At 58.9% G+C, this 57,671-nt stretch carries 50 protein-coding genes, 2 tRNA genes and 2 pseudogenes (1 of these 54 running past the window's edge); 26 read left to right on the top strand and 28 right to left on the bottom strand.

Features of this window, described 5'->3' with window-relative positions; translation table 11 throughout:
* Positions 1–551, bottom strand: partial view of a metallophosphoesterase gene (locus tag FBZ99_RS31665; RefSeq protein ID WP_113389918.1) — the 5' portion only. 223 nt of this gene lie to the left of the window's left edge; the window shows 551 of its 774 coding nt (coding positions 1–551); its start codon is at positions 549–551; its stop codon lies off the left edge, out of view.
* Between the two features lie 377 nt (positions 552–928).
* Between FBZ99_RS31665 and copD the strand changes: the two genes are divergently transcribed.
* Positions 929–1,813 (top strand): copper homeostasis membrane protein CopD, encoded by an 885-nt coding sequence (copD, locus tag FBZ99_RS31660; RefSeq protein ID WP_113396099.1) that lies wholly within the window; start codon positions 929–931, stop codon positions 1,811–1,813.
* 97 nt (positions 1,814–1,910) lie between these two features.
* Here copD and FBZ99_RS31655 read toward each other — a convergent pair whose 3' ends face one another.
* Positions 1,911–2,681, bottom strand: coding sequence for a TIM barrel protein (locus FBZ99_RS31655; protein ID WP_145324233.1), 771 nt, complete (start codon positions 2,679–2,681; stop codon positions 1,911–1,913).
* Positions 2,682–2,741: 60 nt separating this feature from the next.
* Positions 2,742–3,695, bottom strand: coding sequence for a helix-turn-helix domain-containing protein (locus tag FBZ99_RS31650; protein WP_233788792.1), 954 nt, complete (start codon positions 3,693–3,695; stop codon positions 2,742–2,744).
* A gap of 86 nt (positions 3,696–3,781) precedes the next feature.
* On the opposite strand from FBZ99_RS31650, the gene FBZ99_RS31645 reads away from it, so the two are divergent.
* The 5 genes from FBZ99_RS31645 (at position 3,782) to FBZ99_RS31625 (ending at position 10,085) form a co-directional block, all read left to right on the top strand.
* Positions 3,782–5,056 (top strand): ABC transporter substrate-binding protein, encoded by a 1,275-nt coding sequence (locus tag FBZ99_RS31645; RefSeq protein WP_069615354.1) that lies wholly within the window; start codon positions 3,782–3,784, stop codon positions 5,054–5,056.
* Between the two features lie 177 nt (positions 5,057–5,233).
* On the top strand, positions 5,234–6,094 hold the full coding sequence (locus FBZ99_RS31640; protein ID WP_069615394.1) for a carbohydrate ABC transporter permease: 861 nt from the start codon (positions 5,234–5,236) through the stop codon (positions 6,092–6,094).
* Positions 6,091–6,927: a carbohydrate ABC transporter permease gene (locus tag FBZ99_RS31635; protein WP_069615353.1), complete on the top strand. Its 837-nt coding sequence runs from the start codon at positions 6,091–6,093 to the stop codon at positions 6,925–6,927. The genes FBZ99_RS31640 and FBZ99_RS31635 overlap by 4 nt, the downstream gene beginning before the upstream one ends.
* A 15-nt stretch (positions 6,928–6,942) precedes the next feature.
* Positions 6,943–8,031: an ABC transporter ATP-binding protein gene (locus FBZ99_RS31630; protein WP_113354163.1), complete on the top strand. Its 1,089-nt coding sequence runs from the start codon at positions 6,943–6,945 to the stop codon at positions 8,029–8,031.
* A gap of 50 nt (positions 8,032–8,081) precedes the next feature.
* Positions 8,082–10,085, top strand: coding sequence for an aldo/keto reductase (locus FBZ99_RS31625; protein ID WP_145637047.1), 2,004 nt, complete (start codon positions 8,082–8,084; stop codon positions 10,083–10,085).
* Between the two features lie 294 nt (positions 10,086–10,379).
* On the opposite strand, the gene FBZ99_RS31620 is transcribed toward FBZ99_RS31625, so the two are convergent.
* On the bottom strand, positions 10,380–10,913 hold the full coding sequence (locus FBZ99_RS31620) for a methylated-DNA--[protein]-cysteine S-methyltransferase (protein WP_113332434.1): 534 nt from the start codon (positions 10,911–10,913) through the stop codon (positions 10,380–10,382).
* Positions 10,914–11,167: 254 nt separating this feature from the next.
* Here FBZ99_RS31620 and FBZ99_RS31615 point away from each other — a divergent pair, with 254 nt between their 5' ends.
* The gene (locus tag FBZ99_RS31615; RefSeq protein ID WP_113332422.1) at positions 11,168–11,503 is read left to right on the top strand and encodes a DUF6665 family protein; all 336 of its coding nucleotides are present in this window, start codon (positions 11,168–11,170) and stop codon (positions 11,501–11,503) included.
* Between the two features lie 3 nt (positions 11,504–11,506).
* On the opposite strand, the gene FBZ99_RS31610 is transcribed toward FBZ99_RS31615, so the two are convergent.
* Positions 11,507–12,709 (bottom strand): ROK family transcriptional regulator, encoded by a 1,203-nt coding sequence (locus tag FBZ99_RS31610; protein ID WP_113354164.1) that lies wholly within the window; start codon positions 12,707–12,709, stop codon positions 11,507–11,509.
* Between the two features lie 212 nt (positions 12,710–12,921).
* Between FBZ99_RS31610 and FBZ99_RS31605 the strand changes: the two genes are divergently transcribed.
* The 8 genes from FBZ99_RS31605 (at position 12,922) to FBZ99_RS31570 (ending at position 20,563) form a co-directional block, all read left to right on the top strand.
* The gene (locus FBZ99_RS31605) at positions 12,922–14,160 is read left to right on the top strand and encodes an extracellular solute-binding protein (protein WP_113354165.1); all 1,239 of its coding nucleotides are present in this window, start codon (positions 12,922–12,924) and stop codon (positions 14,158–14,160) included.
* A gap of 73 nt (positions 14,161–14,233) precedes the next feature.
* Positions 14,234–15,118, top strand: a complete 885-nt coding sequence (locus FBZ99_RS31600; RefSeq protein WP_069615347.1) for a carbohydrate ABC transporter permease — start codon at positions 14,234–14,236, stop codon at positions 15,116–15,118.
* Positions 15,118–15,963, top strand: coding sequence for a carbohydrate ABC transporter permease (locus FBZ99_RS31595; RefSeq protein ID WP_145637044.1), 846 nt, complete (start codon positions 15,118–15,120; stop codon positions 15,961–15,963). The genes FBZ99_RS31600 and FBZ99_RS31595 overlap by 1 nt, the downstream gene beginning before the upstream one ends.
* Positions 15,960–16,982 carry an SIS domain-containing protein gene (locus tag FBZ99_RS31590; RefSeq protein ID WP_145637041.1) on the top strand — a complete coding sequence of 341 codons (1,023 nt, stop codon included), beginning with the start codon at positions 15,960–15,962 and terminating at the stop codon, positions 16,980–16,982. The genes FBZ99_RS31595 and FBZ99_RS31590 overlap by 4 nt, the downstream gene beginning before the upstream one ends.
* Entirely contained in the window at positions 16,983–17,912 is a 930-nt protein-coding gene (locus FBZ99_RS31585) for a carbohydrate kinase family protein (protein ID WP_145637038.1), read from the top strand.
* A complete protein-coding gene (locus FBZ99_RS31580) occupies positions 17,909–18,973 on the top strand; it encodes an ABC transporter ATP-binding protein (protein WP_145637035.1) in 1,065 nt (354 codons plus the stop codon). Before FBZ99_RS31585 ends, FBZ99_RS31580 begins: the two co-directional genes overlap by 4 nt.
* Before the next feature lie 423 nt (positions 18,974–19,396).
* The gene (locus FBZ99_RS31575; RefSeq protein ID WP_113354169.1) at positions 19,397–20,026 is read left to right on the top strand and encodes an outer membrane protein; all 630 of its coding nucleotides are present in this window, start codon (positions 19,397–19,399) and stop codon (positions 20,024–20,026) included.
* Between the two features lie 264 nt (positions 20,027–20,290).
* Positions 20,291–20,563 carry a hypothetical protein gene (locus tag FBZ99_RS31570; protein ID WP_113354171.1) on the top strand — a complete coding sequence of 91 codons (273 nt, stop codon included), beginning with the start codon at positions 20,291–20,293 and terminating at the stop codon, positions 20,561–20,563.
* A gap of 56 nt (positions 20,564–20,619) precedes the next feature.
* Here FBZ99_RS31570 and FBZ99_RS31565 read toward each other — a convergent pair whose 3' ends face one another.
* Entirely contained in the window at positions 20,620–20,991 is a 372-nt protein-coding gene (locus FBZ99_RS31565; RefSeq protein ID WP_442966527.1) for a hypothetical protein, read from the bottom strand.
* 602 nt (positions 20,992–21,593) lie between these two features.
* On the opposite strand from FBZ99_RS31565, the gene FBZ99_RS31560 reads away from it, so the two are divergent.
* Positions 21,594–22,040: a hypothetical protein gene (locus FBZ99_RS31560; RefSeq protein ID WP_145324237.1), complete on the top strand. Its 447-nt coding sequence runs from the start codon at positions 21,594–21,596 to the stop codon at positions 22,038–22,040.
* A gap of 89 nt (positions 22,041–22,129) precedes the next feature.
* Here FBZ99_RS31560 and FBZ99_RS31555 read toward each other — a convergent pair.
* A tRNA-Leu gene (locus FBZ99_RS31555) sits at positions 22,130–22,213 on the bottom strand.
* A gap of 294 nt (positions 22,214–22,507) precedes the next feature.
* Between FBZ99_RS31555 and FBZ99_RS31550 the strand changes: the two genes are divergently transcribed.
* From FBZ99_RS31550 to FBZ99_RS31540, 3 genes are all read left to right on the top strand, one after another.
* Positions 22,508–22,801, top strand: coding sequence for a hypothetical protein (locus FBZ99_RS31550; RefSeq protein WP_113354174.1), 294 nt, complete (start codon positions 22,508–22,510; stop codon positions 22,799–22,801).
* Positions 22,802–23,092: 291 nt separating this feature from the next.
* On the top strand, positions 23,093–23,536 hold the full coding sequence (locus tag FBZ99_RS31545; protein WP_145637029.1) for a hypothetical protein: 444 nt from the start codon (positions 23,093–23,095) through the stop codon (positions 23,534–23,536).
* Between the two features lie 47 nt (positions 23,537–23,583).
* Positions 23,584–23,775 (top strand): hypothetical protein, encoded by a 192-nt coding sequence (locus FBZ99_RS31540; protein WP_113354176.1) that lies wholly within the window; start codon positions 23,584–23,586, stop codon positions 23,773–23,775.
* A gap of 56 nt (positions 23,776–23,831) precedes the next feature.
* Here the strand turns inward: FBZ99_RS31540 and FBZ99_RS31535 are convergent, their stop codons facing one another.
* The 3 genes from FBZ99_RS31535 to FBZ99_RS33375 all read right to left on the bottom strand — a co-directional run bounded on the left by FBZ99_RS31535 (position 23,832) and on the right by FBZ99_RS33375 (position 25,187).
* The gene (locus tag FBZ99_RS31535; RefSeq protein ID WP_113354177.1) at positions 23,832–24,122 is read right to left on the bottom strand and encodes a type II toxin-antitoxin system RelE/ParE family toxin; all 291 of its coding nucleotides are present in this window, start codon (positions 24,120–24,122) and stop codon (positions 23,832–23,834) included.
* Positions 24,119–24,364, bottom strand: coding sequence for a CopG family ribbon-helix-helix protein (locus FBZ99_RS31530; protein WP_113354178.1), 246 nt, complete (start codon positions 24,362–24,364; stop codon positions 24,119–24,121). Before FBZ99_RS31530 ends, FBZ99_RS31535 begins: the two co-directional genes overlap by 4 nt.
* Positions 24,365–24,428: 64 nt before the next feature.
* Positions 24,429–25,187, bottom strand: coding sequence for a site-specific integrase (locus FBZ99_RS33375; protein WP_210248410.1), 759 nt, complete (start codon positions 25,185–25,187; stop codon positions 24,429–24,431).
* A gap of 149 nt (positions 25,188–25,336) precedes the next feature.
* Between FBZ99_RS33375 and FBZ99_RS33725 the strand changes: the two genes are divergently transcribed.
* On the top strand, positions 25,337–25,660 hold the full coding sequence (locus FBZ99_RS33725) for a hypothetical protein (protein WP_233790163.1): 324 nt from the start codon (positions 25,337–25,339) through the stop codon (positions 25,658–25,660).
* Between the two features lie 48 nt (positions 25,661–25,708).
* Here the strand turns inward: FBZ99_RS33725 and FBZ99_RS33820 are convergent, their stop codons facing one another.
* On the bottom strand, positions 25,709–25,834 hold the full coding sequence (locus tag FBZ99_RS33820; protein WP_267904028.1) for a hypothetical protein: 126 nt from the start codon (positions 25,832–25,834) through the stop codon (positions 25,709–25,711).
* A gap of 762 nt (positions 25,835–26,596) precedes the next feature.
* On the opposite strand from FBZ99_RS33820, the gene FBZ99_RS31520 reads away from it, so the two are divergent.
* On the top strand, positions 26,597–28,024 hold the full coding sequence (locus tag FBZ99_RS31520; RefSeq protein ID WP_145637026.1) for a hypothetical protein: 1,428 nt from the start codon (positions 26,597–26,599) through the stop codon (positions 28,022–28,024).
* A gap of 16 nt (positions 28,025–28,040) precedes the next feature.
* Positions 28,041–29,666, top strand: a complete 1,626-nt coding sequence (locus FBZ99_RS31515) for a hypothetical protein (RefSeq protein ID WP_145637023.1) — start codon at positions 28,041–28,043, stop codon at positions 29,664–29,666.
* A 467-nt stretch (positions 29,667–30,133) separates the two neighbouring features.
* On the opposite strand, the gene FBZ99_RS31510 is transcribed toward FBZ99_RS31515, so the two are convergent.
* The 14 genes from FBZ99_RS31510 to FBZ99_RS31445 all read right to left on the bottom strand — a co-directional run bounded on the left by FBZ99_RS31510 (position 30,134) and on the right by FBZ99_RS31445 (position 53,498).
* Positions 30,134–31,636 (bottom strand): argonaute/piwi family protein, encoded by a 1,503-nt coding sequence (locus FBZ99_RS31510; protein ID WP_145637020.1) that lies wholly within the window; start codon positions 31,634–31,636, stop codon positions 30,134–30,136.
* Entirely contained in the window at positions 31,602–34,157 is a 2,556-nt protein-coding gene (locus FBZ99_RS31505) for a hypothetical protein (RefSeq protein WP_145637017.1), read from the bottom strand. The genes FBZ99_RS31510 and FBZ99_RS31505 overlap by 35 nt, the downstream gene beginning before the upstream one ends.
* 157 nt (positions 34,158–34,314) lie before the next feature.
* A complete protein-coding gene (locus tag FBZ99_RS31500) occupies positions 34,315–36,987 on the bottom strand; it encodes a DEAD/DEAH box helicase (RefSeq protein ID WP_145637014.1) in 2,673 nt (890 codons plus the stop codon).
* Complete coding sequence (locus tag FBZ99_RS31495; RefSeq protein WP_145637011.1) at positions 36,984–38,660, bottom strand: site-specific DNA-methyltransferase; 1,677 nt, start codon at positions 38,658–38,660, stop codon at positions 36,984–36,986. Before FBZ99_RS31495 ends, FBZ99_RS31500 begins: the two co-directional genes overlap by 4 nt.
* Positions 38,657–40,471: an AIPR family protein gene (locus FBZ99_RS31490; RefSeq protein ID WP_145637008.1), complete on the bottom strand. Its 1,815-nt coding sequence runs from the start codon at positions 40,469–40,471 to the stop codon at positions 38,657–38,659. Before FBZ99_RS31490 ends, FBZ99_RS31495 begins: the two co-directional genes overlap by 4 nt.
* A 3-nt stretch (positions 40,472–40,474) precedes the next feature.
* Positions 40,475–43,336 carry an SNF2-related protein gene (locus FBZ99_RS31485; RefSeq protein WP_145637005.1) on the bottom strand — a complete coding sequence of 954 codons (2,862 nt, stop codon included), beginning with the start codon at positions 43,334–43,336 and terminating at the stop codon, positions 40,475–40,477.
* Positions 43,337–43,562: 226 nt separating this feature from the next.
* Entirely contained in the window at positions 43,563–45,893 is a 2,331-nt protein-coding gene (locus FBZ99_RS31480) for a hypothetical protein (protein ID WP_145637002.1), read from the bottom strand.
* A 220-nt stretch (positions 45,894–46,113) separates the two neighbouring features.
* The gene (locus tag FBZ99_RS31475; RefSeq protein ID WP_145636999.1) at positions 46,114–46,425 is read right to left on the bottom strand and encodes a hypothetical protein; all 312 of its coding nucleotides are present in this window, start codon (positions 46,423–46,425) and stop codon (positions 46,114–46,116) included.
* 398 nt (positions 46,426–46,823) lie between these two features.
* Positions 46,824–47,750: a DUF429 domain-containing protein gene (locus FBZ99_RS31470; protein ID WP_145636996.1), complete on the bottom strand. Its 927-nt coding sequence runs from the start codon at positions 47,748–47,750 to the stop codon at positions 46,824–46,826.
* A 26-nt stretch (positions 47,751–47,776) separates the two neighbouring features.
* Entirely contained in the window at positions 47,777–48,592 is an 816-nt protein-coding gene (locus FBZ99_RS31465; protein WP_145636993.1) for an ATP-dependent Zn protease, read from the bottom strand.
* On the bottom strand, positions 48,589–50,454 hold the full coding sequence (locus FBZ99_RS31460) for an AAA family ATPase (RefSeq protein WP_145636990.1): 1,866 nt from the start codon (positions 50,452–50,454) through the stop codon (positions 48,589–48,591). Before FBZ99_RS31460 ends, FBZ99_RS31465 begins: the two co-directional genes overlap by 4 nt.
* A complete protein-coding gene (locus tag FBZ99_RS31455) occupies positions 50,454–50,810 on the bottom strand; it encodes a hypothetical protein (RefSeq protein ID WP_145636987.1) in 357 nt (118 codons plus the stop codon). Before FBZ99_RS31455 ends, FBZ99_RS31460 begins: the two co-directional genes overlap by 1 nt.
* A gap of 126 nt (positions 50,811–50,936) precedes the next feature.
* A complete protein-coding gene (locus FBZ99_RS31450; protein WP_145636985.1) occupies positions 50,937–52,097 on the bottom strand; it encodes a hypothetical protein in 1,161 nt (386 codons plus the stop codon).
* A gap of 246 nt (positions 52,098–52,343) precedes the next feature.
* Positions 52,344–53,498, bottom strand: a complete 1,155-nt coding sequence (locus FBZ99_RS31445) for a hypothetical protein (RefSeq protein ID WP_145636982.1) — start codon at positions 53,496–53,498, stop codon at positions 52,344–52,346.
* Positions 53,499–54,244: 746 nt separating this feature from the next.
* Between FBZ99_RS31445 and FBZ99_RS31440 the strand changes: the two genes are divergently transcribed.
* The 3 genes and pseudogenes from FBZ99_RS31440 to FBZ99_RS33720 form a co-directional block, all read left to right on the top strand.
* Positions 54,245–54,739 carry a hypothetical protein gene (locus tag FBZ99_RS31440; RefSeq protein WP_145636979.1) on the top strand — a complete coding sequence of 165 codons (495 nt, stop codon included), beginning with the start codon at positions 54,245–54,247 and terminating at the stop codon, positions 54,737–54,739.
* 128 nt (positions 54,740–54,867) lie between these two features.
* Positions 54,868–55,683 carry a recombinase family protein gene (locus tag FBZ99_RS31435; protein ID WP_145636976.1) on the top strand — a complete coding sequence of 272 codons (816 nt, stop codon included), beginning with the start codon at positions 54,868–54,870 and terminating at the stop codon, positions 55,681–55,683.
* A gap of 86 nt (positions 55,684–55,769) precedes the next feature.
* Positions 55,770–56,147 (top strand): annotated as a pseudogene (locus FBZ99_RS33720) (recombinase family protein); the annotation flags it as partial.
* A 93-nt stretch (positions 56,148–56,240) separates the two neighbouring features.
* On the opposite strand, the gene FBZ99_RS33715 reads toward FBZ99_RS33720, so the two are convergent.
* Positions 56,241–56,438 carry a hypothetical protein gene (locus FBZ99_RS33715; RefSeq protein ID WP_246661246.1) on the bottom strand — a complete coding sequence of 66 codons (198 nt, stop codon included), beginning with the start codon at positions 56,436–56,438 and terminating at the stop codon, positions 56,241–56,243.
* On the opposite strand from FBZ99_RS33715, the pseudogene FBZ99_RS33860 reads away from it, so the two are divergent.
* Positions 56,346–56,822: pseudogene (locus FBZ99_RS33860) on the top strand (recombinase family protein); the annotation flags it as partial. The gene FBZ99_RS33715 and the pseudogene FBZ99_RS33860 overlap by 93 nt on opposite strands.
* Positions 56,823–57,017: 195 nt before the next feature.
* Here FBZ99_RS33860 and FBZ99_RS33700 read toward each other — a convergent pair.
* Together FBZ99_RS33700 and FBZ99_RS31425 are read right to left on the bottom strand one after the other, a co-directional pair.
* Positions 57,018–57,569, bottom strand: coding sequence for a hypothetical protein (locus tag FBZ99_RS33700; RefSeq protein WP_246661245.1), 552 nt, complete (start codon positions 57,567–57,569; stop codon positions 57,018–57,020).
* Positions 57,570–57,576: 7 nt separating this feature from the next.
* Positions 57,577–57,653: transfer RNA gene (locus FBZ99_RS31425), tRNA-Met, on the bottom strand.
* Positions 57,654–57,671: the final 18 nt, after the last annotated feature.

Here is a 57,671-nt window from a genome sequence, read left to right as displayed (position 1 = left end):
TCCGGATCGATGCCGGCATGGACGAACAAGGCCTTCGGCGTGTCCAGCAGGATCGGCAGGCGGCGCAGGAAATTGACATGATCGTCCGGCAGCCAGGTTCGGATGAACGTATCGAGCTTCTTCCGCTTGGGATATAACTGCTGTAGACGAGGGATATCCACGCCATAGGAGGCGAGTGTCGCATCACCGCCAAGCGCCACCCAATCCTCGAGCGATATCTCACCATCGACATAGGCTAGCATCGCCATCTCATGATTGCCGGTGAGGCATATGCGGTCGAAACCGTTCGGCGGCGGCGCCATGAGGCGGCCGACCACCTGCGCCGACGCGGGACCACGATCGATGAAATCCCCCAGCATGATGATGAGCTTTCGGCCGGGAAGCCCCGCCGCGTCTGCAAAAATCTTGCGCTCCAGTGCACTGAGGAGATCGTAACGGCCGTGGACATCACCGATGACGTAGGTGGGCATGTCGAGATTTTCGAGCCACTCCCGGCGCCGACGGTGGCCAAAGCCATTGGCCATTTTTTCGCGTATCCTGGATGCCGCCATGAAACTGCCTTTCGAGCGTACACCCCGGAACGCCTCAACTGTGTCTGCAAAAAGGACTCAAAAGCGACGATTCTTTGCCAGAAAGGCGGAAATCATCGCTGATGATGGTTCCACGGCAGACCTCGGCCTGCGACACCAACCCGCCTTGCGGCAAAGCGTCCCGAACGGCGCCTTTATGCATGGAGAAAGTTGACAGTGCGTATCCGCAATCTTATCGCGCTGACCACGTCGGCGCGAGAAATTCCCGCCGTTCAACCCGAAAAAACATGAGTGCCGGGCAGCTTCAGCATATTGGCTGCCGGATTGCCGACGCAAACAACATGCCTCAAATTGGAACGTACCATTCATGGCGCCTGTAAACTTATCGTGAAACCCTGATGGAAACGACGACAGCGCTCCAACTCTGCCGCTTCCTGCATGACGCGTCCCTGATGTTTCTATGGGGCGCCTGTGCCTATCTATCTCTGTTCGTGCCGAGAGCGCTTGCCGACACCGTCTGGCGTATAGCTGCAAAACCGCTTTTGCTGATCGTTGCGATTGCGGTTTTAACGGCACTGGCCGCATTGCCGGTGACGACGGCGAATATCGGCAACGGCTGGAGCGATGCGCTCAATGCCGACATGATGCATGACGTGGTTTTCGAAACCACGGTCGGGATTGCATGGCAGGCACAAGTGCTGGCGGCCATCGTGATGGTTTGCACCTTGCTGTTGCCGCAGAGCCGGCGCCGCCATGGGCTGACCCTGGGCGCCGGCCTCGGGCTCGCCTCGCTGTCACTGACCGGGCATGCCTCGATGCTGGAAGGCTGGGCGCGGCAGGCGCACCGGGCCAATGATATCCTGCATGTGCTTGCAGGTGGTGGCTGGCTGGGGGCGCTGGTGCCGCTGATCCCTATCCTCAAGCTTCTCGGGCGGCCGGAATGCCGGGCGGAAGCGCAAGTGGCGTTGCGCCGGTTCTCCAATGCCGGGCACATAGCAGTCGCGCTCGTCATCCTCTCCGGTATCGTCAATACGCTGCTGATCCTGAAACGCCTGCCGACGGACTGGTCTTCGTCCTATCAGAAGTTGCTTGCCATCAAGATCGCGCTGGTCGCCGTCATGGCGATGCTGGCCATCATCAACCGCTACGTCTTCGTTCCCTGGATCGGCCGCAAGCCGGCTCGCGCGCTGCTGGCCCTCCGGCTTGGAAGCATCGCCGAGATCGGCATCGGCATTGTCGTCATCGGGCTCGTTGCCGTCTTCGGCATGCTGGAGCCGGTCTAGAGCCGTTTCGCTTTTCTTCGAATCGCGAAAATGCTCTATCTCCTTGTTTTACGCAGTTCCTGAGGGAAAACCGCTACGCACTTTTCCTGGAATCGCTCTAACCGCCGAGCGATTTCACGACAGCGCGAACGGCCGCCGGATCTTGCGTCGCCGGTTTGTATTCCAGACCCACCCTGCCACGATAGCCTTGGGCATATAGCCAATCCAGCCGCTTCGTCAGATCGATATGGCCAGTGCCGGGGTCGTTACGGCCGGGATGATCGGCAACATGGAGATGGATGATGCGGTCGATTTGATCGCCGACGACCTCACGCGTATCCTCGCCCATGACGGCCGAATGATAGAGATCGTAGACGATGCCCACTTCCGGGCGGTCGACCTCATCGACGATATCGAGGCCTTCCGCGGTCGAGGACAGATAGTAGCCGGCATGGTCTATCTTTGTGTTCAGCGGCTCGAGGCCAAGCCGCACGCCCGATCCTTCGAGAATATCGGCACCGGCACGGAGGGTGGCGACGATGGCCGCCCTCTGGTCGGCACGAGAAAACTCCGCCAGATCATCGCCGGCCTGCGCGATCAGCACCGGCGCGCCGAGACGTTGGGCGACAGCAACGGACTCTCGCAACCCCGTCAGCCACGCCTCTTTGTTTGCCGGATTCGTCAGCGCGATCATCGGCTCCGCGACGAGGCCGGACACGGCAATGCCGGTCTCGGCTACGGCAGCCGTGATCGCGTCCAGGTCCTTGTTAGTCCAGTGCCAGAATTCGACCGCATCGAGCCCCGCGGCATGTGCCAGCCGGACACGATCGGCAAAGGCATCGCCGTCGCGTGCAAACAACCATTCGATACAAGCTGAAAACTGCCGCATGAGATACTCCTCCCTCAATCGGTGAGGAGCAATGCGCGAGATCGCCCATGACTGCAAGTCTCACGAACGATAATGTTGCTGTGGCGGTCGATGCATCGAAGGCTTGATGGCTTCGACATTCATTGCCGACAGCACGCGCATGTCGCGGCGGAAATCGGAAGGCGTCATGCCGGCAATATGGCGGAAGGATTTGTTGAAGGCGCTGATCGAGCCGAAGCCACTATCCATCGCCACCTGCAGCACATTGGCGCCGTCCCGCATCAGCATCGCCTGGGCGCGCGACAGGCGCAGCAGGTTCACATATTTCGCCAACGTCATGCCGGTGGATTTCTTGAAGAGGTTCATCGCGTATTTCGGATGGAGATGCGCCGCCTTGGCGATATCGACGGTATCGATGTCGTGCAGAAAATTATCGGCGATGAAATCGCACATGCGCGCCAGGCTGCGCGAGGATTGCGGATGGGCCTGATCGTTGGTCAGATTTTCCTGCTTCTCCGGCACCATGCGATAGGGCTCGAAAGCGATGCGCTCCAGGCGCAGGAGAAGTTCCGCGACGGCATGTTCGGCCTTGGCGCCGTCCTCGGACATGACATAACGATGCCATCGGGCGAAATTTTCGTCGTCTGCGGCATCGGTCGCCGAGCTTATCAGCGCCTGCCCGCGAATGAGGCGACCGGAAATATCGAGCGGCAGCCGCAGGCGGAAGAAATGCACAAGCGGCAGATGCGCGCCCGCATAGATCGAATCTTCCGACAGCTCGTCCAGCTGATGCGGTTGGCCACCCCAGAAAAGGCAGATCTCGCCGGCTCTCAAAGTAAGCTCGTGATCGCCGATGCGGTAATGCACGGTGCCGCGGACGATGTAATTGACTTCCACCTGCGCGTGCCAATGCGGCTTTGCCATCGGCAACGGGTGGTTATGAAACATCTGCAGGACGTTTGGGAGCCCTTCGACACTGCTCGCCCCCGGCTGATAAACCGCCCGTTGACCCACCTTACTTTTCGCCAAGTCGATGTTCCTTTTTTAGGAGACAGAAGCGTACCGACAGCTAGTTTAAGCGTGTTCTCTTGAGGACGGCAATTGAAAAGGGAGGATTTTCAATGCGTTTAAAACTTGCTGGAGCGACGGCCCTTGCTGCCCTGCTCGCTTCCGGTTCTGCTTTTGCTGAGCAAACCACCATTACGGTCTGGAGCTGGAACATCGCCGCATCGGCGCTGAAGTCCACAGTCGAGGGGTTCAACAAGAAATATCCTGACATCAAGGTCGAGGTTCAAGACATCGGCAACCCGCAGGTCTTCGACAAGATGCTGGCCGCTTGCGCCGCCGGCGGCGACGGCCTGCCTGACGTCATGTCGATCGAAAACCACAAGGCTTCGATCTTCTGGAACCGCTTTCCGGACTGCCTGACCGATCTCACGAAGCTTGGCTACAACGACGAGCTGAAGAAGCAGTTCCCGGATTTCAAGCGCGCCGAGCTTGAAGTCGGCGATGCCGCCTACGCCATGCCGTGGGACTCCGGTCCGGTCACCATGTTCTATCGCCGCGACATGTATGAAAAGGCCGGCGTCGATCCGGCAACGATCAAGACCTGGGACGATTTCATCGCCGCCGGTAAGAAGATCTCCGCCGCTAATCCTGGTGTGGTCATGACGCAGGCCGATCTAAACGGCGACAGCGAATGGTTCCGTATGCTCGCCAACGAACAGGGTTGCGGCTATTTTTCGAGCGACAGCCAGAGCATCACCGTCAACCAGCCCGGCTGCGTCAAGGCACTGGACAAGGTGAAGGAGATCAAGGACGCGGGCCTGATGACCGCGGCGAACTGGAACGAGAAAATTCAGGCGAACACTGCAAGTAAGGTGGCATCGCAGCTCTATGGCGGCTGGTATGAAGGCACCGTCCGCTCCACCTCGCCGGATCTCGCCGGCAAATGGGGCGTCTATCCGATGCCGAGCATGACGGCTGACGGCCCGCATGCAGCCAATCTTGGCGGTTCCTCGCTCGCAATCGCCAGTGGCTCCAAGCACAAGGAAGCCGCCTGGAAATTCCTTGAATACACGCTTGGCACCAATGAGGGCCAGGTGACGATGCTGAAGTCCTTCGGTCTCGTGCCGTCGCTGTTGACGGCGGTCAAGGATCCCTTCGTCAACGAACCGCAGCCTTATTGGGGTGGGCAAAAGGTCTGGGCCGATATCCTCGCCACCCTGCCGAAAATCCACCCGAGCCCAGGTACCCAGTATTTCAGCGACGCCGATGAGATCATCAAAGCCGTTCAGACGAAATATCTTGCCGGCGGATATCCAAACGGCAAGGCTGCGCTCGACGACGCGGCCCAGCAGATCGCCTCGGCGACGGGCCTGCCGCTCGCGAAATGATTGACACCACCGGGCGTGCCTCCCAAGCCGCGCCCGGCATCCCCGCCGCTCTAGAATCAAAGAAGCAGAGCGCGGCGTCGTCCGAAAATCGCCTACACTTTTCGGCGTCACGCTCTAGAGGGCGGCGGGGATGTGATGTTACGCATCATTTTTCTGCGCATAAAGGAGAAGGCTTTCATGCGGTTGCGAAACCGGAGCGCCTATGCGTTCCTTGCACCCTATCTTCTGGTATTCGCCGCTTTCTGGGTCTGGCCGATCATCGATTCGTTTCTGATCTCGTTCCAGAATACCCGTGTTAATCCGTGGACCTTCAATCTGTCGCTCAATTGGGGGCGGCTGTTCGGTGATCCGGCATTCTACAACGCGCTTGAAAACACGTTGATTATCCTGATCGTCCAAGTGCCGGTCATGATCACACTCGCCACGGTCATGGCGGTGCTGCTGAACTCACCGCTGTTGAAGGCCCGTGGCATTTTCCGCTTCGCTTTCTTCGCGCCCGTCGTCGTTGGCGAGGTCGCCTATGCCGCGGTCTTCCGCCTGATGTTCAACGTCGATTTCGGCATCATCAACAAGCTGCTCGGCAGTGTGGGCATCGCGCCGGTGTCGTGGTTCGCCGATTCCCACGCCGCCATGGTGCTCATCGTTATCGCCGTCACCTGGCGCTGGGCGGGTTACAACGCCATCATCATTCTGTCCGGGCTGCAATCGATCCCGGAGGATGTTTATGAGGCCGCAACCCTCGACCGCGTCAGCCGCTTCAAGCAGTTCATCCATATCACACTGCCACTCCTGAAGCCGATCATCCTGTTCTGCGTGGTCCTGTCCGTCATCGGCACCATGCAGCTCTTCACCGAACCATATCTGATCACCAACAGAGGAGGCCCCGGCGGCGGGACGGAAACGCTCGGTCTGCTGCTCTATCGCCAGGCTTTCCAGTCGACCAACTTCGGCTATGCCTCGGCGATCGCCTATACGATGGCGGCGCTTGCGGTCGTCATCTCTCTTCTCAATCTCTGGGTGGGGCGCGAACCGAAATGAAATCAAAATCCAGATCCACTCTGATCCGCTCGATCGCCTTGCATGGCCTGCTGGCGCCGCTCGCCATCATCTGGCTGTTTCCGCTCTGGATGATGTTCGTCTTCTCCACCATGCCCGATTACGGCATTTTCAGTCCCGGTATCATCCTGACACCGTCGACGGGTTTCATGGACAACTTCCGGAACCTGCAGGCCGACACCAACTTCGTCGGCGCGATGACGATCTCCATCGTCGTTGCGGTCATCTACACCTTCCTGTCGGTGCTGCTGACATCGATGGCCGGATGGGCGCTAGCGCGCTATCAGTTCGCCGGCCGTTCGGGCGTCATCGGCATCATCCTCGGCACCATCACGCTGCCCTACTCCGTCGTCATCATTCCGCAATTCATCATGGTGGCGCGCGATTTCGGGCTGGCGAACACATGGGTTGCGCTGATCGTGCCGCCGCTCTTCAACTCACTCGGCGTTCTCTTCATGCGTCAGGCTTTCTCGATGATGCCGGGCGAACTCTTTGATGCCGCCCGCGTTGAGGGCGTCAAGGAATGGCAGATCTTCCTGCGCATCGCCCTGCCGCTCGCAAGGCCGACGATGGCAGCACTCGCCATCATCCTGTTCCTGGCTTCCTGGAACAACTATCTCTGGCCGCTGCTCATCAACTCCCGGCCGGGGATGATGACAGCGCCTGTCGCGCTCGGAACGCTGATCGGCCTCACAAGGGTCTCCTGGGGCGGCATCATGGCCGGTGCCGTAATGCTGACGGCGCCGATTCTCATCATCTTCGTTCTCCTGCAACGCCACTTCATCGCCGGCATTGCCGCCGGCGCAATCAAATAATTCCGGGAGATCCGTATGGCTGAACTTTCTCTCACCAATATCGTCAAACGCTATGGTTCGCTGGAAATCATCCACGGCGCCAATCTCGAGGTGAAGGACGGCGAATTCGTCGTCTTCGTCGGGCCGTCCGGATGCGGCAAGTCCACGCTGTTGCGCATGATCGCTGGGCTGGAGGATATTTCCGGCGGCGAGCTCAAGATCGGTGGCCGAATCGTCAATGACGTGGAACCGGCCGATCGCGGTATCGCCATGGTTTTCCAGTCCTATGCCCTCTACCCGCATCTGACCGTCGAGCAGAACCTCAATTTCGGGCTGCGCATGAACGGCAATCCGAAGGCCGATACCGACCGCCGCGTCAAGCAGGCCGCCGAGATCCTGCAGATTACGGAACTCATGCAACGCCGGCCGAAGCAGCTTTCCGGCGGCCAGCGCCAGCGCGTCGCCATCGGCCGCGCCATCGTGCGCGAGCCGCAGATCTTCCTGTTCGACGAGCCGCTGTCCAACCTCGATGCCGAGCTGCGCGTGCAGATGCGCGTCGAAATATCGCGCCTCCATAAGAAGCTCGGCACGACGATGATCTACGTCACCCACGACCAGACGGAAGCCATGACGCTTGCCGACAAGATCGTCGTGCTACGCGGCGGCAATATCGAGCAGGTAGGCGCGCCGCTGGACCTTTACGACGACCCGGCCAACCAGTTCGTCGCAGGCTTCGTCGGCTCGCCGAAAATGAACTTCCTGCAGGCCGAAGTGGCTGACAATCAGCAGGGCCGCATCGCCGTCGTGCTCAAGGGCCAGCGCAACATCCGCCTGACGTTGCCCGCCTCCTCGGCAAAGGTGGAAGTCGGCCAGCCGGTGACGCTCGGCGTCCGCCCGGAACATTTTCTCGAGGCCGGACGCGGCGATGTGGACATGACCGTCGATGTCGATGTCGCAGAGCATCTCGGCAATACCAGCTACATCTACGCCAATATCGAAGGCGGCGAGCAGATCGTCATCGAGCGCGAGGAATCCCGCAACACGGGCAACCGCGACAAGCTCACCGTGGCGCTCTCGGCGACAAAGACATTCCTGTTCGACAGCGCCGGCAACCGATTGCGATAGGCGCTGCCAATCCTCCCAAGACAGCATGCAGATTTAGAAAGGATCGTTCCATGACTACTGAGACACCAATCCGCTGGGGCATCATCGGCCCCGGCAGGATCGCACAGACTTTTGCCGATGGTATCGCCCATTCCAGCAGCGGCAAGCTGGTGGCCATCGCCAGCCGCAACCCGGACAAGCCGGGTCTCGGCGACGGTTTCCCGGGCGCGCGCATCGTCAATGGTTATGAAGCCCTGCTCGCCGACAAGGAAATCGACGCCGTCTACATCGCCACGCCGCATACCGGCCACGCCGAATGGGCGATCAAGGCGATCCGTGCCGGCAAGCATGTGCTCGTCGAAAAGCCGATCGCGCTTTCTGCCTTCGATGCCGAAGCTATCTATTACGAGGCCAAGAAGGCCGGTGTCTTCGCCGGCGAAGCCTTCATGTATCGCGTCCATCCGCAGACGGCGAAACTGATCGAGCTCGTCAAGAGCGGCGTGATTGGCGAGTTGCGCATCATCCGCACCTCCTTCGGTTTCAACATGGGTAAGGTCAATCCGGAACACCGGCTGTTTGCCAATGAGACTGCCGGCGGCGGCATTCTCGATGTCGGCGGCTATCCGGTCTCTATGGCCCGCCTGATTGCCGGCGCGGTCGACGGCAAGCCGTTCCTCGATCCGGAAAAGGTATCGGGCGTCGGCCATCTCGGTCAGACCGGCGTTGACGAATGGGCCTCCGCCGTCCTGAAGTTCCCGAACGACATCATTGCCGAAGTGTCCTGCTCCATCATGGCCAATCAGGACAACACGCTGCGCATCATCGGCTCCGAAGGCCGTATCGAAGTCAAGGACTTCTGGTTTGCCTCCGGTCACAAGGGCGGTGTCGGCAAGATCGAAGTCATCAAGGGCGGCGAGACCCAGACGATCGAAGTCAAGGAAGATCGCTGGCTCTATTCCTTCGAAGTCGATGCGGCCGGCGATGCCATCCGCGCCGGAAACAAGGAATTCGCCTATCCCGGCATCAGCTGGGCCGATTCGATCGGAAACCTCAAAGTGCTCGACCAATGGCGCGCATCGATCGGCCTTGAATATAGTATCGAGAAAGCAGCGAAGCGCACGAAGAACATCGCCGGCGGGACCGTCACCAAGGGCAACAGCATTCCGAAGCGCAGCATTCCCGGCATATCCAAGCCGGCATCGCTTGTTACGCTCGGCTTCGAATTCTTCCCAAATTTCGCAGCCGCCTCGCTGACGCTCGACGCCTTCTATGAAGCCGGCGGCAATGCCTTCGACACTGCCTATGTCTATGGTGGCGGCAAGACGGAGAGCATCTTCGGCGACTGGCACACCAGCCGCAGCGTGCCGCGCGAGGAGATCGTGCTGATCGGCAAGGGTGCGCATTCACCACTCTGCTATCCGGATGTGATCGCCAAGCAGCTCGACCAGTCCCTCAACCGCCTAAAGACCGACTATGTCGATATCTACTTCATGCACCGCGACAATACCGACGTTCCGGTCGGCGAGTTCGTCGATGCCATGGATGCCGAGGTGAAAGCCGGCCGTATTCGCGGCATCTTCGGCGGCTCGAACTGGACGCGCGCCCGCTTCGACGAGGCGATCGCCTATGCCGAGAAGAACGGCAAGACGGCACCGGCTGCCCTTTCCAACAACTTCTCGCTGGCGGAAATGCTCGACCCGATCTGGGCCGGCTGCATCGCCGCCTCGGACGATGAGTGGAAGGCCTGGCTCAATGCCAAGCAGATCCCGAACTTCGCCTGGTCGAGCCAGGGCCGCGGCTTCTTTACCGACCGCGCCGGCCGCGACAAGCGCGACGACGAGGAATTGGTCCGCGTCTGGTATTCCGACCGCAATTTCGGCCGCCGCGATCGGGCGATCGAACTGGCGCAGAAGCTCGGCCGCAACCCGATCCATATCGCGCTTGCCTATGTCGTCGCACAGCCCTTCCCTGTGATACCGCTGATCGGACCGCGCACGATCGCCGAGCTGGAAGACAGCCTCTCGGCGCTCGACATCAAGCTGACGCCAGAGCAGGTGAAGTGGCTCGAGGGCTGAAACGGGGCGGCCGGCTGATGACGTTCACGGTCGGCCGCTGAGCTTGGATATACGAAATGAAAGCAGCCCATCCGAAATGCCGGATGGGCTGTTTTCATATGGGAAGAGCCCACTGCCGCGCACCTCCTTCTCCCCGAGGGGAAAGGTGCCGGTAGGCGGATGAGGGGGATTCGCCCGGAGCATAAAGGCTTATGAGTCGAGGCGATTAGCCCCCTCATCCGACCCTTCGGGCCATCTTCTCCCCGAGGGAGAAGGGATTTACGGCAGGCAATGCGCCATACAATCGCCGCGAGATCAAGCGGCAAAATCGAATGTCTTCTCATCAGCCCCTTCGAGCCGCAGCAGATAGGCCTTGCGTTCGAGACCGCCGGCGAACCCGCGCAAATCACCAGCCGATCCCACCACGCGGTGGCAGGGCGCGATGATCGAGATCGGGTTGCGGCCATTGGCGGCACCGACGGCGCGGATCGCCTTGGCCGAGCCGATCTCGGTCGCGATCTGGCGATAGCTGCGCGTCTCGCCGAAGGGGATGGCGAGCAGCGCCTGCCATACCTTCTGCTGAAACTCAGTTCCGGCAAAATCGAGCGGCAGATCGAAAACCTGTCGTTCGCCGGCGAAATATTCACGGAGCTGCCGCTCGGTTTCCACGAGCACCGGATGGCTGTCATCCTCAGTCACGATGAGCAAGGGCACACGGCCTGGGCGATCATTGTCCCAAAGGATCGCGGCAAGTCCATCATCGCTGCCGACGAGCTTCAACGCGCCGACGGGCGAGTCCATGATCCGATAGACATACTGCTTTTCCGCATTTTTCGAGGCTTTGGTCATGCCGATATCCTTTCTTTGAATTGCGCTCATGGCATCGGGCGAGATTGCCTCTGATGGAGCGCTTATGCCCCCATTGGACCTCAAATGACCGTCGCCAACCACCCGAAAACGGACGGCGGGCAGGAAAATCCCGGCATTTCCGGATTCATGTGCTCAGCCGCAAGATGACGCAACCTCCATGCGCATGCTTGGGGAATGGGCTGGAATTGTGTAGAATCGGCGAAGAGACAGATCGCCAGCTTGCGGAACCCGATATGACAGTTCGCCCGCCGCGCAATTTCAATCCATCGCAGACAAACGAGACCGGCCTCGGCATTCTCGAATATGAGATGATGTCGGAACGCGCCAGTACGCTCGGGCATCACGGCATGAAGGTGGAAGCGGCGCTTGCAGCCTTGCAGGAGGGCGAGGCCAAGGGCAAGGAGGGCGTCGAACACGAGCGGCTGGTGGATATCGCGGCGCAAGCCGTCTGGGCCATGTTCATCCATCGCGAGATCTGCGGCCTGCGCAACGGCCGTGACGTCATCCAGCGCTATGGCATTCCCAACAAGGTGCTTGCGCGCCTCGGCGCCAGCCCGAGACATCTCTAAATATTAGGATTTCAGGATCGCCTGGAAGCGCGGATCGAAGGCATGGCCGATCGGCTCTGCCGCCGCACCGCGCGCCACGGCCCAAGGATCGGTCATGCCGAGCTGGAGGCGCGGCAGCAATCGATCGGGACGATCGGCATTGGAGGGCAGGAGCGGCTGCATCGCGGCCATCAGCCTAGTTGCGAGCGCCGGGGGCGCGCCACCGCACAAAATCACCGTCTGCGGATCGAAGATGGTTTCGATGAGCTGCACGCTCCAGCGCAGGTCGATCGCCGCCCTTTCGATCCAGGCGAGAATATCTGGATCGTCGGCAGCGGCCCGTTTGTCTATCAGCGAATAGATATCCGGCGCCATCGGATCGAGGCCGAGGTGATCGTAGAGTGAAGCCAATGATGCGCGATGCTCCAGCTGCGTCTGTTTCCCGCCTGATGTCAGCAGCGCCATGCCGATTTCGCCGGCATTGCCATGCGCACCGCTATAGAGCTCACCACCGAGGATGAGCCCGGCACCGATACCATAGCCTACATAGAGGCAGACGGCATGGTCGAGGCCATGTGCGGCGCCGACCATGCGCTCGGCGGTCGCGCAGGCCGCGGCGTCATTCTGCAGGGTAACGTTAAGGCCGGTTCCGACCGACAACGTTTCCAGCAGCGGAAAGCGCTGCCAGGCGCCCATCATCCAGGGATTGTCGGCATCCTCCTGCTCGATACCAAACGGGCCTGGCATCGCGACACCGAGGCCGACGAGGCGCTTCTCCGCCTGAGCCGCTCGCTGCTTCAATTCGCTGCGCACGTCCTCCACGAGCTGCAAGACGATGGGCGTACCTGTCGCCGGTCCACCTCCCGGCAGGTTCGCTTCCTTGCGTATCAGCACATTGCCGACGAGATCGACGGCGATGGCGCGGGTGATGTGACGGTCGATCTGCAGGCCGATGGCGCAGGCGCCTTCCGGTACAAGACCGTAGGGCGTCGAGGGCTGACCGCGGCCGCGGCGCACCGTTTCCCTTGATGTGACGAGACCGTCGTTTTCCAGCTCCTCCATGATGTTGGAGACGGTCTGTTTCGTCAGGCGGGTGGCGCGCGCGAGATCTGCGCGGGAGAGCGCACCATTGAGCCGCAAGGCGTCGATGATCACCCGCCGGTTATGGGCGCTGGTCCCCTCGTGGTTCGTTCCGCTGGTAGCCCTGATCGGGCGAATATCGTGCATCCGCTTTTGCCCTCTTGACAGCAATAGAATATTGAAGAACAAATTAGTCAAGACAATTGACTTAAAAGAAACCACAGAGTTTCACCAGGGAACTTAAGCGACGCTCCGATCAATGTTCGGCAGCCAGCCCGGCCAATTGCCTGCTCGACAACCGATGGCGACGTCAGCCGCCTTTGGAAAAATCGCGTGACTGTCAAAAACTGGAGGATGGAATGTTGAAATCATTGAACAAGACATTGCTGGGCGCAGCGCTGATCGGCGTATCCTTCGCCTCGCACGCCCTTGCCGAAACGACGATCAATGCCCTCTTCATGGCGCAGGCTGCCTATAGCGAAGCCGATGTGCGCGCGATGACGGATGCCTTCTCCAAGGCCAATCCGGACATCAAGGTCAACCTCGAATTCGTCCCTTATGAAGGCCTGCACGACAAGACGGTGCTGGCGCAGGGATCTGGCGGCGGCTACGACGTCGTGCTCTTCGACGTGATCTGGCCGGCCGAATACGCGACCAACAAGGTTCTGGTCGACGTTTCATCGCGCATTTCGGACGAGACGAAGAAGAACGTGCTGCCGGGTGCATGGACGACGGTGCAGTATGACGGCAAGTACTACGGCATGCCGTGGATCCTCGATACCAAGTACCTGTTCTATAACAAGGAAATCCTGGAAAAGGCCGGCATCAAGACGCCACCGAAGACCTGGGACGAACTGAACGAGCAGGCCAAGATCATCAAGGACAAGGGCTTGTTGGCAACGCCGATTGCCTGGAGCTGGTCACAGGCCGAAGCCGCAATCTGCGACTACGCCACGCTCGTCAGCGCCTATAAGGGCGATTTCATCAAGGATGGCAAGCCGGACTTCCAGACCGGTGGCGGCCTCGACGCCCTGAAATACATGGTCACCAGCTACAAGTCCGGCCTGACCAACCCGAACTCCAAGGAATTCCTTGAAGAAGACGTTCGCAAGGTCTTCGAAAACGGCGACGCCGCCTTCGCGCTGAACTGGACCTACATGTACAACATGGCGAACGACCCGAAGGACAGCAAGGTCGCAGGCAAGGTCGGCGTCGTGCCGGCACCGGGCGTTGCCGGCAAGAGCGAGGCTTCGGCGGTGAACGGCTCGATGGGTCTCGGCATCACTACTGCCAGCAAGCATCCGGACGAGGCCTGGAAATACATCTCCTTCATGACCTCGCAGGCAACGCAGAACCAGTATGCGAAGCTTAGCCTGCCGATCTGGGCATCGTCCTACAGTGATCCGGCCGTCACCAAGGGTCAGGAAGAACTGATCGCGGCCGCAAAGGTCGGCCTCGCTGCCATGTATCCGCGTCCGACGACGCCGAAATATCAGGAACTGTCAACCGCACTTCAGCAGGCGATCCAGGAATCGCTGCTCGGCCAGTCTTCTCCGGAAGACGCACTGAAGTCTGCTGCCGACAATAGCGGTCTCTGATAATCTCATCGGGCGGCGCCAATCGCCGCCCGCCTCTAATTTCCTCCATGAAGAATGAAAGAAGGGGCCTGCCATGTCCGGCACCTCCATGACAACTCGCGCCTGGCTTTTGATGCTGCCACTGCTTGTGGTGATGATCGCCGTCATCGGCTGGCCCCTCGTCGACACGGTCGGCCTTTCTTTCACCGATGCGAAGCTTGTGGGAACCGGCGGCAATTTCGTCGGTATCGACAATTACGCGAAGATGTTGGCGAACTCCAATTTTCAGCGCACCCTGATTACCACGGCGTGGTTCGCGATCGTCTCCGTTGCCGCCGAAATGGTGCTCGGCGTGCTGGCTGCCCTGCTGTTGAATCAGAATTTTAGGGGTCGCGGCGTGCTGCGTGCACTAATGATCCTGCCCTGGGCGTTGCCGACCGTCGTGAACGCGACGTTGTGGCGGCTGATCTACAATCCCGAATATGGCGCGCTCAACGCAGCCCTCACCCAGCTTGGCCTCATCGACGCCTACCGCTCCTGGCTCGGCGAACCGGGCACGGCGCTGACAGCACTCATCGTCGCCGACTGCTGGAAGAATTTCCCACTGGTGGCGCTCATTGCACTTGCCGCCCTGCAGGCGGTACCGCGCGATATCACCGCCGCGTCGCTGGTCGATGGCGCCGGCCCCTTCAAGCGCTTCCGCTTCGTCATCCTTCCCTATCTTGTGGGACCGCTGATGGTGGCGCTGGTGCTGCGCACCATTGAGGCTTTCAAGGTCTTCGATATCATCTGGGTGATGACACGCGGTGGGCCGGCAAACAGCACGCGCACTCTATCGATCCTCGTCTATCAGGAAGCCTTTTCCTTCCAGCGAGCGGGGTCGGGCGCATCGCTTGCCCTCATCGTCACGCTGCTGGTCACGCTGCTTGCCGCCGCCTATGCCGCCCTTGTCCGCAAAACCGCAGGGAGTGCCGCCTGATGGAACGCCAGAGCCCGCTCTTCACCTGCTTCATCTATGTCTGCGCCATCCTGCTCGCCGTCGTGATCCTGGCGCCAATCGCCTGGCTCTTCATCATGAGCATTTCGCCGGCTGCCGATCTCGCCGCCAAGCCGCTGCGCTGGTGGCCGCAGACGGCGGACTTCTCGCGCTATAAGCTGCTGCTGTCGACGCTGGAAAACAGTGAGGGCGCCGCCTTCACCTCATCGCTGCGCAACAGCATCGAGGTGGCCGGCATGGCGACCATCGCAGCCATTGCGCTCGCCATTCCTGCCGGCTGGGCTGTGTCGCGCACGCCGTCCGTCAGATGGTCGCTCTCCATGGTCATTGCCACCTATATGCTGCCGCCGGTGGCGCTTGCCGTGCCGCTCTATATGGGGCTTGCCCATCTCGGCATGCTCAACAACGTTTTCGGCCTGGCGCTTGTTTATCTGACGATTCTCGCGCCATTCACGACCTGGCTGATGAAATCCGGCTTCGATTCCATTCCGAAGGAGATCGAGGCTGCGGCAATGATCGACGGCGCCGGGCTGTTCCAGACGCTGCGAATCATCACGCTGCCGCTTGCCATGCCCGTGATGGCGACTTCGGCGCTTTTTGCCTTCCTGCTTGCCTGGGATGAATTCTTCTACGCGCTGCTCTTCACGTCAGACCAGCGCGCCAAGACCCTCACCGTCGCCATCGCGGATCTCGCCGGCGGTCGTGTCTCGGATTACGGACTGATCGCGACTGCCGGCGTGCTAGCCGCCCTGCCCCCGGTGCTGATCGGCCTTGTCATGCAACGTGCCCTTATCTCGGGCCTGACCAATGGCGGCGTAAAGGGATGACCATGACCACAGAGAAAACCCGCCCCGAAGGCCTTGCCGCCATCGACCACGAAATGGCGCGCCAGCATAGCGATGCGCTTACCTCCTTCGAGACGGCCGCCGACATGGCCGCCAAGGCCGCCGCCTCGCTGAAACGCACCGGCAGGCTGCTGCTGCTCGGCATGGGCGGTTCCCACGCGGTCAATCGCGCCGTCGAGCCGCTCTATCGCGCCGCCGGCATCGATGCGATCGCCCTGCCGCTTTCCGAACAGCTCGGCCAGCCGCTATCGCTGGAGGGCCGTACGATCTTCATGACATCGCAATCCGGCGAAAGCGCCGAAGTGCTGCGCTGGTTCAACGAGACGGGCGGCACTGCCGAGACCTTCGGCCTGACACTGGAGAGTAGCTCCTTCCTCGCCAAGACGGCGCCTTCTCTTGTCGGCGCCGGCGGCACGGAGCTTGCCTTTGCCGCTACACGCAGCCTCACGGTCACCTTCGCGCTGCATCTGGCTGTATTCGCCGCCCTCGGTCAGGATCCGGCGCCTGCGCTTTCCATGCTTCGCGCGCCCGAAACGCTCGATATCCAGCCGGCGCTTGCGGCTCTCGCCAATGTGGCGACGGTTGTAACCTCCGGTCGGGGTCTACAGGGTATTGCCGAGGCTCTGGCGCTCGGACTTACCGAACTTTCGCGCCGCCCGTGCTTCTCGCTCGAAGGCGGCCAGCTGCGTCACGGTCCGATGGAAATGCTTGGCGCCTCGATCGGCGTGGTGCTGTTCCGCGGCAATGATGCGACCGCCGGTCTCGTGACGGCCATGGCCGTTTCCGCAGTCGAGACGGGTGCCCCAGTGATCATCTTCGACGGCTCCGGGGAAGAACCGGTTCCCGGTTGCGTCACCCTGCGCTTCAAGCCGGAAACCGGTCTTGCGGCGATCTTCCAGATGCTGCCTGTCGCCCAGTCGCTGATGATCGCCTTTGCCGACGAGCGGGTGGAGAATGCCGGCACGCCGGTGCGCTCCACCAAGATCACCCGGAGCGAATGAATGAAGCCGCTTGCAGTCATCGGCAACGTCAATATCGACCTGATCCTCGGGCCGGCAGCGCCGTGGCCGAAAGCCGGCACCGAGATCATTGTCGATCACGACGAGCTGCGCGTCGGCGGCCAGGCTGGCAATAGCGCCCTTGCCTGGGAGGGTCTCGGCGTTGATTACGAGATCGCGGCTAATGTCGGCAGCGATCAGTTCGGCCGCTGGCTCAGCGAAGCGTTCGGCGCGCGCAGCAGCAAGTGGCCCGTACGACCGGAGAGCACGACGCTCTCGGTCGGCATTACCCATCCCGATGGCGAGCGCACCTTCTTCACCACGCGCGGCCACCTGCCAAGGTTCAATCTCGATGACGTGTTTGCGGTTCTCGATGGCGAACGGCTTGCCGGCGGCTATGCGCTGCTCTGCGGCGCCTTCCTCACAGAAGATCTCACGCGGCATTACGATGCCCTGTTCGACTGGACTGACAAGCACGGGATTACCGTCGCGCTCGACACCGGTTGGCCGCTCGACGGCTGGAGCAACGAGAATTGCAGCGCCACGCGACACTGGCTTTCCCGATGCGGCGTGGCGCTGATGAACGAGGTCGAAACCACGACCTTAGCCGGCATAGATGATCCCGCGGAGGCTGCGCGCGCGCTCCATGCACTGATGCCCAAAGGGGCCATCTTCGTCGTCAAGCGCGGCCCGAACGGCGCGATCGCCATTAATGCCGACCGCAAGCTCGTTTCGGCCGCAGCACCAAAGGTCACGGTCGTCGACACGATCGGCGCCGGCGATGTCTTCAATGCCGGCTTTCTGGCCGCCCTTGCCCGCGGCGAGCCACCTGCGGCCTGCCTTTCGGCCGGGACCGCGGTCGCGTCTCGCGCCATTTCCACTCTGCCGCGCAGCTATGGCCCGGCCAACGCATCCGAGGAGGCCCTTTCATGAGCGCGCTCGAAATCCAGAACATCCGCAAGAGCTACGGCGAAGTGGAGACATTGAAAGGCATTGATATTTCGCTCGAAAGCGGCGAGTTCCTGGTGCTGCTCGGCTCGTCTGGCTGCGGCAAGTCCACGCTTTTGAACATCATCGCCGGGCTTGCCGAGGCGACCAGCGGCGATATCCGCATTGGCGAACGTTCCGTGCTTGGCGTGCATCCGAAGGACCGCGACATCGCCATGGTGTTCCAGTCTTATGCCCTCTATCCGAACCTCTCGGTCCATCGCAACATCGGCTTCGGCCTGGAGATGCGCAAGGTGCCTGCCGCCGAGCGCGACAGGGCTGTGCGCGAGGCGGCGAAGCTCTTGCAGATCGAAGCGCTGCTGGAACGCAAGCCGAGCCAGCTTTCCGGCGGCCAGCGCCAGCGCGTGGCGATCGGCCGGGCGCTGGTGCGCAAGCCGGAAGTCTTCCTCTTCGACGAGCCGCTCTCCAATCTCGACGCCAAGCTGCGCATGGAGATGCGCACCGAGCTGAAGCGCCTGCACCAGATGCTGAAGACCACCGTCGTCTACGTGACGCACGACCAGATCGAAGCGATGACACTCGCAACCCGCATCGCCGTGATGCGGGACGGACGGATCGAACAACTCGGCAGGCCGGACGAAATCTACAATCATCCGGCAACACTCTATGTCGCGACCTTCGTCGGCGCGCCGCCGATGAACCTTTTGAACGCGACTGCCGATCACGGTTTGGTGCGCATCGACGGAACATCGATCACGCTGCCGATGCCGGCGACGAAAGCTGGGATCAGCCAAGGACAGCAGCTGGTGATCGGTATCCGGCCGGAAACGCTGCGCCTCGAGGAAAGCGGCAAGCTTGAGGCCATCTGCGAGGTCGCGGAACTCACAGGCCCCGAGCTCATCGTGACGGCGCAAACCGGTTCGCAGCGGCTGATGGCCTGCCTGCCGCCGCGCACCGCGATTGCCGAAGGGCAGACGCTCAAGCTCGCCTTCGATGCCAGCGCGCTGCATCTCTTCGATCGCGCCACCGGCCAGCGTTGCAAGTAGACCTTTCGAATACAGATAATGGTCGCCGAGGATGGCGCCCGCGATCTCGGAGATGGTGCGATGGGGATTCCTATCATCAGCAGCATGGAAGGAGGCGGCATGGCGCATATCATGCCGATCTGCCCCATTTCGCCCGACATTTCGCGACGGTAGCCCTCAGGGCCGGACAGCATTCCATCCTTAAGGAATAATTAAGAAACCCTGCTCAACCCTATAAAAATATTCAATAATTTTTCAATATTTTTGAATCCTGCAATGTACCCGCAATTCTCACCGGCAAAATGACCAGCATCTCCTGACGTTGATCCGCTCCCAAGACGGACAGCACCGGAGAACAACAGGAACCGATGTCCGGTTCTCCAACGCAAACAGAGACCTTGCGAGCGCCCAGGGATGGTGCACGGGTTTCGTATGGAGTTAGCAATGTCGCTCAGCGCAAAATCTATTCTGTTCGCGGCTCTGGCCATGACGGCCGCGTCCAACGCTTCCGCAGCCGATCTCACTACCTATCAGGCCCCGGATGCCGGCTATGACCGGCCGCCGGCTTTCCAGTGGAGCGGCGCCTATTTCGGCGCCCATGGCGGTATCGCCTCGCCGAAATTCAACCCTTTCGCCAGCGGCAAGGGCCTGACCGGTGGCGTGCAAGCCGGCTACAATTTCCAGGTAGGACCAGGCATCGTCGGCGCCGAGCTGGAGGGCTCATACCTCGGAAACAACGAGATACGCGTACCAAACGGCAGGGTGGAAGAGCGCTTCCGGGGTGCTGCCAAGGCGAAGGCCGGCCTAACCTTCGATCGCACGCTCGTCTATGGCACGGCGGGTCTGACGATGACGAAGTTCGAAGGCGGCAGGGGCGTTTCCACCTCCGGCGGCTGGAAGCAGGGCTATCTCGTCGGCGGTGGCATCGAACAGGGCTTCGGCGGCGGGCTGTCGGCCAAGATCGAATACAACTACGTCATGACCAACGACGTCTCCACGACGACATCGAGCGGTAAGTCGAAGACCGATCTGCGTGACCATGTCATCAAGGCCGGCCTGAACTATCGCTTCTGATCGCCGATTTGCAGAGGTCGGCACGCCTTTTCAAGCCAGGACGTGTCCGACGGAGAGCGGCGGAGGATGGTTGATCAAACCCCGAATCGGTCCCTTCGCCGCTCTTATTCATGAAAATCAGCCGCTTCATTCGCACGCAATCGAACCAGCCATAGTCACTGCGTCTCGCATGATCGGCGGCCTTGCCGTTGCTCGAAAGTTGACCAACAATGCTGGTGAAGAAGCACAGCGGAACGATGACCGCTCCGCCGAAGGATCGGCAGTATGAGAAACCGAGCCCCCTGGTTCCATGTCAAAGCATACGGCTACGGAGCCGGCCTGCCTTGCCGTTGGCAGGGTTGGATCGCGCTTGTTATCTATGCGCTGGTGCTGATGGCCATTATCTTCGTCGGTGGACCTCATGCGGATAGTCATCCAATCGGCTATGCCGCGGCAGTCATCTTCCCGACTGCATTGCTGATTTCCGTTGCCTGGTGGAAAAGCGATGCCCCATGGCGTTGGCGATGGGGCAAAATTGACAAACCAGGCCGGGATTGAGTTGACCCCTTGCGAGCAGCGGAATCATCCGACTTCCACAAGGCAGCCAGAGGGGTTTATTCGCATTCGAGCGAAGGTTGGCGAAAACTCGTCACATACCAATCGGAACCGGGGCCTCGGGTATAGAAGGTGTAGAAACATTCCGTATGCTCGACATAGCCCGGCGTTTCGGTGACTTCATAACGCTTGCCGCGGCGCGTATCCCGGATTTCGCCGCTGGATTGACCGGGCACCACCTGCGTCTTCTGCTTGCGCCACTGATAGGCGCGCGCGCCCGGCCCCAGATCATAAACATTATCCGGCGGACCGTAATCCAGCATCACGCTGCTGATCGGCGCGCCGATATAGCTCTTCATGATCTGCGAGGCACAGGCCGACAGGATCAGCAGGACTGCAAGCGCAGCAATCCCGTGAGGGAGCCGCTTCATGCGAATGGCAATCATAGGAACGTCCTTTGCAGCTAAAGGGAGATCGCGGACAGGGGTACGGCTCATGGGTTACGGCAGCATTGCGCTTTGCCGCATCAGCCGCTTTTTTTTCGTGCGCCCAAGGATTTGGCGGATGCCTTCCTTGCGGAAAGGCTGCGCCAGTTGGCCGAGAAAGCTTTTCGACGGTCGATCAGGATGGAAATAGGTGCCGAACAGCCGCTTTAATATCAGTCATTCTCTTCACCGTCTGTTCTTCTGCTGCTCTTGGAACGCGGCGTGTAAAATCTGAGAATAGATTCTTTTTCTCGACTTGAATTCAATCGCTGGATGCGGAATGTTACATTCCTACAGCATTTCATAGCTTTAAATACTTAGTGCCGCCGCGTTATTCACCTTCCCACCATTTCAAGGGATTCGTTATGCGTGCATTGATATTCCTGATGCATATTCCCTTACTGGTAACTTCTTGTGCCGGATTACAGGTCAAGCGCGTTACGTCGCGCGACCAATCTGGTATCCGCTACTGACGGCCCGCACCGTATCTGGCCCTTGTTGAAACCAAGACCGACAAGACCGTAATCTGCGACGTGAAGGCATTCTATTTGCCCGACAAGACCGAGGAATACGCGATCACGATCTCAGCGGGCATGGGCGCGATCAAAGCCACCCCTACCCTCACCGATGGCTGGAACCTAACCAGCCTTAGCACCGACGTTGACAGCAAGACGAACGAGAACATCACCGCCATTACAGGCTTGCTCAAGGAAGCGGCCGGGATAGCTAGTCCAAAACATGACTTTGCTCCACATCCATCAGCCCCGACAAAATGCGAGGGCATTTTCAGGTGGAGTATGACCAATCCGGCAACTTCAAGGGTTTCAAAAGATACCGTTGGCCATCAATTGACGCGACCGGAGAGCGAATATGAGCTTGCAAGGGCACGTCGATGCTATCAAGCGGCACATGCGCAAGGCGGAACAGGCCGACAACCGACAAGACCACGACAGGGAATTGCATCACGCCCGGATCGCCAATCGCAACCTTTGTAGGGAATGCGAGGCAAAAACGGAAAAACAAGTCCAGCGGGATAGCCGTGAAGCTTACAGCATCTGGAAATATGGCGTTCCCGGTCTCTAGCTGGTGCCGGTAGCGGGACTCGAACCCACACTCATAACGCAGCGGATTTTAAGTCCACCGCGTCTACCAATTTCGCCATACCGGCACAGGATCAAGCTACCACAGGAAAGCTCCGCGTGACCAATCTTTGATATCGCATTGCATGCGGAGTGACTGGCAGCGTCAGTATTTGGGCACAAAGACAATCCAAACCAGAGCCCTTATGGCGTCGTGTAAGAACGGAAGCGAACCTCGGCACGATCCGTTTTCATCGAGGAACATTGTAGAATCCTACAATTGACCGCGAACTCATACTTTGCGAGTAGCGAGAGGGCCGGAATGCCGATGATATCCGCCGCGATGGCCACGTAAGGCCTCGGAAAACACGAGGAGACGACGCATGTCTCAAGACAAGTCATTCACCTTCTACACCTATTCGCGCGCCAATAGTGACGAAGATCGATGGAAGCACACTGGCATTCCGGATATCTTCTTTCACGATGAAGAGGAAGCGCGCGAGGCGCTTCACGAGCTGCGCCGCGACGTTATGAGCGATTACGCGGATGACTGGTGGCCGATGCAACTGGAGAAGATCGAAACGCTGCCCATCTCACGGGACAGCATCTTTGCACTGCTGAACGATGGTGTCGGCGCCTTCGTGAAGAGCTATGAGATCATCGACATTATTGACTGATTTGGCGCTTCGCTCCCCCCCCCAAAGGCAAGGGGCGGTTCCCGAGGCTGCGCACTGCGTTTGCGCGCTTGCCGCGTGGCCCCTTGCCGTTGCTTCCCCCAGACATCGCCGGTCAGGCAGGGGTGCAGGAGGATTCTTGCACCTGTCTTTCTGATTTCGACTTTTTCCAACGATTGGGTAAAGTGTAGTGATGAAAGAGGCTCTATTTCCAAGTGTAATTACCCACACCTATGATCCGGGTAGTCCCTTTCGAACATTTGCGACTTGGCGCCGGATGAGGCGGAGGCGGTTTTGGACCGCATTCGGCAAGCCGGCGTGCGAAAGATCAAGCCGACATATCTTGCACGGCGCTGCGAAACCGAAGAATGGCTTATCCGGGAACGCCGCCGTCTCTTAGGTAATACTCGACGCGAACGGCCGGTCTACTGCTTCCTTGGCAATTTCGACGACGGCCTCGATCTCACACGGCCAAACGCGCTTGTCATGCCACTTGTCGCTTTTCCGGCTGAGGTGCTCACCTTCACCTATCCGGATAGTATGGCAAGCCTTCCTTATGTAATCCGGGAAGATCTTACCGCCGACCGACGTCCATGCCATGGGCGCGTATTCACTTTTGAAGAGGATAAAACCATCGTGAAGGAACACGGGATGCCGGGCCCAACTGAGCGCTTTATCGAAGTACAGGTTTGGGACGAGCGACCAATCTTGGAATTCCGGTCATCAAGGGTGTCCTGAATCGCTTCGGTAGCGAGCCGTTTACTCTGTGGTGGGATCAAAGTTACGTGTCTGCCTGGCTTCGACATGCCGGACAGGCCGACGATGCGCTTTTCCGCCTTTACACAAGCATCCTCGTACTGGACCTCATGGGCGAATATGGCCATATCTCAAACGGGAACGAGACTCAATCGACACCAGCAGGAGAAGCAGCGCTACGGCTTGCGCTCGAACATAATCTGAAGCTGGCACGGTTGTGAGCGTTTGAGCGGGCGCGCTTCATTTCAAACAGAAGTTTCCGCAATCCGAAAGGCGGCTACAGCTCCAGAGGCCACCGTTGATGAGCGTGCATGACGGTCAGAATCTCGATGTCCTGGCCGACCCGGTAGGGAATGATATAGGGAATATCCGCTAGCACCACTTCACGCGTGCCCTTGATACGACCGGCACGCCCCGTCGCCGGAAACTCCGCCAGCATATCAACAGCCGACACAATGCGCGCGACAACACGCGCAGCAGCGCCCGGATCGTCTTTCTGGATATACTCGCCAATCTGATCAAGCCGCCGCAACGCTCGCAGCGTCCAGCGGATGCGTTTCCGACTCATGATTGACGGGCTGACTTGACGTACTTGCCGACAACCTTCGCCACATCATCATCACTGGCAAATTCGCCCCGGTTGGCTTCGGCCAACCCGGCCTCAATCTCTGCGAGCTGCCACTCCTCGCGAGCGACATAGTCCTCAATCGCCTGAGCGGCCATATACGAGCGGGAGCGGTCGAGCTTTTCCGCGATCTGGTCAAGCTTGCTGGCGGTCTCATCTGAGACGCGAACGGTGAACGCTGTCATGGCACCTAACTTTCCTTGGTTCACTATAATTATTGGTGAACCAATGCGGTTCGTCAAGGTTCTGCTAATGTGAGAAGGCTTTCAATTGATAATAGATTCCGATCATGGGATTTCTGACCCGGTGACCGGATAGGGACTTTTCTCTCTTTAAGCCCCGCCAAGCGGGCTGACAAATCGGCAAGCGATTTGTGACGACACCCGTTCGGGTGTCTTTACCAAACCTTGCGGACCCGGCATTCGTGGTAGGACGGCGGTCCCGCCGTCCTAGGCACCTTCCGTCCTCGACTGCCACGCTTGGGCTTCGGGAATTGATGAACGCGGTATCAAGCGAGGTCTTGATGTGGGCCGCGTAGAATTTTTCAATCATTTCGACGCTGGTGCGGCAATTTTTGGCAATCGCATAAACATCAGCACCTTCCATGAGACGCAGGCAGATATAGGTATGACGTAGGCTGTAAGCTGTTCGCGGCTTGCCGTCCCGGTCCAACTTAAGGTTCTGCGCTTCAAGAAGATTATTGAACATCTTGAGATAATTGCCGGGGAACAGCAGATCGGTCGGTTGCGGAGCCTTAACGACGATCTCGCCGCCCTCTTTATCCTTCCCGCGAACCGGCTTTAGCCGGTCGCGCAAGCGCTCATAGGGCTTCACCGCACCCGGCATAGATTTGCACCAACCGATCCCGCGCTTGCCGCGCACCTCGATTTCAAGAATGCGTTCACGGCTATCGGGATCTTCGACAATGGTCACGTCGCGATGCTGGAGCTGCTTGGCCTCATCCGGGCGCAAGCCCGTGTTACCCATGAACAGGACGAACTCATGCAACTGCTCGGCTTCCCAACGGAAGTGCGGGTTCTTCGGCTCCTGGCATTCTGGCGCGTAGCCTCGTAAAGCTGCTTGTATTCGACCGGGCTGAACCAAGGCCGGTGCGTAATTTTGCCCTGTGTCTTGTAAGGCGGCGACAGATCAGGAAGATGGGTGAGCCACTTGTGGCGGATCGCCGTTTTCAGGACCTGGCGCAACGTGCCGACTTCGTCGTGAAGCGTGCTGCGAGCCGGAGGCTTGCCAGTCACCGATCCCGAGATCCGGTGCACGCGGTAGTCTTGAACGGTCCCGGCATTGATCTCGGAAAGCCCCATCTTGCCGAAGAACGGGACGAGGTGCAGCCGCAGGCGGATACCGTGGCCCTCGATCCATTTGGGGCTTCGCTGGCCTTCGGTGATCACACCATATTCCTGCTCAAACTTCTTGGCAGCCTCGGCGAAGGTGGTCTCCGATTTCAGGATGCCCGCCGCTGACTTGCCGCGCAGGCCGAGATACCAGTCTTCGGCAAATGCCTTCGCCTGCTAAAGCCCCGTTTCCTTGGTGCTGGTGCGATACTGGCGGCCCTTTACGGAGGCCGAGCAATGCCACGTCAGCCCCCCGCGCCGGTAGACGTTGACCTTTCCTCCGAGGATTTCGTGGCTCGCCATAAGGGCCCCCGTCAATCACATGGGAGGCCGACAAAGTATTGATAATCTTTGTAAATATTGGTTGCGGGGGCCTGAGCGCACGGAGGCTTGTAAATTTAGCTAGATAGCTCCTGCATGTTTGGTGCGGCTGGGCCGAACGTGCATTGAGCATCACGCAGATAGAAGGCCGATCCAGTCCTAAAAAGCAATCGATGGGACTCATCCTCATTTCCGGCACTTTGGGTGGCGAGATATGATCTGACCAGGGTATCTCTGCTTTCCGCCAGGGTCACTCTGCCTTGATCTACTCATCGCGCCACGCGCCAGTTCCGATCACCCTACTGCGCTTTTTATGTAGTCCGCGCGGCAGCCCAACGTCCAGCAATTCCTCGGCCCGATATCCCTGTACTCATCAACGAGAATCCACGCATAACCCTGAATCAGGGTTTCGCGCAGCTCCGCGTCGACCTGCGACATGCCGTAGTCCTATAGGAGGGTGATCGCCTCCATAACCATTCCGTCGAAGTCACTCGATTTGTCGGCCTCGGCCTTGCCCGGTTAAACTCATCCCAACAAGTCGCATGGCCAGCGCATTGCAGGTCGCGACCGTCACGCACAGCACATCTAAGGATGCCTTGGGCTGTTGTTTTGTGGCCTAACCGAACCTGCCAAGAAGGTCTGGCCAGGCTCTAAAGCATTGCGATGAGAGCACCTCACGTTCCTTGCCTGCCAAACGTCGATTAGCTACTCTATACGCACGCGACCTCGAAAGGCGTCATTTGCATGGTATTTCAGGAACTAGACAATATTTCTTCAACACAAGTGGCTGAAGCAATTACGCATTTAAAGTCGCTTATCGAGACCCGGACATTCAAGAAGGAGCAACTGCAGGAAGACCGGGTCGTCGCTGACCTGCGCCGGCTTGCCTGGGCGGCTTCGCAGGGATCAGTTCAGATGCGCTTGGAGGCCCTTTCCATTCTCGGCAAGGCAGCGGAGGTTTCAGTGCCTATAGCAGCGGCGGTCAGACCGCTAATAACTAGCGCGTTATCTGCAATCCCCCCGCACACAGGCGAATGGGGCAACGCCGATGACCGGTACTATTTCGCCAAGGCGGTGTCGATTTCGACCAACGGATGGATTGGTCGCTACGCTGCGCGTGAACTCGCACTTGCCGGGACTTCAGAGGTCCGTTCCAAAGACGTATGGGCCGAGCTTGCGCTTGCTAACTGCTCCAGTATCGCTGAGGCCATCGAAGAAATAGCCGACGGGCTAAAGAGCCAACAAGGTCGAGGACCGGACGACCCCCTCACTCCATTTCGCCGGCTCAACAGGGTGTGCGAATCGCTCTTGAAGCCCCTCCGTGTTTCCGAACTCCCGGCGGGACCTAGTCTGGGAGCGGCGCTTCGTTCGCTTTTCAGCCTGTCGGCGGCAAGTCCAACCGCAGAGTTCGCAAAAGTGCGAGAAACGGCTGCATTGTCAGCCATGGATCTCGTGATCGCTATTCTGCGCCTTCGGGTTGACACCCTTTTCGACAAAGACATGTATCGGGCGGGAAGTACCCCACTGAACTGGTGGCGGCCTGCTACCCCTCCCCCAAGCGTGGATGAGCGCTTAAATCGATTGGCCAATCTCGCCGTCGATGCACTTCTTGTCGTCGCTCGACAAGGACACAAGGACGTCGAGTTGAGGCGATCAATAGCTACTGCGCTGGGAAGTAGGAAAATAGATGAGATAGCATCACGCAGGGCCACCGCCGATCCAAGCCTTTTGCCGGAGGTCTCCCACTGGCTGTCGACCGGTCGGGAGCTTCAGGCCGCGGCCAAGAACGAAACCTTAGGAGAGGTTCTCGACCAAGAGCTGGACGAGCTCATTGCACGAATGGCGATAGAGAGAAAACGGTTTGAGATGACGCCCGCGGACGTCCGCCAGATTGGTGATGCAATCGAAGCCTTCGAACCGGTCCACGCATCGACCATCAAGACCGTTGGAACTCACCTTGACCTCTTAGGGCAGTCGATTGACACCATCCTGCGCAAGCGAGGGATTTTTGTTTCGCCGGAACGCGACGAAACAGTGGAATATGATCCCCGCTTGCATGAGGCTTCCAAGCCGATAACGACATCGACGAAAGCGAAGGTGGTCGTACCAGGGGCAATCAAGACAACGCCTGGGAGACCCCCGGTGATACTGGTGAAAGCTATAGTAAAATAAGCTAAAGGGGACATAGGTGGACGACGAACGCGCCAAAGATTTGTTGATGAATCTGCTCGAGCGAGCCATGACCGGCGAGCGGACTTTCCTGACGTCACGGGAAGTGGAGGCGCTTAAATCGCTTCTGCTCAAAGAGGCTGAACAACCGGACACACAGTCCGTACCGGTGCCTCCGCCTTCGGTGCCGCAACCATCGAAGAATATCGCCGCCAAAACGTACAAGCTTGCGCTGGATCTCGGAAGCGCTGAAAATGAAGATTTAAATTCGATAGTCTGCGTGGATTTCGGAACCTCCTTTTCCAAAGCATTTGCTACCGTATCGAAGGCAGGAGGTTCCAGATACGTTGATCTGCCTATTGGGGATGGATCGTCCGGAAGCAGGCTCACCACACCGTCGGAACTTCTTGTAGCTGATGGCAAGATTTTCTTCGGCGCGAGGGCGCGCCACTATGTTGAAGACACGCAAACTTCCACCGAAGCAATCATTGATTCCATCAAGCAGTTCATCACGCTCGGCAAGGAAGTCTCCAAGCTCGGCGCCGCAAGACTTCCCGCAATTCAGGACAAAAATGGCAGTTTGACTCAGCGCGACGTGCTGGTTCTCTACCTTGCACATTTGATGCACCTCACCGAGACAGCTCTCGCAGGTGCTGGCTTACCAAGGAACCTTTTGCGCAGGTTCGCTCATCCTGCTTGGAAAGATCATTCCAAGGAAGAAAACGCCAAGGAGATGCGCCGTCTCATGGCGGAGGCGATTGTGCTGGCGCGTTCGGTCGGTACTGACCTTGCAGACGTCATGGACCTCGCGAGTGCGCTGACGCTTCTTGAACAGCTGAAGACCTTGTCGGAGGAATTGCTGCCGGTAAGGTTGATCGGCGAACCTGTGCGGGAGGCTACAGCAGCGGGGGCTGGTGCCCTACTGTCTACGCCAGAAAACACACGTCAGGCCTATCTTATCGTGGACGTGGGAGCCGGCACGACTGACGTCGCAGGTTTTCTTTGCGTCAACAACCCCAACTGGGATCAAGCACGAGTCTTCGAAATCTCGACGGCCGCTACCGCGATGAATAAGGCGGGCAACATGCTGGACCAAATCCTACACAAATATATCCTCGATAAGAGTTCGCTCACCCAAGACACAACCGAATATCGCTCTGCATCGCTCGACATCCGGCGACAGCGAAGGGCATTGAAGGAACAACTCTTCGCGGATGGCCGCCTAGTCGTTGTGCTTCCGACGGACGAAGCCGTCGAGGTCGAGATTGCAGCGTTCCTCAATCTGCCTCAGATCCGGGACTTTTCGAAGACGCTCCACGACCTCGTGGCGGGATCGGCCGCGATCGTTGCTGGATCGGCTTCGCGAATCAAGCTGGTGGCCACAGGAGGCGGCAGCCGGCTGCCTTTTGTAAGGAAGCTGGCAGAAGACGGAGTTCAGCTCGACAAGCGTCACATCGATTTCGATCTTGTCGAGGCTATGCCTATTACGCTGGCTGAAACGAACCCGGAACTCGGTGACGCGTTCCCGCAAGTAGCCGTTGCATTTGGCGGATCTCTTCCTGAGCTACCTGAGCAACGGTCCAGCGTTCCGACAGGAATAGAGCATACTCCGAAGCGCCTTATCACACCTATGTACAAGTCGTAGAAAAGGTCGGGCGGCCCGTGTGATTACTTTGTAAGAGGAGATCAGCGGCAATTATTTCCGCCGATCTCTAATTCCTTCCGTCATCATAGCAGTTTTCGTCTCCATGGTAACGCCTTGCAAACCTCACGAAATCTCGCAGTAGTGAGCCCTAGCTTGCGGGCTAGGCATAGGCTAATAATCGGTCCAGCGGAAACCATAGATGTTGAACCAGGAGTGGTTCTGGCAATTGAGATTCCTTGGTATACCCGAGATCTCGGCGCGATGATGATCTGGGATCAGTTCACGATAAAGGAAGAGGGCACCCGCAAGAGCTGAGCTCTCGCGCAGCGATCGGTGGAAATTTGATCTCACTTTGATCTGATTAAGGCTGATTTCCGCCTTCTTGCGTTTGGCACGAGCCGGCGGGATTACCGTTTCAAAACGCGAGCTTGTGGAAACATCCGAAAATATTCAACGCCTATCTTACATTATATGTAGAAACGATAAGACGGATTGGGCGTCGCGTTATCCGAAAGCTCGCACATCAGTTCTCCCACGCGCCGTGCAAAGAGCAGCGTGATCGGGAAACGGGTGATCCCATCGCTGGAGTTCCAGTTCATTTTGGTCAATGCCAGGATTTCCTCCGCGCGTGCACGAATGTCAGTTTCACCGCAAGAACCGATTTCCAGAGGTGCTGGAATGTGCATTCCTGGGAATTCGTTCCACCAAGGGATATAGCCGCTCGTGAACAGATAGGAGTGACCATCTAGCGAACACAATGTGCCGCGCCATGGTTCTTCGGTTCCTTTGCGGACGACACGAAACGAGGTGTTGCGCAGCCAGATCAGGTCACAGTTGGCGACCCGATCTTTGGCAGCCGTCCGAAAGCCTCGTTCTTCTTCAGGCTGATAGTTTGTCGTCTTATGAATTACCACGCGGTCGGGCGTCACTCCGGCTCGTCGCTCATACTCTTCCAGTATCTGCTCGAGCAATTGACGCGCTTGCGCCTGGTTCAAGTAAGGTTGGCGATCACGCTTCTGGTCATGATCAATGCTCGCACCTTTGATCGCGTAAGGTTCGATATCTGTCGAATAAGCCTGCGCCACGCTGGCATAGACCAGATGCCCGCCACGCTTTTTCATGTGGTGAAAGGAAATCCCGACAAAGCAGACATTTTTCGGCAGGTCAGCAGGCCGCCACGGAATGCCCTTGGATTTATAATAGATAGAAACGGCAGCGTTCCAGACACGAGTAGCCTGACTTTGCCCCTTATCGTCTGGCCGTTCGATCGTGTCGCGTCTAACGACCTGGATTGGAACAGCCTGACCATCAGACATGATCTTTGCTTTAAGGGCACGGTAGAACGTCCGAAACAGCAAATCGTCAGCCATCGTATAGAGTGCGCTCGCTGTTTCGAGCTCGTCTGGCGAGGGCTGAAATAACGCAAGCTGATCGCTTTCTTCTTCCGCTCGCAAGAACTCCAGCGCCCGGCGTTCCTCCGGCGACAGGCCTGGGTTCATAACTCTCAAATCACCAAGTTCAGGCTTGATGCACAAGATTATGCAATCGGGGGCCTCGTCCCCGTACAAACTGCTGACTTCGTATTCGAAGAGCTCAACCAGTTCACCGAACTTCTGTCCCTTCAGCGCGTCACGAAAAAGCTGATCATATTTAGAGGAAGAAACGATCCGCCTGTGCCGCTTCTCCATGATGAATTTTGCATTCAAGGCCTTTTCTAGGCCCGGCCAATTCCGAAAACGCGCGGAATTGTTTTCCTTCGCCGGAATGAAAGTCTCAAATCGCGAGAGCCATGCAACGGCAGCGTCGATATCCTCTGAAAGGCCTACAAAGCCCAGCTTGATCTGCCGCAGACCCGTGTTATCAGATGGTCCATTCTTTGGCAGTCCCCGGCGTGGATCGATGTCGGTTTTCGCATTAGAAAACTCGATTCTGGGCTCACGCAGTACGTCGATCTTCATTTGAATCGTCATGATCCACCAGCCCTTCTTCTGTTACATCCTGGGTGTAAAAACTGCCTTCCAGCACCAGATCAGGCACGTTTTCATCACCGATATTTATCGTCTGCCCTCCTTGGGATAGGAACCGCCCCCAGAACACGAGATCGCTCTCGACATTGGTATTTCTGTCGAAGCGAATGCGGCGCGTAGCGCGGCTCGTCCGCATATATCCCGGCAACGGGGTGATGCCGTCCTGCTTCGTGAACATGTAGAACGGTTTGATCCGGACACCCCAGCCGTTACCCAGGCGTACAACTTCGTAGCCGAAACCTTCGCATTCGAACCACGGCTTCCCGTCATCGCCGCGCTTCTTGACAACATCGCGTCTGATACCCTTTCGTCGGGGTGTGTCATAAACGATGGTTCTGTTGTCTTTATTCCTGCTCTGGAAATAGGCACGTTTCGCCGGATGGCCCTTCTTCGTCTTTTCAACGACAAGGCCGTCCTTCTCGAAGGACCGAATATGCTGCTCAAAATGCTTACGTATCAGCCAAGCGATTTTCCGGTGCAGGACAATGTCAGAATCCGCCTCTGCCAGTGAGATGACTGTCGCCCCTTCCGTAAGGACATTTGCAAATAGGAGGTTGGCGATAGGGGCAGGCAAGAACGTCCACAAATCACCGCTGCGGTGCTCGTAGACGAATGTACCGGCATCATGTAGCGGAACGTCCCGCCGCAGGTCGACGCCTTCCTTAATCTTGAGGCGCGTAATCGTCTCAGGCAAAGCGGAGAACATGAGCGAGTTTATCGTATAGGTACCCACAGGGCGGGTGTCGATCGACACGGAGGCTGATCCCGCAGAAGCGCCCGGTCTGAAAAGCTTGGAGAGGAAGCCGTCCTCTCCGGGCGGGAAAGCGAATGACGCAGAGCCGCCAGCTTCGAAACAAAGATCGAGGGTGTCGGATAAACCGGTACCCGCGCGTTCCATGGCGCTGATCCCAAAAAATACATCGCATAGGGTTCTATTTCGGAGATCGCTGAACTCCGGCACGGGGGAGAACGCACCTTCGTCATTTGTCTCGAGACGATTTTTCGACTGCGCAGACATTCCGCCTGGATTGGAAAAGCACACGGCAGAGTTTCCGTCCACGTCGATTTGACTTGGCGCGACGATCTCATAGTCCCGGTGGACAATCATGTTAACCAGCATTTCGATCAAGGCCCGCTCAGGGTATGCAGCGCGCGAATAATGCTTTTGCTTGCCTTTAACCTTGATGATCGGATTGACATCTTTGCTTTCCAGCCACTCAAGCAATGCACGATATTGAGAGATCAGATTGCCTTCAAAAACGATGCGCCTTTTTCCGGAAATCGTCGACGAAATCACCGAATGCGAAAAGAAGCGTTCGGGATTTCGACCGAACAGCAGGATGCAGGCATTCGTCGGCTTTTCCGACGCATCCTTTTGCTGGGCCAATAGGCCGATCTCGCGCATCAATGGCTTGAGCTGATCTGATGTGAGACTACCGCGTTCAAGTTTCTCGCAGTACTGCCGAAGGGTGACAAGCGCCAGGTCTGCATCGACATCAGCCCATACTGCCCCTTCACATATCTGGTCATCAAAGCTCTCTCCGGCTTCGGCAACTGAAAGTGCAACGAACCGCTGGACACCGGCAAGCTCCACATTCAAATCGGCCAGGATTTCATCAAAGCCTTTGATCTCCAGCCTTTGAAAATTACTGCCCAAGCGGTCCGACAATGCCTGAACATTGGGGTGAAGCGGCTCACCTGCTCTCACACACCAAAATATACCGTGCCGGAATTTTTGACCTTCGGCTCCGAGAAGCGATGACATGATCGACGGCTCGTACCCTCGATACCCCATGACGATCAAGGGCGAGAACTCAAGGAGCGGATGCAGCTTTTCGAGGAGAACACGATCGAGGGTTTGCGTCTCATGAACCAGGTTTCGATCGGTATACTGTTCTGCCTTGCCGTGAAGCCATACAATCTGAGCCCTTGCGAAGGGATTAAATTCGTTGAAATCGTCGGGCCTGCGATTGATTTCCGCAACATGCCTTATATGAGGGTGCTTCTCTCCGAGCGCCATCGGCAGGCACAAATCGAAATTGGTGGTCATCACCGTTCCGGCAAGCCCGCGCAGGACGAGATCAGCGAGGGCGCGGTAACCTGAACCCAGCTCGCCCTTCAGGCTGACAAGCTCTAACAACAACCGCCGTCTATACGCTTCCGGCTTGAGCAAATTCTCGACTACGAGCGGAAAATTCTCGGCGAGTTGATCATCTCCGTGAATAAACCAGTCCTGCTGGTGAAGCCAACTGGTCCATTCGGAGGGTTTTATGCGCTCAGGGAGAGTCCTGCCTCCAAGCTCGCGCTCGGCATAGACCTGTTTCGCAAGACGACGAACGCTTTCAGCCGCCAAAGGAACACCGGAGGAAAATGAGGCCCCCGCCCCCAACAAAAATGTGGGGCGAGCGTCGTTGTCGGGCCTCAATAGCGAGGCAAGAATCGAAACGCTAGTTTTGTGGCTCATACAACCAGCGTAACACCTTAACGGAACAGCTCAAGAACATTAGCGGTTCGGTCGCCGTTATCCTCATTTTCTCGAAACAACCCGCTACTGCAAATCCGGCGCGGTTTGAAAGCGTCAGAGCCGAGTGGGGCTATCCGTCGGACGGAGTGCTGACGTTCTACGCGGTCTCATATTGCTTTAGTAAACCAAAAAGCGTCATGTTTTCTGCTATAACATCATGTGGGATCAAAGCGTAGCGCCATGGCTTTCCGCCGTAGCTTGCCGCATGTGTGCTCGCGTGCCGGCACCACTCGAGAGCTGTGTCACGCTTCGCCAGCACATCCGATTCAGTCATCTGATTGGAAGCCTTTGGTTCAAGCATCAAAATGCTATCATGCATTTCTGCAACGAAGTCAGGCTGGTATTCCTGAAGATCCGTTCCGCTGCGGTAGAAGAGCTGAAACTGCCCACGCGCTGGCTTGAACCACTTCTGCGCCTCGCGATCGAGAATGACCGAAAGTTTGCGCTCGGCATCCGACTGGAATTTCTGTACGGGATAGAGGCACTTCTGGAAACCGCCAAACAGATATCGCGCCATGTTGGTCTTGTCCGGGGGGGAGTGACGAAAATCGAGAGGTGCCTCGCCGGCCGCCGCCGTATACGCGCTCTTTCGGAGTTCACTGAAGCCACGTGTGACGACGACTTCGTATTCGACTGCCGTGTCCTGCCAGAAGTGCGTCTGCATCTGCGCATGCACAAAGCGGGCGATTTCTTTCTGGTGAAGGCGCAGGATCTTGCGAACGCCATCCTCCGGGTGCGTCGTCAACAGATGGTTCATCACTTGGGCTGCGAGATCATAGAGCAGATCCGCGTTCTCATCGTAAGCAACGTCATCGAAGTCGATCAGGCCGCTGACAATGTAGTCCTCAAGCCGCTGTTCATCGATATTGCCGGCGCCAAGGCCGATCCGATCCACTTGCCCGGTCCTGAGATGAGAGGCCCACAGGGTTTCGTTCGGCACTTCGTAGCGCATGCGCGATAGATCGAGCGTGAAGTGATGAAAGCCCGACTTCACCTCGCCCTTCGGCGTAACGAGTATACGGGGAATGTCGATCGTCTGCTGGACTACGAGGTTGACGGTCTTAGCAACGATCGCTGTGAGATCGGGTTGATTAGCAATTCCCTCCAGCTCCAACTGGGCGGGCCGATACTGGCTTTGTACCTCGCGCAAAACCGCTGCCTGCACCTCGGGCTTCTGTAGGTGTGCGACGCTGGGCAGGCGCGATGGCTCGGCCTCCATCTTGCGGATCACATCATAGGCGATCCGAACGACCTGCCGCTCTTCGTGCGTAAATTCGGCCGGTTCCTCCTCGAAACCATATGCCACGTTGGCCGGCGCATCGGAGTGCAGGCCGAGCTTGGCGGCGAGCTGAGGTCTGGACTCGACGGTAACCGTCTTCTGCTGCAACCCCCCTTCGGTGAGGACCACCTGTTGAAGGCGGATGGCCGAATCCGGTTTGCGCGCCTCGTCGACGATTTCCTGGAAGCGGTCATGCGCGACGATGTTCAACCGGTCGACGGCGGTGACCCCCGTCCGCCTGCCATAGGGCAGACGCAAGCCGCGCCCGATCGACTGTTCGATGAGCGTACGCGCATTGGCTGCGCGCAATGGCACGATCGTATAGAGGTTGGTGACGTCCCAGCCTTCTTTCAGCATGTTGACGTGGATGACGATCTCGGTCGGTTCTTCCGGGCTTTCGACCTTCAACAGCCGTTCGATCGTCTCTTCTTCCTTCACACTGGAATCGACCTGGATGACCTTGTCCGCATAGCGCCCCTCGAAAAAGGCATTGGACTTGACCAGCGTCATCAACTCAGCAGCGTGCGTGGTGTCGCGCGCGATCACCAGCATGAAGGGCTTGACGATCCGCTCGCCGACCTGTCGCGCATAGGTCTCCAGTTCGACCTTGACGCTTTCGTGTAGACGCACGCCGTCTTCCAGTTTGATCTGCTGCAATTGCTCCGGCGATTTGCCCGTCGCGACGAAGTTCTCGCGGGTGACGACCGCAGGCTCTTTCACAAAGCCATCAGCCATGGCGCGGCCGAGCGGATAGTCGAAGATCACGTTCTGGAACGGCACCGGACCGCGTGTCGTCTCGACGAACGGGGTAGCGGTCAGCTCAAGCCCCATCACCGGCTTCAATTCGTTGATGGCTCGCACGCCCGCCGTCGCCCGATATCGATGGGATTCGTCCATGATCAGGACGAGATCCTTCTGGGCGGCGAGATAGTCGAAATAGCTGTTCCCGATCTCTTCCTTGAAGCTACGCATGCGCGGGCTACGGCCACCGCGCACCTCGGAGTTGATCTTTGAGATATTGAAGATGTTGATGGTGACGGGGAACAGGTTGCCGCCGCTGGCGATCTGTCGCTCGAAATTGTCACCCGTCGTGATGACAGGCGGTGAAATCGCGAACTCCGCGATGCCCTTCAGGACATATTTCGGCGTGTTGGGCGTGAAGTCCGCGATCAGCTTGTTGTAGATCGTCAGGTTCGGCGCGAGCACGAAGAAGTTGTTCAGGCCATGCGCCAGATGCAGATAGGCGATGAACGCGCCCATAAGGCGAGTCTTGCCGACACCCGTCGCTAACGCGAAACATAAGCTCGGAAATTCGCGTTCGAAGTCAATGACGCTCGGAGATTCAGCCCGGATCGCCGCAAGCGCGGCTTCAAGATCGGTGCCCTTTCGCGGCGGAACCAGCTCGGTGACGCGATCGAGAATTTCGAGAGATTGCCGCTGGGGAGCGCGGAGGCTGAGACGACCGGCGATGGCGTTGACGTGACGGTTCATTGGTCGTCTCCCGCGAGATCGAACAGGCCAGGCTGGGAGGCGGAACGAGGTGTTGCTTTGTCGATAGCCTTCGTTGCTGGCGGCGCCTTGGGCAGGTTCTCGACATTGAGGCTATAGTCGTCATGACCCCATTCGCAGCGCTCGCGAATGTGGTTCGGGATCTTCTTCACCGTCAGATTGGGCCAGGTAGACGCATTGCCGCGGAAGGCGGCGCAGAGCACCAGCAGCGTTCGTCCCTCGCCGACCTCTTCGCTCAGGGCTTCCAGTTGCTCGGGCGACAGCGTCTGCGTCGTCACATAGATGAAGTCGCGCTCGGTCGAGGTGCCGTGCTGCCAGTAGACGCTATCGCTCGGGGCGTAGGTGAAGCCCTCGATCTTGCACAAAGCCTCGGCCAGCATTTCGGCATTGTAGGCCTTGGATATAACCTCGCGGCCCCACTTGTCCTTTTCGAGCAGCGACGGCGCGAGCTTGAAGTAGCGGAACCCTCCACCGCCCTGCCAGCCAGTCGCCTCGGTTATCCCACCCTTGTCCTCACCGTCGATGACCTTCCTCACGCGAGGAATTATGTGGGTGTGGCAGTGCTCGCCAAGCTCCACCATGATCCAGCGGCGCCCCATCTTGTGAGCGACCGCGCCGGTTGTGCCGGAACCGGCAAAAGAGTCTAGAACGAGGTCGGCCGGCTCTGTCGCAATTTCAACAATGCGCGAAATCAGCTTCTCTGGTTTTGGAGTTGGAAAGGGATCATCAGGATGCAACGCCTTTGCCTCGCGCTTGGCATCCTGCGTGTGTCCGACTTCATCATAAAGCCAGATTGTCTGCGGTACCGTGCCCGGACGACGAAGTTCGCCAAGGAATTTCTTCAGTCGCGGGGTACTATTCTTTCCATCCTTGCCCCAATAGATTCTGTTCTCAGCAACGTGCCTAAGGTGTGTCTCAGGCTCGAATGCCCAAACGCGAGATCGATTTGGCCAGATTTTCTCCATAGTGTTTGGATTTACAATCTCATAATATAGATTTGGCCTCTCATCAGCAGATTTTGCGCATGTATAATTATCGCTCATCCAGGGACCACGGGGATCTTTGTCGAGATTTTTATATAGCTTATCTTGCTGCTCAGTTCGCGATAATGGCCGTGGCCTCCAAAGGGATTTTTCCTTTGCATACACTAGAATATGATCATGATTCTCACTTAACCAAAGTGCGTCGTTTGAGGGGGCGTAACGTTTTTGCCAAATTGCATTTGAGACAAAGTTTGCACGGCCAAACACCTCATCACAGACTACTTTGAGATAGTGGCTTTCATTGTCATCAACAGTGATCCAAAGAGAGCCAACGTCAGAAAGTAGTCGCCTTAAGATCTCAATCCGATCGCGAATTAGTCCAAGCCAAATTGAATGCTCCAAGCCGTCGTCGTAGTGCTTGAACGCGCTGCCCGTGTTGTAGGGCGGATCGATGAAAACGCATTTCACCTTGCCTGCGAATTCATGCTCCAGCGCCTTCAGCGCGAGCAGGTTGTCGCCGAAGATCAGCCGGTTATCGAAAATGTCGTCATCGCTCACGCGATGCTTCGCGTGATAGGACTTCTCCGGGTCTTCCAGCAGAATGCGCGGCTCCAGCCGCGGCCGGTTCTCCTTGCCGACCCAGGTGAGTTCGAGTTTTTGTTTTCTGGTCATGCTTGATCCGTGGCGGCTGCGGCGATTACCGGCGCAGCCGCGCTGGCAGGAGCCTGTGGGTTCTGAGCGGCATCCAGCTCGGCCAGGCGAAGGAGGACCTTCTCGGCAAGCGGCTGCGCGTCGGTGAGATTTCGGAAGATGGCCAGAAAGCCGCGATCAACCTGCATCGCCCGGGAGGTGGCGAAGATCACCTCCGAGAGCTGATTGGTCTCCTGGGATATCTCGCGTTCCTCATCGGTGGTGAGGCCGGGCGCGGCTTTGGCGATGAGCCGTGGAAGTCGCTGCGCGACAAAAGCCATCATGAAATAGCGGCCATGGCGGAAGAACATCCTGCGGTCGTACGCAGTCTCTGCTCGTTCACTCCCGGCCAGAATGCGGTCGATGAACTGGTAGATGCGCACGAGCCGGCAAATCCGGACACCGGACAGCGACGCGGGAAAAAGCTGCGCATAAATCGCGCCATCCTGTTGCCAGAGGCGGCCGATTTCACGCTTGGCGGTTACGACGAGATCGACCGCGTTCGCACCCCGTTGACCCCTGCGCTGCCCATCCGGGATGGAGAACGAAAGACATGCCAGCGCCAGCGCCGCCTCTTCCAGGGTGAACGCGTCGTCCTGCCTGATCCGGGACTCCGCCGACGGCCGGTAATGGTATCGAATTCCGACGGCAGCAAGTTCCTGCCGGATGCGCTCTTGATTGGGATCGAGCGCAGCGAAGTCGACACCTCGTACCTGATTTTGGTAGTTCCGCGCTCGCGTGACGCGCACGGCAAAATCGTCGGCAGGATCAGGAACCTCGATGATCGTGATGTGCAGCTTCGCGTTCTCGGAGATAGCGGCTGCAAGCGACGCTGTCGTGATGGAGCCAGCGGTCTGCGCTCCGTTGACGATGGAGAAAGCCTTGAGCCCGAACACGCACCGGTCGGGTGAGCCGGGCGCGGGCGTGATGGCCGTCGTGACAGCCGTGATGCCGTTGTTCAGGTAGAAGAAATCCTCGGGGCGTCGCCGGACCGTCTCTTCGATCGCGACGTTGACACCGACCGAGCCGAGATAGTGCCGTATGTTGCGTTCGAAGAGCGCGGTTCCATGTTCGGTCACGAGCGTCGCAAGTTCCTGGCCCTTTACCAGCCCATAGACCGCCTTTCGTGGCGCGGTCACGCTCGACCATTTCTCAAGGGTGAGGCGGACGTCTACAGCCTGGTTTGCTTGCTCGGCGACCATCCAGTCATAGGTCTGGGTGATGCCGACAACGCTGGCGCTCATGCAGTCCGAAAGGCTGTTGCACTGAGCGACGAAGGCCTCGAGGTCGGCCTTTGCGTGAACGTCCAATGCTTCGCCGAGGAATGGAAGGACGAGGCAGATCTTCACGCCCGGGGTGTCCAGCGCTTCCTCTATTTCGTCCAGACGATTCCTGACCGCCGCATTGAATCCGTCGAAGCGCCGTTCCATGAGCGCCTTGGTACCGTTGATGAACTTGAGCGTTTCCGCTTGATTGGGCCCTGTGCCCTGCGGGTTTTCGGCGTTGTTCGGCCGTTTGTACTTGGACTGAACCACAATCAGTCGCTGACCAGCCCGATCAAAATGAAGCGCGTCGACGCCGCCGTCATCTCCCCCGTCGACCAGCGCACCTGCGGCAACCGCCTCGGAGATTCCGCACGCCCCGCAGAGTGCATAGGCAGCCAGTGAACGTGAGCATCGATCAACATCGTGCTGCTCCGGCGTCCATCGTTGCGCGCGCTCCGGCACGAGTGGAAAGAACCGGCGCCGGAGCACAGCTTCGATGTGAGCGATTTTCTCCGCGGCACTGGGCATGGCTCACCCCAACGTCCAACGGATGGTGAACAGAGGCGCGACCTCGACCTTCTGTTCGAGCTTGGACTCGATTTGGGCGATCAGCTCATCCCGCTGTCTGTCAATCTGGTCTTGTGCGTCGAAGAGGGAACGACGCTTCTGATTCCGCGTCGCCTCGAGCGTCTTGATCTGCTTCTGACCTGCAAGCTTCTCTTCCAATGTCAGAGCAGTCGTGGCCGCTCGACGGGCCTCCTTGATGAGCCTGTCGATTTCCTTGATTTCGCGCTCCAACCCAACCTTGAGGTCATCCGCCCAGCCATCCAGCTTGTCGGCTTCGGCCTCAAAGAACCGCGCGTTGCGCTCCGATACGCCACGACGGATCAGCGCCTGAGCTTCGCTCAAGGACTTTTCAATACGGCTTATGGCGTCGGGGTCCGGCATGACGTCTTGCTGTCGTGTGCCGTGGATCGTCATCAGGCGATCGCAGATCTCCCGTGTCAGCACATGCCCTTCATCGGTGATTCCCGATAGAAGGATGTGGTCCTCCGCCTCATCAAGAGCCTCAACCGTCGTCAAGGACGCGACCAGCCAGCCGGCCTTCCCGACGAAGGGTTCCAGAATGCTGATCTTGCCGGCGTGGTTGGCATAGTCGAAATGCACCTCGGCTGGGGCGAGGTCGCGCGCCTTAGCGCGGGCGACAACGGCCTCGCCGAGGGGATGGTTGAGCCGGTAGGTGTGCGCCTCGCCAGAACGTCGTGGCAACTCGTAGAGCCCTGGCGGGATCGCCGCGCCGTTCGCCCATCGCGGCCGAGCCGGCAAGGTGAAGGACGAGCTGTTGTGGAACGTTGCCTGACCATCCAACTCGTGGCAGGTCAGGCGCATCAACCATTGCTCATAGCGATCGAGATGAACCTTCGCGTCCTCATCTCGCACGCGTAGCTTCTCCCGCACTTCGTCGTCGAACTTTTCGAGGAGCTTCTGGCGCGTCTGGCTCATCGCCGTATCGATTTCGAGGCTGAGCTCCAGCTGCAGTTGATCGAACGCTGCCCGGATTTGCTCTGGTTGGCGGCACTCCTGATAGATGCCTGCGATCCGCTTTTCGAAATCGACGCCGGACTCGATCGCGCCCAAGACTTCGTCGCTGGCGCCGAAAACACCCTCGAACAGCCTAAACTTCTCGGACAGAAGCTGATAGACTCGCTGATCCGCTTCATTTTTGCGATTTATGAAGTTGACGACGACAACATCATGCTTTTGGCCATAACGGTGGCAACGGCCAATCCGCTGCTCCACCCGTTGCGGGTTCCAAGGCAGGTCGTAATTCACCACAAGCGAGCAGAATTGCAGGTTGATGCCTTCGGCACCGGCTTCCGTCGCGATCATGATTTGACCTTCCTCACGGAAGTAGTCGACCAGTGCGGACCTCATGTCTGCGGATCGTGATCCAGTGACCCGATCCGATCCTTCGTGCTTCTCGATCCAACGCGCATAGATCTCACGCGATAACGGATCTGTGTTGGTTCCGTTGAAGAGGACGATGCCACCAGCGTAAGCGGTACTGGAAAGAATCCTTTGGAGGTACTCCTGGGTTCGCCTTGACTCGGTGAAGATAATAGCCTTCTCAGCACCACCAAGCTCGCGAGCCTTCGCGAAGGCAATGTCCAATGCCTTCAAAAGAGCGTTGCCTTTGGCGTTGTGCTCGATCGACGTCGCTAGCTTTGAGAATGATTCGAGATCAGCGATCTCCGCCTCAATTGCTCTACGGTCCGCGTCGGCAAGCGGTTCTCCGCCCCCATCATCGAGCCATTCATCTGCGGTCGCATCGAGCGCCTCGAAGTCTTCTGACAGCTCCTCGTCCAACGGCGTTACAACCGGATGCGCAGCGAGTTTCGCTTTCAGCCTTTGCGATATTGAGTTCAGTGCTCCCGCAATAGCAAACGTTGACGAAGCCAGTAGCTTGCGAAGGACAAGCGTCATCAGCGACCGCTGCCCTGAGGGCAGCGCCTGCAAATTGTCACGCTGCAGATAGGCGGAAACAAGCTCATAAAGGCGGTCTTCGCCGTTCTCGGGTGTGAACTCTTCCACTAAGGGTAAGCGACGGGTGTAGGGGATGTAGGCCGTCACCTGGCGCCGCAGTGTGCGGTGGCAGATTGGTTTGAGGCGCTCCTTCAACGCATCAAGATTCCGCTTATCGCCTGGGTTCGCGAACCGCTCACGAAAGCTCTTCACGTCGCCAAAGGCGTGCTCGTCGATGAAACTGACGAGGCCGTACAACTCAAGCAGCGAATTCTGAAGCGGCGTGGCGGTCAGGAGCAGCTTATTCTTCTGAGCAAGGGCATTTTTTAAAGTGTTGGCGATAACATTTGAGGGCTTATAGACGTTCCTCAGTCGATGAGCCTCATCAATTACAACCAGATCCCACGGAACCCGATGTACATCCAATGCCTTGGAGCGCGCGAATTGATACGAGCAAATGACGACTGCATTTTCGACTTCAAAAGGCTGGAAAGCGCCAGCGCGAATAGACTGGTTATAGGACTTTGATTCGAGAATCACGCACGGAAGTGAAAACTTCTCACCGAGTTCCTGGTGCCACTGCTTACGCAAGTTCGAAGGTGCTATGATTAGAATGCGCTGCCGTCTCTCAGCCCACCGTTGCGCAATTACTAATCCCGCTTCGATCGTTTTCCCAAGGCCCACTTCATCGGCAAGCAGAGCGCCTTTCGATAACGGCGAGGCGAAAGCAAACAACGCAGCGTCAACCTGATGCGGATTGAGATCGATCTGTGCGCCAGCCACTGCTCCAGCGAGACGCTCAAAGCTATCTGGCGCGCACCGTTTGGTCAATTCATGTCCAATGTACTTGGCCTGGTAGTCAGTTATCATGCGACCTCCTGGCCTGAATTCTCTTAGGAGGAGGTTTTTTCAACTCCTTTGTTGCTGCTCTGAGAATGGCGGATTCGCTCCCTTTCAACGTCCGGTGGTTTATCTTCTTTTCCCAGCGCTTTCAATCAGTCAGGGTCATCGTCGACATGGTAGCACACTTCCAACGTAGGACCTCCCATCTTTCTGCGAAAGACGCCGGAAATAATTTCCGACGCCTCCTTCAGCGTCAGGCGGCTTCCCAGACCTGGTTGAGGATGCGTGCCGCAAGCGCGGCCTTGTCTTGGGGCAGGAAGCGCCCATAGTGCTTGGCGACCATTTCGGCGGTGTCCTGTATGGCGTAGCTCGCCTGCTCATACGAGCCCGTCTGCTTCAGGATATGGGTCGCCAGCACGTCACGGACATTGTGGGGCCCGTGCGGTAGCAACCCCTTGATCGCCCCTCGTCCGGTATAGGGGTTGTAGATGCCGTAGCGCTGAATGGTGTGACGCCAGGCCTCGTAGAAACTCGTCGTGTCATAGGCCGCGTTTGTGCTGGTCGTCTTGACGGTCTTGACGAAGAACGTGCCGGGATCCACGGCCGACCTTAAGAGCACCGAGCGATGCCGGTCGACATAGGCGTCGATGTACTTGTAGAGATCCAGGAGGTCTGGAAGAACGAGCCGAAACGGCTTGTCTCCAAAAAAGGACGAGTGCGCGTTCTTGAAGGCCACAGCAGGAATGAAGACCTCCCAGCCACCTTCCCGATCACTCCACCGGATTTCGCCGCGCTTCATCTTTTCCAGCGCGCGTTCCGAGCGCGGCATCGAGCCTTTCGGATTGAGCATCAGTTGCCTGAGGTTCTTCTGGCGAAGCCCAAGATGCAACCCCAGCCTCAGCATCAGAAATGATCGCACCGCTTCGGCGGCCGGCCGAGGATAACGATGCTCATCCGGCATCAGGCGGATGATCTCCTCGGTGATCTTTCGATACTCGCCAACGGGGCTTGCAGCCTCAAGGACCGGCATGATCGGCTCGAAAGGGTCGCGATGAACACGAGCGATCCTTTGGATTTCCTTGACGCGGTGGGCAGCGTGCTTGTGGAAGTCGTCGCAGGCACCGTGCCAGTCCGCATTCGCGTAGTCGATCTCGTTTTGCGAAACGAGGCCGGCAATCGGTTGAACCCGCGCCAGAAGCTCCGGATGCTGCCGAAGCCATCCGGTCCCCTCCTTGGTGATCGCCAAGGCGATCCGCAACATGTCGACTTCCCATGCAGTGAAGAAACCACGGCGCGTCTCCCGCCACTGCAGATACCAATCCCAAACGCCGGGGAAAATGAGTAGCCCGAACGTCAACTGCCGGACCGGCACCCCGTAGCCCTTCACCTCTCCATCTCTGGATGCTGCAAGGGCACCGAACATCAGCCCGAGATGCTCGATCTTCTGCGAGGCGGTTTCTTCGCCCCAAACCCCGTTTCGCTGAAAGCCGACCGACGTCAGAGCCGACGTCTTGAAGCGCACCAGGTCGGCCATTTCCATGGCAAGAGCTGGTGGCGCTTCTATCACGCCTGACAGCAGGTCAGGATCCTCGACCCAGGTCTGCTCATAGTTCGCAGGGACTACAATCTTACCGTCGCGTGGCGCCCGCCCACCATAGGAGACGCCAGGGAAACGGATGGCGTAGCGCTGCTTGGCGGCGGCTGCCTGGTACTTCCGGTAGTCGGTCGTGCCGCTGATAATGACCCGCCGAACCCAGTCGACGATCTCCTCCCTCTTCTGGAAGGACAGCGTGTTGAAATCCTCAGGAAGATGCCAAGCAATACGACGCCGCTCCGCAGGCTCTATGCCGGAAAGCTCAAACCCTGACGCCGACCGCGAAGGATGTGCAAGCTTGGATTTGAAATAACCGGCCGGGAGCCGGTACCGTCGCTCGATCCGAGACAGGATCTCAAAACTCTCAACTGTGCGCGGCACCTTCCGGCCTTCGATCCAGCTTAAAAGCGTTGTCTTTTCCGTAACGTCATCCGGACCAGTGATAGCACGATGGAGTGTCCAATACGTTTCGCCATGGCGCCGGAGCTGGAGCTGCAAAGCCTCGCAAAAGTCCGTCGGATCTTCCGTGACGTCGAACAACGGTTCTGGGAATTCGAGACCTTTGCGTGGACTTGCTGCTGTAGCGCCCGATGCTGGTTTGAGCTGGTTCTGGGGTGGGCGAGCTGGTCGCGGACTTCTGGGCACCGCCTTCGTCCTCGGCGTCTTTTGTGTTCGAGGGACTTCGGGGTCTGCTGCCGCGGTTAAGAGGCGCGTGTCCCGGATCCACCGACCAATCGCGTCGAGGGCCGGATCGATCTGACGCGCATTACCCGCAACCAGATTGATGTCCAAGCCGCAGGCTGCCGCGACAACGTGCCAGTCCGTCCTGCCGCTGGTTCTTGGCGCCGGTCTCCTCGTCTGGATCAGCGTGTGCAAATACCACTTCAGCCGGGGAAGTTCGTCGTCCTTGAAAAGCGGCGCCAGCCGCAGTTCGCAGAAGGCGTCGATCTTGCGTTGAAAGGCTTTGGCAGAAAATTGGTTCATTTCCATTCACTTAGCTGTTGTTGATCGTTCCCGCAGATGCGGGGCACGCGAGCTATGCGAATGGAGTTAACCTCCGGTAACCAAGGGTTTCCGTGGGCGAATGGCTTCATAAAAACGATTCAGTTGCAAACGGCGTTTCACGAAGTAACGGGGGGACGAAGTCCCCAATGATAACGCCGTTTGCACAAACAGTTGGTGATCAGGCAGAGCAGAGGGCCAGAAATCGTCAGCCCCGCAGGTGAGGCTTGCGGCGAAAAGGTTGGTCATCGCGGGCATAGCGATCGACGAGATTGTCGAAAACTTCGTCGGATGCCCGCTCGTCGAAACGTTGGTCGACGAGAACCCCAACAACGGCGTCGGCCAACTCTTCTATCCAGTCCGGCCGGCCCTGCTCGAGATAGCTGGTAATCGTCCAGAACAGCAAGGCCCGCGCGACGTCGTCGCGATCCGGGCGCCGCTCGGCCCGATGCCGGTCCCGCAGCCGCTGCTGCCGTTCCCGCTGCTTGGCGTTCCGCTGCTCCAAAGTCTGTCGTGCCATATCTCCCCCCTTGTTGTTATCGATGGCACTATAATGGTTAGAGGACCGGCGGCATGGCGCAAGGCGTTTGTCGCCGAAACGGAATCATTGTGTTTTGAATCGGAATTCCGGATTTTTGACTCGGATGAGCGCAATTTGTTTCAGGTTGCGGGCACGTCGAGACAAGTTGCCGGCAATCTCGTGGCTATGTAGACGGCGCCGGACGCACAGGGTGCGACCATTCCGATTTCTGGTGAATCGGAAATCTGGACGATCGAAACGTTTGCCCAGAGCTTGGAAACGTTGCCCTCGACTTTCGAATCGTTCGCCCGGAAGTTCGAATCGAATGAGCGCAATTTGTTTCAGGTTGCCGGCGACCTGCATCAGCTCGTTCTAAGGTAGATCAACTTGCGGGAGACTTAAGCCTGCTGACCGAGGATCCAGCCTTCCCACGTTTTGACGTCATCTGCTTCCGGTACGCCTTCGCCCCGTCGGCCATCGATGACGTCGATCATGCCGAGCAGGCCGACCGCGGCGTCGAACCGGTCCTCACCATCCTTGCCGTTTCCGAAACCATCGTTGATCAGACTTTGGAGCCCGCTCCCGTCGACGTGTGGCCTGTTCTCCAGCCACCGCACCAAATGACTTGCCACGGACCGGCGTCCGTGTTGCTGTCGCTTACTCCATACCGGACGTCGGGGAATACCAAGCTGGCCATAAACGTCGCCGGGGTATGTCTCGGCGACTACGGTGGCGCCCGGTATCATCAGTCCATGGAGCGGCCCGTCGAACGGCCATAGCGATAGCTCCTCCAAGTTCGGCAGGATAATCTCACGCCAGCCGGCCAAGGCGGCCTTGCCTACCTGATTACCGCCGAGCGTCCAGAACAGCATGCAGGCGTCGCCGCGATCCGGCGTCGCTCGCTCGCAGCGGCGCAGAAGATCCTTACCGCTCAGCCCTAAAGCGTCGAAAAGGTGCTGGCGCTGCGTGCCCCCAGGCCGCATCGGATAGAAGGGTCGGTTGATGGAGATTTCGCTGTGATGCTCCGCGACGTCGAACCAACGCGCAAAGCGTGCGTCCCCGAATGACCGCAAAAAAGAAGGGAAGTCGGGTGCCCCTAGAGTTCTGCCGTAGGCGGCAGGAAGACCGATCGGGAAGTCGAAACCCATCAGCACTGCGGCGTCTGCTCCTATCCGCCGCCGCAGCCGATATGTAAGGTTCTGCGTGTCGCCGACGGGTTCCGGCGCCGAAAGGGCCCACGTCTCGCCCTGCCGAACCGCCACGCACATCCATCGCTTCTTGGCTTCGATACTCCAGTCGCAATGTGCGACGACAGTTACAGACATCCTGTCCTCCATCCCTCGCTCTGGATTTACGAGGCACCGGCCAGGATGTCCATGACCGCTGCCCCATCAAGAGCCTGCGCATCGAAGAGTTCGCGCACCAGCCGGTCGAAGGCCTGCCGGTTCTCCAGGATCGCTTCCGTGGCACGTGCCTGTGCGAACTCGAGTCGCCGATGCACCCGCTCTGCCAGCTCGGCGTCGCGACTGAGAATTGCGGTGGGATTCTTGTGCTCGATATAGAGCAGCGGATAGCGGCCACCAAACCCGAGCGCCTGCTCCATATCGAGCGCAATGCGAGTTGCACGCGCAAGGTCGCTCTCTTCGGCGCCGCCCGAGCCTCCGGAGACGGTCTTGAGCACGATGCGTTCAGCCGCGCGGCCAGCCATCAGCATGGCCAGCAGCCGCTCATACCAAACTTCGGTATCAGGTGCGTTGGTCGCAAAGGTCACTGCATTGTGGCCGCCCTCCTTGGCGTCGATCGTCAGCCCCTTGATCGACCCGAGCCGCAGAGCGTGGTGAACCACGGCATGACCTGACTCGTGGATAGCGAAGCGCCATCGGACATCATACGGGACCGGCGGGCGGTGACCGCGAATGCCGGCTTCGACATCGGCATAAGTGAGGCGACGCTTTTCGCGACGAGCTTTCAATCGCGCTTCGCGGACGATCCGTTCGATGTCGGCGCCAGTCAGGCCCATTGCTCGGGTTGCCAGACGTCGCAACGCCTGAAGCACTGGGTTATCATGCTCGGCCGTCTCTGGCGTGTCGATGTCGCGCTCGCCGTCATCCTCCAGGATGACCTCGATCTCGTCCATCGAGCCGCCAACTTTGTTGTTTCCCGTCATGGCTGACCTCCGATTTGGGTGTCCGACACGGTGACGGCATCGAGGTCGCTGCCCAGATGATGGGCGAGAATGCCAGCGAGCGTCGGAATATCCGGTCGCGGGATCTCGATATGTGTCTCCAGCCGTCCTGAGCGGCGGATCGCCTCGTCGATTTCGCCCGGCCGGTTGGTGGCGCCGATAACAATGACGCCATCGGTCTTGATGGCACCGTCGAGAAGCTCCAGTAGCTTGTTGACGCACGCATTCCAGTAGTCGGAGTAAGACCGCGACGCCGGAGCGCGCTGGCCGATGCCATCGATCTCGTCGATGAACAGGATGGACGGCGCCTGACGTCGGGCTTCCGCGAATGTGTTTGCCATGCGGTCCAGCACATCATGCAGATACTCGCCCTGTAGCCAGGTCGAGACAGAGGTGACGACCAGTGGAACCTGCAGCGTGTTGCAAAGCGCCCGTGCAAAAGTTGTCTTGCCAGTCCCCGGCGGTCCGGAGAGAAGCAGCTTCGTGCTCATGAGCGACCAGGCGAGGCCTCCCGTCAGATAATCCGCGAGATCGACTTTCAGGCCAAGCGCCCAATCTTTTGCTGCACCATAGCCCGTCAGCGTCTCAACACGCAGCACGGGCGGCACGGCCGGCCTCGATGCCTCATCGAAGGGCTCCGGCTGGATCACCTCGGCGCCGGTCGGCTTGCTTTTCGATTTCGCCTTGCCCTTGGACGAGGCGGTCGACGTCGATGCCGCGCGATTGCCGGTGTTGCCGCCATCCCGCGACGTCTGCTCTCTTCGCTCGCTTGGGCTCTGCGTGATCAGCCGCCGCGAGGCATCCGCCTTGTCTCCGTTCCTGTCATCTTCCTTGTCCTCGCGATTCAGCGCCGCCAGACCGGCGAGCGCATCGAGGCTTGAGAGGATTGGGCGGCCCGGCCTGATTGCAATTGCGAGATCGTCGAGCGTCAGCACACCGGCATCAATCCTCGCGATGCTGCTGTCATGACGCATGACCGCTTCACTGCCGTAGATAGCTTCCAACAGATCGGCGATCAGCAGGCGATCGATCCCGGCGCCCGTCAGCCTGATATCGCAGGTAAGATCCACCTGATCGGGAATGCCAGTGTGTGTCTCCGACGCGGCGAGCACCGGCGTGCCATCCGCCAAAGCCCGCAGCAATTGCCCGCGCAGGGCCGCTCGGCTCGGACGGTTGGTCTCTCCGGCCGCGACCTGCAGGAAGACGCGTTTGGTCTCGCTATCCACCCACCTCCAGAGATCGTCGGTGAAAGCAAAATCCGCCGCCACGCCCGTGTAAGGTCCGTACGGCACGATGCCGGTGTCTTCGATGAGCTGCGACAGGGCCCGCTCAAAGCCATCGGCGAGGACAACTACCGAGAAGACGGGTGCGGCCGGCCGCAGGATCGCGACCAGATCGCGCAGTGTGACGCCCGATTGCTCCAGTGCCGCGGCAAGCAGCAGCAAGGTGGCCATATGTTTGACGATTGGCTTGTAACCAGCCTCGGCAACAACACGGACCGCGTAGGCATGTGCAGCCGTGCCAGCAGCCTCAATGTTTGCCGGATGCCGTCTGAGGTGATCTGGCCACAGCGGCACGGCTGGTACGAGAACGGGGCGACCGTGTCCGTCCTGCGGTGCTTCGATCAGGAAGCCGGCGAGATGAGCCCGCACCCACTGACTGTCCCGCTCGACATCGCCGCTGAGATGGGATTGATCGAAGACGGAACTGAAGCGGCCGATGACATGACCGTCGACAATGGCGGTCGTCATCGTCAGAAGACCGTTGCGGACCGCGAGACGCCGAACGGCCCGGCGTTCGACATGATGCAAACGTCGAAGGAGGAAGGAAGCCAGACGATCCATCAGCATTCCTCCTGGATTGCCGGATGAGCGGAAACAATTTCCGGCGGCACGCCCTGACGAACGGATGTCCAACGATTGGCGCCTGCCCTCTTGTTGAGGCAGTCGAGAACCAGCCGGCAGGCGGGATCACCGGATTTTGCCAGGCGGCGGAGTGGTTCGAGCACCACGGAGGGGATAGCGCGCGTGTCCGACGACCCCTGCCGGGCAAACGCAAGAGCGAGGCCGATGATCAGAGCTGGGTCGTCCTGCGGACGAGGAGCCACAAGAGGTTGATTGGGTTTGGAAGCTCTCGAGCTGCTCCGCTTGAGGCGGGCAGATGTCGATGGTGCTTGGGCGGACATGGTGTCTGCGGACATGCAGGATCTCCTTGGCCCTCCGGCTTCAGCGGACGGCGTCTTCTAAAGGATGATGGGAACAGGTAGAGGCTGCCGCGGCGTCACGCGCCGCAGCCATAGCCTCATCCGAGCGAAGACTCTGTAGCGTCAGGCGTCGAGCAGACGCCGGGCAAAGCCGATGCGGATATGCTCGGGCGGCCATGAGACGGTGTCATCCGACAGCGCCTCCGGATCATCGCGGCCATCGTCATCATCATCGAAGCTCGGATCTTCACAGGAGCCGCAACGGCATCCGGATCCGTGATGGCCGGTTTGGTCCGTCGCATCCTCGCAGACCATGGCACGGGGGATTGCCCGCAGCGTCCCAAAGCGGCGCGTATAGAGCGACGTCGTGGAGGCATCAGCGGCGAGCACTGGGGCCGACATCACCATTGGCGTCTCCGGGAGACCGAGCGCTCGACGCGCCTCGACCTCGAGAAGCTGTTGCACGCGGCGCCCGAAGCGCAGGCGCAGTTCCGCCATACAGGCAGCAGCACCATCGATCTCGAGAAGATCATCGATTTCCGACAGCGCCCAGACGCCCGCCGCATGATCGCTCGGACGACTGGCGCCATCAACGATCGCAACACCGACGGTCTCGACCATCAGCCGCTTCTGGGTCTTGTAGAGCCAGTCCGGCAGCACCATGGCCGACGCCAGCATTTTCAGCTTCAGCTCCTCGAGCCGGCTGGTGTCGCCGTAGGACGCGAGCGAGCGCTTCAGGTCCAACACGAAGGCCGCCCGCTTGGCGCGGTTCACGATGATCAGGTCGGGCGTGTAGCTCCCCTTGGCCGGTGCCTCGCAATCAAGCCGCACACGCTCGAGCTGGCGCCAGTCATTGCCGGCCACCGCCTCGATGGCGGCCTTCACCAGCGGCAGCTTGATCGACTGCATGAGAACGACCAGATCTGGATTGGCCTTGGCCAGCCGCTCGACGGCCTGCTCCAGCAGCTTGCCCTCGCGAAATGACACCGCCCGCACGAGAGAGGCGACGTTGACATAGTGGCCGAGAATCTCGTCCTCGACCGGCTCGCCGTCGGCGATGGCAGCAATCGCCTTCTCGATCAGCGCGTCGAAGTCGGCCTCGACGTCTGGATAGCGCACCAGATGCGCATGACGACGCAGCGCCGGCAGTTCGGCGTGACCAGCGAAGCGCTCACCGAGCTGGCGACGCGACGCCGAGCCGGCGACAAAAGACATGGTGGAGGATGCCCCTGACGTGGCGCGCAGAACTTCCCCGGCTGGGGTCTTGGCAGTATGAATGGTCACAGCCCGATTCCTTCTTCAACAAGGCTTGAGGGTCAGGCCCTTGGTAGCGTTGGCGCGCTGCCTTGGGCCGCTTAGCTTCATCAGTGAAGCCCTTCTTATGTCGCAGGACCGGAACCGGATCTCAAGGACCCTGGCAGCGAAGAATGAGAACAGAGCCCGAGCAAGGTTAACAGCGGGCTCACGGGACGAATTCGGGAAGTCGGAATCGGAAAAGGGGCTCGAAAGCCCCTTCTCATTTGGTATCTATCAGTTCGTGATCAGTTCCAGCTTGTGCCGGCCCGGTCCTTTGCGTTGTCCACGGGTCGCGGAAAGCAACGCAGCAATCGGGTTGCTAACGTCTTCTTCCGTTTCGGCCTGAACATCCGAAGCGTCGGCTTCGACCATCTCGGCCTCCTCGGTTTCCTCATCGAGGTCGACGTCTTCGTCGTCTTCGATCTCAGCCTGGCCCAAAGATGCCGCTGCGACCGTGACCTTCGGCGAAGGCGGGTCTTCTGGCAACGGCCAAGCCGGCGACTTCTCCTTCGACGTTGCCCAGGTGAGCATTGGGATCACGACTGTCTCCAGCCATTCCTCCAGGCTATCGACCCGCGCCCAGTTCGAGCTGTCTCGAAGCCTCCACAGCAGCGCCTCGACTTTCTTCCAGCGAGACGTCGACGGCAGACCAACCTTCATTGTGGATTTGCCGTCACCCTGGGTACCGACGCCGGTTCCAAGGCTGCTCAGCAGCTCGTAGGCATGGTAAGCATGAACCTCAGCTTTTGGGGCGATGCGGCTCTTCTTGAGCCTCTTGCCGGTCCTCTCCGCTTCAGCCAAAGCAGCGGAGAGGATCTTTAGAAGGCCGAGAAGATTGCGCAGGAGAGCCGTTCGGCCATCTCGGGTCCGCGCCTCGACCATGGCTTTTAGACCATGGACACCACCGAGATCGATGACGTCGACCTCGGATTCACCCTCGTCCGGCACATCGTCGCCGGTCAGGATTGCCTTCACGTCAGCAACCTGGATCCGGCCCTGATCTTCAGCGAACTCGAACGCCGCTTCGATCTTTTCCGGCGGTGCAGAGATCAACTGGATCAGCACCGTCGGCCCGATCGCCAGTGCCACCGCCCTGTCCCGGTAGCCACCGAGAGAGCGGTGGACGCCGCGCCAGTTGCGCGCCGTACGCGCGGTGATGTTGCACCGCGCTTCGACCCACTTCCCAAACGTCCCGTCCGGGATATGAGCGCTCGCCTCCTCGAGCAAGGCGCCGAGCTGGAAAATGTGATCCGTCTCCTTGCGCCCGAGATCGGTCAGCGACTTCGCCTTCGCCTCGAGTTCCGCCGAAATCTCCGGGGAGATCTCGAATGACGCGTAGTCGAAAGCTACGCGCGCTGACGACGCCAGCGCGTTTTTCATCTTCTTCATGTCAAACATCCCTGTTTTCACAGTACTTGCCACAGCCGCACCATGCGACTGATAATCATATTATAGCGGATATTGACGAATAGCTCAACAATTACAATAGGTTGCGTCGTTTTCAATATCATAAAACTTCGTTTATTACTTGGATTATTACCTTCAATACTGTGGGAATTGGCACATCGCAGCAGGGAAACGACGGGAAATAAATTTTATACTACAGCAACAACTCTTGGTAGCATTCACGGTTCAACTTTGTTACGCCGAGGCCTGTCGCCATCACCGACCCAGCGTGTCCTGTAAGCACGCAGACGATCCCTGGCGTGTAGCGCCCCTCCTCAAGACGCGCGCGGGCTGGCACATCGTCATGCTTAACGGTTTGTGACGGCTGGCAGCTCAAAAGCCGGCGCTCTCACCCAAAACGTGTTTAAAAACAAATCGAGTCTCAGAATGGCACATTCGAGATGTAAATAGTTATTGCCAAAAAAACATTTGAATACAGACACTTGCAATGGTCGAAGCGGTAGGCTATAGGTCTCTCGCTCGATACACGGCCCAGCGCCATCAAGGAAAGGAGACAGGCATGACGACCGCAATCAGCACCATCATGACGACGATCTTCTCTTCCGGCGCGCCCCTTCGTGCTCGCATTTCGCTGAGCGCATTTTTTGGCCGTACCTCCTCCTGCGTGGCTGCCTCCGCTGCCCATCGTCATCGAAGACGATGGCAACCGGCAACCACAGGAGGTCTCCATGCCGAACACCAAGAATCCAGCTCGTACGTCTGCGTCTCAACGTAAGGCAACGGCAATCCCCCGCGGCTTCAGGAAGCAAGCTTCCTGGTGGCGCTCAGAGGCGCCGAAGCTGATCGAACAGATCAATGCAGCGCTGGCGGATGCCGACGAGCCCAACGGTCCGCGCGCAGTTCTCATTGAACCGCGCTTCGTCAGCTTTCCGCTGCAGTCAGAGCTAACCGGCGAGCTCAGTCGATCTAAGACGGGGGAAGTTTGCTATGGGCTGCCTCTCCCGTCTACCGTGACACTGGGCGACATCGGTAACGCTCTGCAGGGCGAGGCGCTACATCATCTGGTGGCAGCGCATCTCTGGCTGCAGGAAGTCGACGCGATCTCGCTTCGCCGTCCGGGCGGCATGCAGAATGCCGCAGTCAGCACGTTGATCGAACACCTCAAGGCGGCTGCAGCAGACTTCTCGGCTGCGGTCGAGCGGATCAGCGCGAGCAACGCCTGACGCGCGTCGGCGCAGCGGCAATTATTTCCATCACGCAATTGCCGCTGACGCCGGGCTCCCAAGGGGGTTGCGGGCTGATATAAGCCCGCCTCCCGACTTCCAGTCATTTGTAGAACGGGATTGAAGACATGACGAACAAGGTAGCTTTGTACGCTCGGGCTGCGAGCAAAACGGGTGAAGGATCGATCGAAGCGCAGATCGGACGCGGCAAGGCATTTGTCGCCGACCGTGGCTGGGCGCTGGTGGGATGCTTCACGGACGTCGAGAACAACGAAGCCCTCTTCAAAGCCAGACCGGGCATCAAGTCGCTCTGCACCTATATCGATCGCGGACCGATCGATATCGTGCTGTGCGACGCGCCCCTGAACGTCTCGGACCACCTCACCCACGTCGCACGGTTTCTCGAGGAGCTCGGCTCCAGTGGGGTCGAGCTGTGGTCGACAGCAATGGCCGAACGGGTGACGCTGCACAATCTGCCCTATGCCGATAGCGGCGATCAGGGCAAGGAGGCCACTGCTTCCGTTCTCGAGAGCAGTCGTGGGATCCGGCAGGCAGGTTTTGGATATAAGCTGTCCTCGGCAGTCGATGCCCAAGGCCGGCGTATTCTCGGGTATCGGGTGGTGCATCCAGAGCAGGCCGAAGTGATCCGCCGCATTTTCCGGATGTATGCCGCTGGCCGTTCGCCGCGCGACATTGCCTCGACCCTGAATGCCGAAGGGATCAAGGGGCCGGGCGGCAAACCGTGGCGGGAGGAGACTATCTACGGGAACCGGGCACGCGGGACAGGTATCCTCAATAACGTCCTCTACGTCGGCATGCGGCACAATGCAGAGGGAGAATTCGACGGCTATGTCCCCGCGCTACGCATCGTCAGCGACGAGCTGTGGCACCGCGTTCGTCAGCAACAGACAAGCGTCAGGAAGCGGTATTCCCATTTCTGGTAACCGCCGCGGCGATTGAACCGTCAGGATTTCAGGGAGGCCACACACTCGGCCTCCTTTAAAAAAAATGAATATGTACGGAGTTCGAGATGAAGAAGGTACTGTTTTACGCCCGCTACTCCACCGACCGGCAGCACGAGGTCTCGATCGAGACGCAAATCGAGCTTGGCGAAGCCTTCGTCAAGGATCGCGGCTGGAAGCTGGTCGCAACCTATTCCGATGCCGCGATCAGCGGCACGAGCTATCAACTGCGGCCCGGCATCCAGAGCCTGATGGCGCATGTGAAGCGCGAGCGCATCGACGTGGTACTTTGCGTGACCGTCGACCGCCTGTCGCGAGACATCGAGCACAGCGCCAAGATCCTCAAGGAACTGCGCTACCGCGACGCCGACATCTGGACCGTCCATGCCGGCACGCCGGTGACGGATCTTGAGATGGCGCTTCGTGCAGCACTTAGCCATGAACTGGTCGAGCAAATCCGCTATCGAACCCGCGAAGGCATGAAGACCGCCGTGAAGAAGGGCAAGGCGTCGACGTGTCTCGCCTATGGCTATAAGCTTTCACAGCAGCGCGACGCCAATGGCGATCGCATCAAGGGTCTGCGGGAGGTCGACACCGTTAAGGCGGATGTCGTCCGTCGCATCTATCAGCTCTATGCTGACGGCATGTCGCCGCGCGACATCGCGCAGCTCTTGAACAAGGAAGGCATCCCCGGCCCGCGTGGCGGCAAATGGCGCGACACCGCAATCCGTGGCCATGTTGGCCGGGGCAGCGGCATCCTCAACAACGAGAGCTATATCGGCCGTATCGTCTGGAACCGGCGCCAGTACCGAAAGAATCCGGAGACGGAACGACGTACCGCCCGCGCCAACGACGCCGCCGAGTGGGTGTTCAAAGAACTCCCCGAGATGCGTATCGTGTCGGACGAACTGTGGCAGCGCGTCAAGGACCGGCAGAGGGTAGTGGGCGATCTATTCGACTTCGGGCAGAGCAACCGGCTCAACGCGACACACCGGCCGGAATATCTGCTGAGCGGCATGTTGCAATGCGCCGAGTGCGGCGGCCCCTACGCGATCTCCGGCAAGGATCGCTATAGCTGCACAAACCGAAAGAAGCGCCTGCCAATCGATGACCTCGGCGGCGCCTGCTGCGGTAACAGCAAGACAATCACTCGCCACGAACTCGAAGAACGCGTGCTCAACTGCCTCCCCGTTGCCTTCTACTCGCTCGATATCTTCGACCGCATTTCCGAGAAAATGGTCGCGCACGAGACGACCAAGCTGAAGAGCGCCCCTTCCCGAAGAGACGCATTGGCGGAAGAGCTTTCGACCATCAAGTCAAAGCAGGCGAGCCTCATGCAGCAGATCCAGGACCGGCATGCCGAAGGACGGCCGCGCCTCGCCATCCTCGACGACCAGCTCGATGAGCTGGAAGTCACGCGCGAGAAGCTGGTCAAGGAGCTCGCCGGCACGGCCGAAGAGCCGGCGGAGGATTTTCAGGAGAAGATTGCGAAGCTGAAGGCGCAGTTCAATCCAGCCAACACGGAGCTTGCCATCCGCGAGCTGATCTTCCTCGCCCGCAACAATGCCGACGAGCAAGCCAAGCGCCGACTGATGCCGATCGTCCGTGATCTCATCCAGACGGTCGTGATCGGCAAGACGCCCGGCCACCAGCCGGCAGCCCTGCAGGTTCATGGCGACATCGCCAACATCATGGCGTCTATGGATGCGATAGATATCCTCCAGCAGCAATTCGTGGCGGCTGCGCAGAACGACTTCATGGCGCGCCTTGCTTCCGGCGAGATCGACACCGAGCAGAAACGCAAAAAGCTCCTTGAGGCTTATGCCGAGGAGCTTCTGAGGGTTTCTCCTGATTGGGAGAATTTGCAAATGTCGGTGGTTGCGGGGGCAGGATTTGAACCTGCGGCCTTCAGGTTATGAGCCTGACGAGCTACCGGGCTGCTCCACCCCGCGTTACCAGCGTAAACCCGG

The organism is Rhizobium sp. ERR 1071 (genome assembly GCF_007828675.1).
GTDB lineage: Bacteria > Pseudomonadota > Alphaproteobacteria > Rhizobiales > Rhizobiaceae > Rhizobium > Rhizobium dioscoreae.
The sequence above is the reverse complement of the archived record's forward strand: the minus strand, read 5'-3'. Positions and strand labels throughout refer to the sequence as shown.

Bases quoted from the DNA above. Each gene is read 5' to 3' on its own strand.
- FBZ99_RS31640 (WP_069615394.1), top strand. From the start codon at position 5,234: ATGCGGTTGCGAAACCGGAGCGCCTATGCGTTCCTTGCACCCTATCTT.
- FBZ99_RS31635 (WP_069615353.1), top strand. From the start codon at position 6,091: ATGAAATCAAAATCCAGATCCACTCTGATCCGCTCGATCGCCTTGCAT.
- FBZ99_RS31480 (WP_145637002.1), bottom strand. From the start codon at position 45,893: ATGGAAATGAACCAATTTTCTGCCAAAGCCTTTCAACGCAAGATCGAC.
- FBZ99_RS31445 (WP_145636982.1), bottom strand. From the start codon at position 53,498: ATGAAGAAGATGAAAAACGCGCTGGCGTCGTCAGCGCGCGTAGCTTTC.
- copD (WP_113396099.1), top strand. From the start codon at position 929: ATGGAAACGACGACAGCGCTCCAACTCTGCCGCTTCCTGCATGACGCG.
- FBZ99_RS31495 (WP_145637011.1), bottom strand. From the start codon at position 38,660: ATGACCAGAAAACAAAAACTCGAACTCACCTGGGTCGGCAAGGAGAAC.
- FBZ99_RS31490 (WP_145637008.1), bottom strand. From the start codon at position 40,471: ATGCCCAGTGCCGCGGAGAAAATCGCTCACATCGAAGCTGTGCTCCGG.
- FBZ99_RS31510 (WP_145637020.1), bottom strand. From the start codon at position 31,636: ATGACGATTCAAATGAAGATCGACGTACTGCGTGAGCCCAGAATCGAG.
- FBZ99_RS31535 (WP_113354177.1), bottom strand. From the start codon at position 24,122: ATGAGTCGGAAACGCATCCGCTGGACGCTGCGAGCGTTGCGGCGGCTT.
- FBZ99_RS31575 (WP_113354169.1), top strand. From the start codon at position 19,397: ATGTCGCTCAGCGCAAAATCTATTCTGTTCGCGGCTCTGGCCATGACG.
- FBZ99_RS33820 (WP_267904028.1), bottom strand. From the start codon at position 25,834: ATGGCGAGCCACGAAATCCTCGGAGGAAAGGTCAACGTCTACCGGCGC.
- FBZ99_RS31440 (WP_145636979.1), top strand. From the start codon at position 54,245: ATGCCGAACACCAAGAATCCAGCTCGTACGTCTGCGTCTCAACGTAAG.
- FBZ99_RS31610 (WP_113354164.1), bottom strand. From the start codon at position 12,709: ATGCACGATATTCGCCCGATCAGGGCTACCAGCGGAACGAACCACGAG.
- FBZ99_RS33715 (WP_246661246.1), bottom strand. From the start codon at position 56,438: ATGGCCACGGATTGCGGTGTCGCGCCATTTGCCGCCACGCGGGCCGGG.
- FBZ99_RS31645 (WP_069615354.1), top strand. From the start codon at position 3,782: ATGCGTTTAAAACTTGCTGGAGCGACGGCCCTTGCTGCCCTGCTCGCT.
- FBZ99_RS31435 (WP_145636976.1), top strand. From the start codon at position 54,868: ATGACGAACAAGGTAGCTTTGTACGCTCGGGCTGCGAGCAAAACGGGT.
- FBZ99_RS33725 (WP_233790163.1), top strand. From the start codon at position 25,337: ATGGGTGAGCCACTTGTGGCGGATCGCCGTTTTCAGGACCTGGCGCAA.
- FBZ99_RS31655 (WP_145324233.1), bottom strand. From the start codon at position 2,681: ATGCGGCAGTTTTCAGCTTGTATCGAATGGTTGTTTGCACGCGACGGC.
- FBZ99_RS31615 (WP_113332422.1), top strand. From the start codon at position 11,168: ATGACAGTTCGCCCGCCGCGCAATTTCAATCCATCGCAGACAAACGAG.
- FBZ99_RS31600 (WP_069615347.1), top strand. From the start codon at position 14,234: ATGTCCGGCACCTCCATGACAACTCGCGCCTGGCTTTTGATGCTGCCA.
- FBZ99_RS31630 (WP_113354163.1), top strand. From the start codon at position 6,943: ATGGCTGAACTTTCTCTCACCAATATCGTCAAACGCTATGGTTCGCTG.
- FBZ99_RS31465 (WP_145636993.1), bottom strand. From the start codon at position 48,592: ATGACGGGAAACAACAAAGTTGGCGGCTCGATGGACGAGATCGAGGTC.
- FBZ99_RS31620 (WP_113332434.1), bottom strand. From the start codon at position 10,913: ATGACCAAAGCCTCGAAAAATGCGGAAAAGCAGTATGTCTATCGGATC.
- FBZ99_RS31470 (WP_145636996.1), bottom strand. From the start codon at position 47,750: ATGTCTGTAACTGTCGTCGCACATTGCGACTGGAGTATCGAAGCCAAG.
- FBZ99_RS31475 (WP_145636999.1), bottom strand. From the start codon at position 46,425: ATGGCACGACAGACTTTGGAGCAGCGGAACGCCAAGCAGCGGGAACGG.
- FBZ99_RS31500 (WP_145637014.1), bottom strand. From the start codon at position 36,987: ATGAACCGTCACGTCAACGCCATCGCCGGTCGTCTCAGCCTCCGCGCT.
- FBZ99_RS31625 (WP_145637047.1), top strand. From the start codon at position 8,082: ATGACTACTGAGACACCAATCCGCTGGGGCATCATCGGCCCCGGCAGG.
- FBZ99_RS31520 (WP_145637026.1), top strand. From the start codon at position 26,597: ATGGTATTTCAGGAACTAGACAATATTTCTTCAACACAAGTGGCTGAA.
- FBZ99_RS31590 (WP_145637041.1), top strand. From the start codon at position 15,960: ATGACCATGACCACAGAGAAAACCCGCCCCGAAGGCCTTGCCGCCATC.
- FBZ99_RS31485 (WP_145637005.1), bottom strand. From the start codon at position 43,336: ATGATAACTGACTACCAGGCCAAGTACATTGGACATGAATTGACCAAA.
- FBZ99_RS31595 (WP_145637044.1), top strand. From the start codon at position 15,118: ATGGAACGCCAGAGCCCGCTCTTCACCTGCTTCATCTATGTCTGCGCC.
- FBZ99_RS31580 (WP_145637035.1), top strand. From the start codon at position 17,909: ATGAGCGCGCTCGAAATCCAGAACATCCGCAAGAGCTACGGCGAAGTG.
- FBZ99_RS31565 (WP_442966527.1), bottom strand. From the start codon at position 20,991: ATGAAGCGGCTCCCTCACGGGATTGCTGCGCTTGCAGTCCTGCTGATC.
- FBZ99_RS31455 (WP_145636987.1), bottom strand. From the start codon at position 50,810: ATGTCCGCAGACACCATGTCCGCCCAAGCACCATCGACATCTGCCCGC.
- FBZ99_RS31585 (WP_145637038.1), top strand. From the start codon at position 16,983: ATGAAGCCGCTTGCAGTCATCGGCAACGTCAATATCGACCTGATCCTC.
- FBZ99_RS31460 (WP_145636990.1), bottom strand. From the start codon at position 50,454: ATGGATCGTCTGGCTTCCTTCCTCCTTCGACGTTTGCATCATGTCGAA.
- FBZ99_RS31605 (WP_113354165.1), top strand. From the start codon at position 12,922: ATGTTGAAATCATTGAACAAGACATTGCTGGGCGCAGCGCTGATCGGC.
- FBZ99_RS31570 (WP_113354171.1), top strand. From the start codon at position 20,291: ATGAGAAACCGAGCCCCCTGGTTCCATGTCAAAGCATACGGCTACGGA.
- FBZ99_RS31505 (WP_145637017.1), bottom strand. From the start codon at position 34,157: ATGAGCCACAAAACTAGCGTTTCGATTCTTGCCTCGCTATTGAGGCCC.
- FBZ99_RS31530 (WP_113354178.1), bottom strand. From the start codon at position 24,364: ATGACAGCGTTCACCGTTCGCGTCTCAGATGAGACCGCCAGCAAGCTT.
- FBZ99_RS31550 (WP_113354174.1), top strand. From the start codon at position 22,508: ATGTCTCAAGACAAGTCATTCACCTTCTACACCTATTCGCGCGCCAAT.